We start from the raw sequence: 56,699 nt of genomic DNA on the forward strand, positions 1-56,699 counted from the left end.
CGGAAGAGGAAGAAATCCTTGAAGCAGAAGAAGCAGAACCGGAAGAGGAAGAAATCCTTGAAGCAGGAGAAGCAGAACCGGAAGAAATCCTTGAAGCAGGGGAAGCAGAACCGGAAGAGGAAGAAATCCTTGAAGCAGAAGAAGCAGAACCGGAAGAGGAAGAAATTCTTGAAATAGATGCAGCTGAGTCAGAAGATCTGACAGATGAATCAGAAGATTTGTCTGAGGTGGAGGAACTGATCTCAGAAACTGAAGTTGTCAATGATGAAGATGATTCAGAAGGAGCAGCAGTAAGAGAGACTATGGACAATAAAAATAATGAAGAACCAATTTTATCACCAGAGATACAGAAACTGATTGATGAGATTGAAGGTGTTATTCCGGAAGAGGAAGAAGTAGATGCAACAGTAAGTTCAGAAGAAGTTCTTGAGGTAGAAGAAGAACCACATGAAAATATGGGAGAGCTTGCGGATGATCTCAGACTCGGTGAGGATGAGTACGAAGATTATGATGCGTATGACTGGGATGATGCAGAAGAGTTTGACGAAGACGATATTTTAGATGATTATGAAGAGTCTGATGACGATTTGTTGGATGATTATGAAGAGTCTGATGACGATCTGCCGGATGATTATGAAGACGCTGATGATGATCTGTTCGGTGAGGAAGAAGGATATGATGATCTGGATGCCTATGGTTATGAAGAAGACGATGAGGATGATGAAGTAATTAATCCAAGAGATCTTTTCACAGCAGAAGATAAGATTTCAGATGATGATCTTCTTGGTCTGAATTCTTATGAAGAAGTGCCAAATTTTGAAGATGAATTCAGCGTGAATCCAGCGCATAGTGAGGAACCGGATGATAGAGAGATTCCGGATGAAGATGACGGAATTGATATCATGTCTGCGACGACACCATTGAGCCGTAAAGAGACTGCAAAATTGATCGCAACAGGTAAGACATCACCATTGCCATTAGATGAGATTGCAGATGCAATGTCTGATACAGGATTTATCGTGCATGGTCGTTATGATCTTGAAACACAGAGCGGAATCGGTACAAGAGCAGGACTTACAGATGAACAGAAGAAACTCTTCTCTTATTTCGTACCTGTACGTGGTATGAGTGAGCAGCTGGTAGATGTACTTGAGCAGGATAAGAACTGTACAAACCGCAAAGGAACTTCCAGAACAGGAAACCTTCTGATTATTGGAAATAAAGGAAATGGAAAGACAGTCCTTGCTGTTGATGTTGTAAAGGCAATTCAGAAGCAGCGTGATATCCGTCAGGGCAAGGTTGCGATTGTAACAGGAGAGTCACTGAATAAGAAGAGAATCGGAGACATTTTCCGTAAACTGTACGGCGGTGCACTGATCATTGAAAAAGCCGGACAGATGAACGAAAAAACACTCGCCAAGCTGAACAAAGCAATGGAGCAGGATACAGGAGAACTTTTGGTAGTTCTTGAAGAGCAGAGAAAACCACTGGACAGACTTCTTTCTTCCAACAGAGAATTCAGAAGAAAATTTACTTCCAGACTTGAAGTGCCGATCTTTATTAATGATGAGCTTGTAACATTTGGACAGACTTATGCTCAGGAGAATGGTTACAGAATCGATGAGATGGGAATTCTTGCACTGTACAGTAAGATTGATTCTTTACAGAGAGAAGATCATGCAGTAACAGTAGCAGAAGTGAAAGAAGTGATGGATGATGCGATCGCTCATTCACAGAAAGCTTCCGCAAAGAAGCTTGTGAAGAGAGTATTTGGAAAGAATACAGATTCTTCCGACAGAATTCTGCTTTCAGAGAAAGATTTCAACATTTAATGACATATATTTGTTAAGAATTAATAGACAGTCAGTAAAACGACTGTCTATTTTTGTGCAATAATACATTTTCTCTTTCTTTTTTATACAGTATCAAGTATAATAAAACTATAGTGTTCAAGGGGAGAATGAAACTTTGTTACCAATTGAAAGATTCGGTAATGTGCCTTGATCTATAAGAAATTGTATGGTTTTTAAATCATTACAATCAGGAATATATTTGAGCAGTGAGGTGGCTTTATTATGGTTAAGAAAAACAGCACGAAGACGAAAGTGCAGCCTTATGAGATCGGAGAACTTGACCATTATCTTTTTGGGCAGGGAAATCATTATGAGATTTATAAAAAGATGGGTGCCCATGAGGTGACAAAGAACGGAAAAAGAGGAGTATATTTTGCGGTATGGGCTCCTCATGCAGTAAACGTTTCTGTAATCGGAGAGTTTAATGACTGGGATGAGACGAAAGATAAGATGAAGAGAGGAGAGCCTCTCGGAATATACACATGCTTCGTTCCGGAGGCGAAGAAAGGGGATTTGTATAAGTTCTGTATAGAGACACAGGCGGGTGAGAAGATCTATAAAGCAGATCCATTTGCTAATTATGCAGAGCTCCGACCGGGAACAGCATCCAGAATTACAGACATTTCTAATCTGAACTGGTCAGACAGTAAGTGGATGACAGCTCGTGAGAAGTGGAATAACAAAGAAGAACCAGTGTCTATTTACGAAGTGCATATGGGTTCCTGGATGAGACATCCTGGAAGAGAAGATGAAGGATTCTATACATATCGTGAGTTTGCAGAAGCAATTACAAAGTATGTAAAAGAGATGGGATATACTCATGTTGAGTTGATGGGAATCGCAGAGCATCCGTTTGACGGTTCCTGGGGATATCAGGTAACCGGATATTATGCACCCACTTCACGCTATGGAACACCGGAAGATTTTGCATATATGGTAAATTATCTTCATAAGAATAGTATCGGTGTTATTCTTGACTGGGTACCGGCGCATTTCCCGAAAGATGCACATGGTCTGGCAGATTTTGACGGAACACCGACATTCGAATATCCAGATCCGAGAAAAGGTGAGCATCCTGATTGGGGAACGAAGGTTTTCAATTATGAAAAACCGGAAGTTTCTAACTTCCTTCTGGCGAATGCATTGTTCTGGGTTGAACATTATCATGTAGACGGACTTCGTGTAGATGCAGTGGCATCTATGCTGTATCTGGACTACGGAAGAGAAGATGGACAGTGGATTCCGAATAAATTTGGTGGAAATGAGAATCTTGAGGCGATTGCATTCTTTAAACATTTGAATTCTGTAGTTTGCGGAAGAAATAAAGGCGTTATGATGATTGCAGAAGAGTCTACAGCATGGCCGAAGGTGACAGGATCTCCTGAGGATGACGGACTTGGATTTACTTTGAAGTGGAATATGGGATGGATGCATGACTTTACAGAATATATGAAACTGGATCCTTATTTCAGAAAAAATGCACATCATATGATGACATTTTCTATGGAATATGCATATTCAGAGAACTATATTCTTGTACTTTCTCATGATGAGGTTGTTCATCTGAAATGCTCCATGTTGAATAAGATGCCGGGAGAAGGATGGGATAAGTTCCGCAACTTGAAGGTGGCATATGCATTTATGATGGGACATCCTGGAAAGAAGCTTCTCTTTATGGGACAGGAGTTCGCACAGCTTCGTGAGTGGAGTGAAGAGAGAGAACTGGATTGGTTCCTTCTTGCAGAAGAACCACATCAGCAGATTCAGAACTGGTATAAAGATTTGCTTCATCTTTATAAGAAGAATAAGGCATTGTATGAGTTGGATAATGATCCGAAGGGATTTGACTGGATCAATAAGGATGATATCTTCCGGAGTATTTTCAGTTTCACAAGACATTCAAAAGATGGTAAGAAAAATCTGCTCTTTGTATGCAATTTTACACCGGTAGACAGACCAGATTATCGTGTTGGTGTTCCGAGAAGAAAGCAGTTTAAGCTTGTTCTTAACAGTGATGAGACAAAATACGGCGGATCAGGAGAGGAACGCCCATTGGTTTACAAACCAGAGAAGCAGGAATGTGATGGTCAGAAATATTCCTTTGCATATCCTCTTCCGGGATATGGTGTGGCAGTATTTGAGTATTAAGTTGTATAGTATAATGTTTTCCACGAATAGATGGAACAGGAATTAGACATACATTAATTTGCCCCTGCATAGATTGTAAAAAACAAACTATGCAGGGGCTTTTCTATGAGAGAATATATTGAGGAGCGTGCAGTGGAAATTGCAAATTATATTATAGAAAATAATGCGACAGTGAGACAGACAGCAAAACAGTTTCGGATTAGTAAGAGTACGGTGCATAAGGATGTTACAGAACGCTTGCTTCAGATCAATCCATCACTGGCTCATGAAACGCGTAAGGTTTTAGACACCAACAAATCAGAACGTCACATCCGGGGAGGGCTCGCTACCAGAGAAAAATATTTACACTTGCATGCTTCCAATTATTGAAGTTAATGTTACAATAAAAGTGGATATTCAATCAGAAACACGGACATTGAGAGGAGATTGTTCAAATGCGGGTGGCAATCGTTGAAAGGGATGAAAAAGTATTAGAAGAACTGAAAAAAGGTTTAAAACGCGTAGATCCGAATTACGAGTTGGCGGGGACTGCAGGGAATGGACAGTCTGCATATGAGATGATAACAGTTATGCAGCCAAATCTTGTTATCATGGATATTGGGCTTCCGCGGATGAATGGGTTAAATCTTTTGAGAAAATTACGCACGGAAGGACGTGAGTTCCGTGTGATTATTATAACAAAGGATAAAGATTTTCAACAGGCAAAGCAGGCAATCGATCTGGGGGTGGACGGATATTTAGTACAGCCGTTCCGGCCGATGGAGCTTAAGAAGGCATTAAGCCGTATTCATGAAAAAATTAGGAATGAATATTGGATGCAGGCTTCTTTTACTGTTGAAAATATTCTGTTAAGCTGCAGGTATGGAGAAATTATATCGAATCAAAAGTTAAATGAAATGACTATCCGGAAATTTGGTTTTACAGTGGATGATCCGGGATATTTATTTACGGTTTCAATGGCAGACGAATACGAGGAGCAGAAGGAAAATATACGTGGATTTCTCGAAGAAATCTGTAGACGTGAGTGTGGATTTTCGGCATCTGTTATATGTTCGGATCGATGGAAACAGGTGTATCTGATCATTTACCGGGTACGTGAAGCAAGGAACTGGAAAGAATATTTTCAAAAAAATGTGGTTACTGGGTTATGTAGGAATTTTCCGGGGACAATTATTTGTGTATGGATAGAGACAAAACAGTTGACAAAGCTGGTAGATGCAATGATTCAGGCAGGAAGTCTCATGGAATGGAATCTTCTTCAGCCGCGAGGAGTTTTAATCTGTCAGCAGACAGTTGAGAAATTTGAAGCTGTTCCGGTGCGTTATCCGGTAGAATTAGAACAACGAATGCGAGAAATGATTTTCGATGAAAACAAGAAAGGAATTGCCAGACAATTTCAACTTGTTTGTGAGGAAATGAAAAGAGAAAAATATTTTCCAAAAGAAATGAAATACAGTATCATTCGTTTTTGCATGGCAGCTGGATTGAATTATAGAAATTATGGCGGGGAGATTGACGAAACAAAAATCCTGAGTCTTATGCAGCAGATTACCTATGCCATCAGCTGGAAACAGATAGAGAAAGCGATTCAAGGCTTGGAACGGATGATATCATATGAGCATAAATTTGAGCAGTACAGTACGCTTATCCAAAAAGCAATGGAAATTATAAGAAAAGAATATGACAGTGGTATTACATTGGAAGAAGCAGCGAGCCAACTTTATGTATCGGAAGAATACCTGAGTTCTCAGTTTAAGAAGGAGACAGGATATAATTTTACAGAAACTGTGAGGAAATACAGGATAGAAAAAATAAAGGAGCTTCTCAGGACAACAAAATATAAGATGAATCAGATTGCGGGGCTTGTCGGTTACTCTGATCCAAAATATATGAGTAAGGTGTTTAAAGAGGAGGAAGGAATTTTACCGACGGAATACAGACGTAACTCCAATGGGATTTCATAATTAGGAGTAATTTCATATTGCTTATAGAAAAAAGTAGAGAATAAGAGGCATATTTAATTAAAAAAATACACTTTTATAAAAAATTTCGCCCTTTTAAATATAAAAAATGTGCTATGATATATGTGAAAAGTGAAAAGGATTTCATAGCCGTTAAGGCAGAAAGAGGTGAAAAGAATGAGCACAATGAACATTACTTTCAAACACCCGGATGAGATCATTGATTTCTTGAAAACAGTATGTAAATTTGACTTTAACATGGACATGAGAAGAGGACGGGCAGTAGTAGATGCGAAGTCATTACTTGGAATCATGAATCTGGGATTGAATAACGTGATTGAACTGCAGATGTATGCAGACGATTGCACAGAACTTGAAAGACAGCTAGAAAGATTTGCAGCATAAAATGGAACATAAAAATGGGATGTCGAGCATTTGTTCGGCATCTTTTTTGATATATTATACCCATAACAGTGGATACATAGAATGCGCACTGCGGTGTACAATGTAGGTGTCGCAAGCGACCACCGCAGGCGTAAGAGGGTGCCGAGGCACATTCTTTGTTCTGGATAGATCAGAAGGGGAATAATTACCGTGTATAGTAATAGAAATTGTGGATAAGATTTTATTTTACATAAACAAATACTTGTAAATCAATGCTTCCTCTACTATAATGAAAAACAGAAAAAGATATATAGATAAAGTAAATAGTTTTGATTGGATTTTACAGGAGGAAAGATTTGAAGAAAGAATTAGTGATTGTCCTTGACTTTGGTGGACAGTATAATCAGCTGGTTGCCAGACGTGTCAGGGAATGTAATGTATATTGCGAGATTTATTCTTATAAGACAGATATTGAAAAGATCAAAGCAATGAATCCGAAAGGAATCATTCTCACAGGCGGACCGAACAGCTGTTATGAGCCGGATTCACCGACTTATTCAGAAGAACTGTTCAAGCTTGGTATTCCGGTTCTCGGACTGTGTTATGGTGCACAGCTGATGTCACATGTACTTGGTGGAAAAGTTGAGCGTGCTGATGTAAGAGAATACGGTAAGACAGAAGTTATTATTGATAAAAAAGACTCCAAAGTATTTGAGGGTGTTTCAGAGACAACAACATGTTGGATGAGCCATTTTGATTATATTTCAAAGATTGCTCCGGGATTTGAAATTACAGCACACACTGCTGACTGTCCGGTTGCAGCAGCTGAGAACGCAGCTGAGAAACTGTATGCAATCCAGTTCCATCCAGAAGTACTTCATACAGTAGAAGGAACAAAGATGATCAACAACTTTGTAAAAAATGTATGTGAATGTGCGGGCGACTGGAAGATGGATGCTTTTGTTGAGAATACAATTGCAGAGATCCGCGAGAAGGTTGGAAACGGAAGAGTATTGCTCGCATTGTCAGGTGGGGTTGACTCTTCAGTGGCAGCAGGACTTCTTTCCAAAGCCATTGGAAAACAGCTTACTTGTGTATTCGTAGATCACGGACTTCTTCGTAAAAATGAAGGAGATGAAGTTGAGGCAATCTTCGGACCAGAAGGACAGTTTGATCTGAACTTTATCCGCGTAAATGCGCAGGAAAGATATTATAACAAACTTGCAGGCGTTACAGAGCCAGAAGCAAAACGTAAGATTATCGGTGAAGAATTCATCCGTATCTTCGAAGAAGAAGCAAAGAAGATCGGTACTGTTGAATTCCTTGCACAGGGAACAATTTATCCGGATGTGGTAGAAAGTGGTCTTGGCGGAGAATCCGCTGTGATCAAATCTCACCACAATGTAGGAGGACTTCCAGATTTTGTAGATTTCAAAGAAATCATTGAGCCGCTTCGTGATCTTTTCAAAGATGAAGTTCGTAAAGCAGGACTTGAGCTCGGACTTCCTGAAAGACTCGTATTCCGTCAGCCATTCCCAGGACCGGGACTTGGAGTACGTATCATCGGCGAAGTAACAGCTGAGAAAGTTCGTATCGTTCAGGATGCAGATGCTATTTATCGTGAAGAGATTGAAAATGCCGGACTTGATAAGACAATTGGTCAGTATTTTGCAGCACTTACGAATATGAGAAGCGTTGGTGTTATGGGTGATGAGAGAACTTATGATTATGCTGTAGCTCTTAGAGCCGTTAATACGATTGATTTCATGACTGCAGAGGCAGCGGAGATTCCGTATGAAGTTCTGAATAAAGTGATGAGCAGAGTTATAAATGAAGTTCGTGGGGTGAATAGAATATTCTATGATCTGACGAGTAAGCCACCGGGAACGATTGAGTTTGAATAAGCAAAAATGCTTAGTAAACCCAGCGTTTATGCGGGTTTGCAGCATTTTTAAAAGTCTTTTGATAACAAATTGATAACAGTTGCATGAGCGCCATTATTCTTGTAATCCAGTGGTTTTAGGGTTAGAGAATGATTGACAGGTGGTTGTGCAACAAATAAGTCCATATTATTTAGAAAGCCCTTAGCTGTGGGTAAGAACTCATAGCTAAGGGCTTTTTTGTTGTATTTATTTATCTGGTTTGAGTTTGTCTTGGAACATTTCGACCAGAGCATCGCTAAGTTCCTGTGACGGAACTTTCGCCCATGTTTGCGTAGTATCAAACTCCGGGTAGTGGTAACGCCACTCATCGTATTTGTCTTTACTGATTTCTTCAGAAGATAGCTTGTCAGCCTGCTCTTTCCAGGCATACAGCATTTTCAGAAGTTCGTGAGCGTCTTTACCTTTGGAAGTATCGACTTTCAGACAGATTTCTCCGTCTGATTCACTGACAGTCAGACCGTACAAATCTTCAAGGGTAAATAAAGTGTGCATCAGTCCGATATAGCTGTCAATATCAGGCACATCGAGGGCATGAGGGGAAACATCCAGAGCCTGTGCCAGTGCAGCAGTAAGTTCCGCCTTCGGTTTTCTTGTTCCTGTTTCGTATTGTGCTAAACGTACATCGGCACTTCGCTCAGGAAAGCCGACAATCGTACCAAGATATTTTTGTGTCATCCCACGCAGAATGCGGAAAAAATGTATTCTCTCTCCAATCGCCATAACGTGTCCACTCCTTGTATATATTTTACAATGAGTATAGCAGATATGTTTAGGAGAAGTCAAGATAATACAAAACAAAAAAGTTTAATATTTTCCAAAAAGCCACTTGACACAAGCAAATATGCTTAGTATAATAAGCTCAAATTAAGCAAATAAGTTTAATAAAAACAAAAATGACCGTCCGAACAGTATAAACCGCAAAGACCTTGCCAGATAGCAAGCGAGCGCCTGACATATTACGATATATCGAGACAGCACAGTGCCGAACAGGGAATACCTGCTGGAACTGCATTCGGATAGAACGGCGATAAAAAACAAAAGAAAGGACTGATTATTATATGAAAAACAGATTTATTTGTGCCGAAGAAGTGGCACAGGAACTAAGCGTATCAAAGCCGTATGCTTACAAGTTAATCCGTCAGTTGAATGAGGAACTGAAAGCAAAAGGCTTTATTACCATTTCAGGACGGGTAAACCGCCAGTATTTTTATGAAAGACTCTACGGAGCAGGAAAGGGGGATGAATAATGCCGGTATTCAAAAACGAGAGCAATGGAACTTGGTATGTGATGGCGAGATATGTCAACTGGAAAGGCGAGCGTAAGCAGAAATGCAAGCGTGGCTTTGCTACCAAGAAAGAAGCACAGGAATGGGAGCGAATGTTCCAGTTGCAGAACTCCTCTGATATGGATATGAGTTTTGAAGCCTTTACCGAACTGTATATCCGGGATATGAAAAGCCGTCTGAAGGAGAACACATGGCTGACAAAGGAACATATCATCCGCACGAAGATTTTACCGTATTTCGGCAAGCTGAAAATCAGCGAGATTTCCACAAAAGAGGTCATTGCATGGCAGAATGAGATGCTTGCCTATCGGGACGAGAAGAAAAAGCCATACTCACAGACCTATCTGAAAACACTCCATAATCAGTTGTCCGCTATCTTCAATCATGCGGTGCGGTATTATGAGCTGCGTTCCAATCCAGCCGCTAAAGCGGGAAATATGGGAAGTGAGGAACACAAGGAAATGCTGTTCTGGACAAAAGAAGAATATAAGAAATTCTCATTCGAGATGATGGACAAGCCTGTTTCCTTTTACGCTTTTGAAATGCTCTACTGGTGCGGTATCCGTGAAGGAGAATTGCTGGCATTGACTGCCGCCGACTTCGATTTTGAGAAAGAAACGGTCAGAATCAACAAGTCCTATCAGCGGTTACACGGAGAAGATGTGATTACCACACCGAAAACAAAGAAAAGCAACCGCATCATCAAAATGCCGAAGTTCCTTTGTGAAGAAATGCGGGAGTATTTGCAGATGCTTTACGGATTGAAGAAGAAAGACCGAATCTTTACGGTCACAAAGAGTTATCTTCATCACGAGATGGACAGAGGTGCGAAAGCCGCAGGAGTAAAGCGTATCCGTATCCATGATTTAAGACACAGCCACATCAGCCTGCTGATTGATATGGGATTTTCAGCGGTGGCGATTGCAGACCGTGTAGGGCATGAAAGCATTGACATCACTTACCAGTATGCTCATCTGTTCCCGTCAAAGCAGACGGAAATGGCAGATAGATTAGACGATTTAGGGAAAGGAGAGATTGAAAATGTCAGCTAAGAACAGAGATAACAAAAACCGTTGGAGAAACATTACAGTAGGGTTTAGGGTATCGCCCGAAGAAAATGAACTCATTAACAAGGCAGTCGCCTTATCGGGATTGCCGAAGCAGGAATACTGCTACCGCCGTTGCCTGAATCAGGATGTAGTGGTACAGGGAAATCCGAGAGTATTCAAGGCACTCAAAACGGAACTTGCCGCTGTCCTCGCAGAACTAAAGCGGATTGAAGCAGGAAACCGTGCGGATGAAGAACTGCTGAATGTCATTGAACTAATCGCTGTTATTCTGGGCGGTCTGAAAGGAGAGGACGAGGATGGAAAATAAAAAAGAAAAGACTGCCCCGGATGTATCTGTTGGCGCAGATACGGAGCAGCCGACTTCTAAAAACACTACAAGTAGTATATCCGAGAATGATGGAAATATCAAGAGTTTTGAGGAATTGCAGAGAGAAATGCAGTTGCGATCAGACCCATCCTATCTCCAGACAATTTCCATGAATGAGCTGTTTGACACACAGTATCGGAGTAAGCAGCCGTTGATTGACGGTCTGCTCTACCCCGGCACTTATATCTTTGCAGGTTCGCCCAAACTGGGAAAGAGTTTTTTGATGGCACAGCTTGCCTACCATGTCAGCACGGGCACACCGCTTTGGAATTATACCACCCGAAAAGGAACGGTGCTGTATCTGGCACTTGAAGACGATTACCGCCGCTTGCAGGAGCGTCTGTATCGGATGTTTGGGACGGAAAGTACCGATAATCTTTACTTCTCTGTCTCAGCCAGTCAGCTTGGAAATGGACTGGATGAGCAGCTTGCAAGATTTGTGGCAGAGCATAAAGACACGAAGCTGATTATCATTGATACGCTTCAGAAAGTGCGTGAGGTTGGCGGCGATAATTACAGTTACGCAAATGACTATCAGATTATGGCAAGACTGAAAAGTTTTGCGGATGCTCACGGACTTTGTTTGCTGCTCGTACACCACACAAGAAAGCAGAATGCGGATGATAAGTTTGACATGATTTCCGGGACAAGCGGACTGCTTGGAGCAGCAGACGGAGCGTTTCTTCTTCAGAAAGAAAACCGGACAGGTAATGCCGCAACACTGGAAGTATCGGGCAGAGATCAGCAAGACCAGAAGCTGTATCTTATCCGCAATACAGAAACCTTGTTGTGGGATTTGCAAAAGGCAGAAACGGAGTTATGGAAAGAACCGCCAGAGCCGTTATTGGATGAGATTGCGAAGCTTGTTATGAAGGACAATCCTTACTGGGAAGGTTCGCCAACAGCACTTGTTGCACTGATAAATGTGAACATTCAACCGCACGTTATCACAAGAAAACTGAACATTCTTGCAGGACGGTTGTATACAGAACATGGGATTCTCTTTCGGAGTGAACGTGTCCACGAAGGACGGAAACTGAGGTTCTGGAAAGACAATACAGAGAATGCGTGACAGTACGTGACGGTTGTGACGGTATTTTTGACAGCGGGGTGGTATCAAAATAACCGTCACGACTGTCACATACCGTCACGTACTGTCACGGAAAGGATGGATAAGATGGGAAATGTGCAAATATCACAGGAATTATTTATGCAGTTGCTCCACTTTCACTTGGTTGAAGATGAGAGCTACGAGAAAGAAATCAAGCAGGGGTTAGAGAAGAAATTAGACAGGATGGTCATGCGTGACCTGTATGGAAAATTTAAGAATGCACCGACAGAGGAAGAACGGGAACGGGCGAGAAAAGAGTATCTGGACAGACGAGGAGTGCCGGAGAGTTTCCGATGGTAATTCTTCCTTGATGATAAGAACAGGAGCGTGACACGCCCCTGTGGATAGCAGACAAGGAGAAATCTGGAAAGGAGAATCATGCAATGAGAGAAGGAAGATTAGGTTATAACTGTGAAAATGGCAGATATGGATTGTTGTCAATGGATTTATGGATTGATACAGGATTTCACTGCGGAGAGTGTATGGAAGTTCTGGTAGATGATCAGTGGGTGCGGACAAGGATGGAGATGAATCCTGCAATGGAATGGTATCTGGTGGGAACACCGTACTGCGGCGATCTGGAGTATGTACGGGCAAGAATACCGGAATAAATCAGACAGGAAGTAAAGAGTCGGCTTGTTGTCAGGAATAAAAAACAGCCCGGATACGGGCAAATAAAAAGGGCGGACACGCCCAAAATGAAAAGCAAAAGCCAAGTTATGACAAAGGCATAAAGTATCTCATAAAGCCCTCGGCGTTTGAGAGCGAAATACACCCATCGCACAAACTTCGTTTATGCTCTGTGTATTTCGCCCTGCCGGGAGCTATGCCAGAAACGGCAATTAGTTCGTAAAACAGGTGCCTATGCACCTACTCACAGCGAAGCAGGCGAGAGCCGGGAAAGGAGAATGCTTATAGGCAGACATTCATTTATCAGACAAAACAAGCTGTCTGATGTGGTAGGAAGAATTGACTATATTTCTAATCCGAAAAGACAGGAACATCTCTATGCGACCTATCAGACGGAAGGAGCAACACCAGAGTTCTGGAAGAATCTTGCCAGAGAGAATCAGTTGGATTTTAAGGCAAGTGGAACAACAGGAAAATGTATTGAAGGACGGGAGTTTATCATTGCACTTCCAGAAAGTTTTGTTGAGTACAAGGCAGATGATGTGGTAAGGCTTTTCACGGAAAGTTTTTATAAAAGGTACAGTGTAGAATGTAGTGCGGCACTTCACCATAACAAGAAAATGACCAATTACCATATCCATCTCGTATTCAGCGAACGGAAAATGCTGGAACATCCCGAAGTGAAAATTGCTACCAGAAATATGTTTTATGATGAGCAGGGCAAGCACAGACGCACGAAGAAAGAGATTTTAGATGAGCAGGGAAATCTTCGGGCAGGATGCAGCATTATTCCCAAAGGGGAGGTTTATGAAAGCCATATTTTTACAAAGAAAGATGAGTGGTTTAAGAGCGATGCGTTTACCAGAGAAGTTAAGGAGATGTTTACGGAAATCATTAACAGCCATGTGAAAGAAGAATCCGAAAAACTGTCTGTATTTCAGCAGGGCGGCGTGTATCTGGCAACAAAGAAAATTGGGAAGAACAACCCGAAAGAAGCAGAGATACGGGCGGACAATGTGGCAAGGCAGGAATGGAATCGGACGGTAGATGTAGCATTGGTTGAGGGTGTTCCCGAAGAAGATATTTTGACAATTAAGCGTGAGAAAATCACAGACAAAACATTGCAATCTATACGGACACATGGTTGGTTGCCAGATATGTTTCAGCAGATTATCCGTGGTGCAAAAGACTTCTTACAGGAAATGATTTTCAAGTTTAAGCTGCCGCCGAAGCCAGTACCGAAGATTGATTTACAGGAATGGAATGATATGCGGAAGCTGATGGAGAAACTTCAGAAGCAGTCACAGGCAATGAAATCCACACAGCAGGAGATTTCCTCATTGAAGAAACAGCTTTCCGAGACAACTGGATTTTTTAAAGGGAAAGCACGGAAATCTTTAGAGGGCAAAATTGAACAGTCAGAGAAACAGGAAAAACGTATCCACACGGATATGGAGCAGACTGTAAAACAGGCAGGATATCCAGATGTTCAGTCCTTTGCAAAGACATATCAGAAATCGGAAAAACTGGTCAGGGAATATAATGAGGAGCTGCGAGCATGGAAAAATCAGACAGAACCGAAAAAAGAGAAGCTATCAGAACCGTCGAAAAAGGCAAGCATACGGGAAAAATTGCACCGCTATCAGCAGGAAAGCAGGCAACAGCCAAAACAGACAGCAAAGAAGAAATCAATGGACAGAGGACGATGAGAAAGGTGGAACAGAAAATGAAGAAAACAATTTTTGAAGAAATGGGCGGCACTTATGTAAGATGTGGGGATTACTTTATCCCCAACCTTACTTTGCCGGAGGAAGAAGAACCGAGATTTGTTGGAGTATGGGGACAAAGACATTTGCAGTATTTGAAAGAATACCGCAGGAATGTATATCTGGATCTGATGATGAGCGGCAGACTGAACAGTTATCTGGTAGATATAGAGGAACAGGCACAGGAACGCTTTGAAAGAATTGTAGAGCAGATGAAACAGGCACAAGGAATTACAGAACGGTTAAAGGCAGACAATGCGTGGGAGTGGGTAGGCAGGATGAATAATATACAGGCGTGTGCGAGGGAGATTGTAGATAAAGAAATCATTTATCAATAAGGAATAAGAGTGGCGGAAAGCAAGTCTAAAATGGCTTGCTTTTTGCTTTACAATGTAGGCGGCTGATGTATATAATTATAAATCATAAATTCATGAATTTAATATCAGAAGGTAAAAGCAGGCGTATATTGCGACCGTTTTTACCTTCTTAATAAAATCTGTATTAAGCATATTTATAATGCAGGGGACAAAGACTATTAAAGTTACTATTTCAAGTCCTGCTTTCTAAAAATACGAATCCCAATCTTGTAAAACAGAAGAATTTCCAGAATATTGAACAGGCAAAATTCTATGTGGTAAGGAAAGTCTTTGAAAATAAGAGAAGTTTCTTCCTTTGTGCCGAATTCTGATTCAAATAGCAGATAACTGTGAAATTCAGCCTGCGCAAACGGTGATACTAAAACATGAATGTTATTTGCTGTACGGGCAAAACTATCTATTCGTAGAGGGTTTTCCACAATTTCATGAGTGATAGGATCAGTCCAAGTGCTTGATTGATTTAAGCTGGAAACTGACTTTCCACCTAATGTCAACAATGCTAAGGTTAGAATAACTGCAATTCCAAGACTGATAAGTTGCTTATGTGAAATCATTACAATCATAGTGTACAAAGCAGATACTGTGATGATGCACACAAAAGCAATCGCAGCATGAAATGCAAATTCAGTTACATTGACTTTATCACTAAATTCTAATCCAGCAATATTTGAGCTTGTGAAAACAGATAATATATCAGCAACAAAGAGAACTGTAGCACATATGCTACTGACGATTAGTTCGACAATATAAATCTCTTTTCGTGTATATCCTGCGGATATCTTGTTGTTGATTGTTCTGTTTTCAAAGTCACTCCCTAAGTATAACGGAATCAACACTGCCAAAATGATACATATCAGGTCAGAATTTTCCAATAAAAATGTTGTTGTAAAGATTTTGAAACCATATCCATTTAATAAGATTCCATAAACATTGATGGCAATTACTGCGATTACTCCAAGCCATAGAATTGGAGATTTTGCAGCACGCTTTAGTTCCATAGATAAAAGTTTATTCATAGTTTAAGTCTCCTTTCTGCTTTTCTATAAAAAATTTTTGAAGTAAAAAGTTTCTAAATCGGTATCGGCTATTTCTGATGAAGAGAATTCTTGAATTAAAACACCATTTTTGAGGAAACCATAGTGGTTTGCCACTTTTTGAAGTTCGCTTAAGATATGACTTGAAATCATAATGGTAACACCATACTCTTCATTTAACTTTGCGATGATAGCTCTGACATCTTTTATGCCTTCAGGATCAAGTCCGTTAAGAGGCTCGTCTAAAATGAGGAATTGCGGATTTCCTACAAGTGCCATTGCTAAAGCCAGACGCTGACGCATACCTAATGAATAATTCATTACCAGTTTTCGAGTATCTTTCAGATGTACCAGTTCTAATAGTTCAGCAATCTTCGACTTTACTTCCTTTGATGGACATCCACAAATTTTAAGCTGATACTTCAAATTTCCTTTTGCACTTAAGGTAGGATATAATGCAGGTGTTTCAATAATGGCACCGATTTTAATATTTTCAGATTTAACAACTGTTCCTGAGGATGGACTTTGCAAATTAGAAAGTATTCTCATTAAAGTTGTCTTGCCTGCACCATTATTTCCAATCAATCCATAGATAGCACCTCGAGGAATATGAAGGGAAACATTATCTAAAGCGATTGTTTCTTTGTAATGTTTACAAAGGTTTTGGGTTCTAATAATATCATTCATAAAATTCATCCTTTCTAAATCTGTACGGCAATTGCTGTTGTTAATGAAAGTATAGGTTGTTGGAAGAAAAAAATAAAGCAAATAGCCTTTTACAGTTGGATTTTAGAAGGATAAGGTTACTTTACATGCATGTAAAACGATAATATCTTGTGTAAAATACACGATTATGGCATACTTGAGACAGCGCATTATTATACAATGGAAAGGTGAGCTGAAATGACAGTTGCAGAGATGATAAAAAAAACTCGGACTGAAGCAAACATGACTCAAGGAGAATATGGAGCAAAATTTGGTGTTTCAAGACAGACAGTTTCCAGTTGGGAAAATGGAAGAAGTCTGCCAGATCTTCAAATGTTGATTGATATCTGTAACACCTATCATGTTTCTTTGGATAAGCTATTAAACGAGGATAAAGAGTTTGTTGAGAAAATAGATTTTTACAATAAATATAAAAAGGCAATTCGATTAGTGGGCATGTGTCTGTTGGCTGGTTTGCTTATATTTGCAATTGTATTTATTAACTGGAAAATTACAGAAAGAAATATGAATCAAGCATTTGAAATGAATGCAGAGAAATTAGGATTCGTAAAAGGAGAACTTTACGAATTAGAAAAAGACAATGTTCGGTATCGACTGCCAAACCAAAAACTCCCGTTCTTAAAGAAGGACTTTCATGTAAAAAACAGTTATGCCGATTTTATGATTGAAGATATAGAGATTAGTATTTCTATTTATGATGGAGAGGATTTTGCTATTGAATTTAATCATTTTAGAAGTATAAAAGGTTGCTTTGATAAAGATAGCAATATCGAGATCATGGAAAATACTTTGAACGAGAAAGAGAACATTTTTTATACCGAAAATAATGAGATGATAGAGGATGTGTTAAAGCAGTTATTGGAAATTCATAAAAATGTATATCGGCGTTAGTAAGATGGCGAATATAAATAAGGAATAGTAGTTGTATTTAATTTGTCTGAAGTGGTTACTGTTTTTAATTATATACTGTTGCTTTTCTAAGCAAAACCGTTTATAATCTGAATCGGAACATATTGTTATTATCCACAGTTACGGAGCGAGTGTTATCAACACCGATAACAAACTGATAACATTAGCCCATATAGGCAGGATAATATGGATAAATCAAATAATTGAAAGAAAAGCGAACACGGCAACCAATAATCTCTAAACAAAATTGATTAGTAATTGTCGAGTTTGAATAATCCACACAATCATAAGAGCCCAGTATTTATACTGGTTGCAAACAAATTTGTTTAGTGATTGGCAACAAAATGGCAACATTTTGCGATTATTCAAAAGATAAAAATTTTATTTCATAACGTATATAAAGAAACCTTACTGATTTTCAGAAGTAAAAAACTGAATATCGGTAAGGTTTTTTCTTAATTTTCTTTTTTAGTCAATTCTTTTACGAGGTAATCACTCAGTTCCTGAGATGGTACCTTGGCACGTTTCTGGTAAGTATCCAGTTCCGGGTACTTATATCTCCATTCATCATATTTTTTCTTGCTGATTTCACCGTTTTCCAGTTTGTCAGCCTGTTTCATCCATGCACGAAGCATTTCATCGACAGATGAGCCGGGAGCAGATATGGAAGAGTCAAGGCAGAGATGAGGTTGTCCATCTACATTTTTTATCTTCAGACCATACATATCTTCCAGTGCAAATAGTGTATGCATCAGACCTATGTGAGTATCAATATCCGGTACTGTTAAAGCATGAGTATTGACATCAAAGATCTGGGACATTTGTTTTACAAGATCAATCTTAGGAACTCTGGCTTCAGATTCATACTGAGCCATGCGGACATCTGAGGTTTTTCCTTTGAATCCCAGTTGTTCTCCGAGTTGCTTTTGTGTCATGCCTTTGCGGTTGCGAAAAAATTTGATACGTTGTCCGATTGCCATTTTTGTTTGCCTCCTTATAGTGTCATTTGTGTTGCCATAATTAATTGTGAAGAAAATAAAACAATTCTGTTTAGGTTCAGTATAGCATGAGCAATTTCGGATAGCAAGAAGAACTTAAACAAAATACGTTAAGATAGAAAAGGGGGATGCGATGTGACGAACAGAACTTTTATGACAGTAGAAGAAGTTGCAGCGGAACTGGGTGTTTCCAAGTCTTATGCTTATAAGATTGTCAAACAGCTAAATGAAGAATTACAGAAGCTGGGTTATCTTACGGTAGCTGGCAGAGTAAACACCAATTATTTCCGCAAAAAAGTATGTTACAGCGAAGTGTAAGAGAAAGAGAGGAGAATTTGTATGAGTATTTACAAAGATAATGTCACTGGGAAGTGGCGAGTGGTTTATCGGTATACCGACTGGACAGGGGAAACGAAACAGACTTCAAAACGAGGATTTCCTACGAAGCGAGAAGCGCAGATGTGGAAACACGAACAAATGTTAAAGCATGATGCAAAACTGGATATGACTTTCGCAAGTTTTTATGAAATCTATGTAGAAGATAAAAAGGAACGAATCCGGGATAACACATGGGGAACTAAGAATAATATTGCCAGAACAAAAATTCTTCCATACTTTGGGGAGAGAAAGATTGCAGAAATTGAACCAAAAGATGTGATTGCATGGCAGAATCATTTGCTTGCATTTAAGAGAGCGAATGGAAAAGGGTATTCTGCTTCATATCTGCGGAAAATCCACAGCCAGTTAAGTGCCATTTTCAATCATGCAGTTGATTTTTATCATTTGCCTTCTAATCCGGCACAGAAAGCTGGAAATATAGCAATAGAGGAATATAAGGAAATGTTGTTCTGGACGAAAGAAGAGTATTTGAAATTTGCAGATGTGATGATGGATAAACCAGTTTCTTACTACGCTTTTGAAATGCTTTACTGGTGTGGTATCCGTGAAGGAGAGTTGCTTGCCCTGACACCAGCGGATTTTGACTTTACAACGCATACACTACGAATTAACAAATCATATCAAAGATTAAACCGGGAAGATGTGATTACCCCACCAAAGACATTTAAAAGTAACAGATTTATCAAGATGCCACAATTTATATGTGATGAGATGCAGGATTATCTGAAAATGCTGTATGAGCCGAAAGAGGACGAACGGATTTTCACAATTTCCAAATCTTATCTGCATCATGAAATGAACAGAGGATCGAAAGTGTCTGGGGTGAAGCGAATCCGCGTGCATGATTTGAGACATTCCCACGTGTCGTTGTTAATCAATATGGGATTTACGGTATTGGCAATTGCAGACCGAATGGGACATGAGAGCATTGATATCACTTATCGATATGCACATCTGTTTCCAAGTGAGCAGACACAGATGGCAGAACAACTGGATATTGAAAGGATGGAAAAATCAAATGGAGAAAAATCTGGACAGTAAAGGAAGATGGAGAAACAAAATCGTAGCATTTCGGGTATCACCGGAAGAAGCAGAGCAGATTGATGCATGTGTCCGATTGTCAGGACTTAGCAAGCAGGACTATATCACAAAACGATTAACTGATCGGGAAATTGTGGTACAGGGAAATCCAAGAGTGTATAAAGCATTAAGAAATCAGATGGCAGAGATTTATGAAGAATTAAAACGTCTGGAAAAATGCGGTGAGGAAAACGAAGAGTTGCTGAGTACCCTGAGATTGGTTGCAGAGACATTGTATGGATTGAAAGGGGAAAATGAATGACAGTAAAAGAAAAAATGACTGCTCCGATTGCATCTGTTGGCGCAGATGTGGAACAGCCATCAAGTAATAAATTAACCAACCAAAGTATAGCAGATTTGCCCGGTAAGGGCAATCTGCAAGCCACAAATAATGCGGAAAATACAGCAAAATCAGCAAATAAAAAGAATCCAGATGATCTGGAAACAGTTTCTATGATGGAATTATACGATACCGCATATCCACCAAAACTACCAATTGTAGATGGACTTCTGTATAACGGAACTTACCTGTTTGTCGGTTCGCCGAAAATTGGAAAATCATTCTTTATGGCACAGATTGGATATCACATCAGTAAGGGACTTCCATTGTGGGACTTTTCGGTCAGACAGGGAACGGTTCTCTATCTGGCACTGGAAGATGATTATGCAAGGTTGCAAAAGCGGTTATTACAGATGTTTGGAATGGAGGGCAGTGAGAATTTCTATTTCGCTACAAAATCTAAATCGCTCAATGACGGACTGGAAAAACAGCTTGTAACGTTTGTAACAGAGCATAAAGATGCAAGATTGATTATCATTGATACTCTTCAGAAGGTTCGAGAGGTCGGTGGAGATAAATTCAGTTATGCCAGCGATTACGAGATTGTAACGAAGCTGAAAGCATTCAGTGATAAATATGGCATCTGTTTTCTGGTTGTGCATCATACAAGGAAAATGGAATCTTCAGATAGTTTTGATATGATTTCCGGCACGAATGGATTGCTGGGAGCTGCGGATGGAGCATTTGTGATGCAGAAAGAAAAGCGTACAGATAATAAAGCAGTTCTGGAAGTGGCAGGGCGTGACCAGCAGGATCAAAAACTATGGTTGAACTTTAACCGGGAGAGATGTGTCTGGGAACTTACCAAGACAGAAACAGAACTTTGGAAAGAACCAGAAGATCCAGTGTTGGAAAAAATCAAAGAGCTTGTAACAGAAACTACGCCAGAGTGGGCAGGAACAGCGACAGAGCTTGTGGAAGTATTGCAGGTGGAAATGCAGCCGAACGCATTATCACGAAAATTAAATGTCAGCCTGGAGCGATTGATTCTGGAATATGGAATCCAGTATAAAACGGAACGAGGACATGATGGAAGAAAGATCAGATTAACTTTTGTCGGAAAACAAGCGTGACGATATGTGACGGTTGTGACGGTATTTTATATAGTGTGTCGGTAGTGAAAATATCGTCACTATCGTCACGACCGTCACGGAAAGGAGAAACATGGAAAGAAAATCACAGGTACAGATACCAAAAGATTTATTACTGGCATTGTTCCAGTATCATCTTGCCGGGAACGAGGAATATTTGCCGGAGATAGAAAAAGCATTGATGGAAAAATTAGACAGTATGGTAAAACGTCAGTTATATACAATATTCAAAACAGCACCAACCGAGGAAGAACGGGAAGAGGCAAGACAAGAGTACTTGGATAAGTGTGGAATGCATGAGGACTTTCGTTGGTAAGGATTCTGCTTGATGACCTTATGACAGGAGCGTGCCACGCACCTATAGATAGCAGACAAAGAGAAGGTCTGTAAGGTGTAGCCGGTAGTTAATTGGCGAAGAAAAAACTTTTCAAAAGGGGGCCCTGATTCAGGGCGTCCCTGCGGAAATGATAAATGAAGGGAGAATGACACCATGAGAGAAGGAAGATTAGGTTACAACAGTTATAACAAAAGATATGGATTATTGTCATCAGACTTATGGATTGATTCAGGATTTCATTGCGGAGAATGTCTGGAAGTTCTAGTTGATGATCAGTGGGTAAAGACACGAATGGAAATGAATCTGGCGAGAGAATGGTATTTGGTTGGAACACCGTATTGCGGAGATCTGGAGTATGTACGGGCAAGGATACCGGAATAAAGCAGACAGAAAGAGAAATAGTCGATTGGTTGTTAGTGATAAAAAATAAGCCCGGACACGGGCAGAAAAAGAGGGCGGATACGCCCAAATTAAAAAGCTAAAACCAAACTATAGCAGAGGTATGAAGCATCTCACAAAGCCCTCGGCGTTTGAGAGCGAAATATACCCATCGCACAAACTTTGTTTATGCTCTGTGTATTTCGCCCTTGCAGGGGGCTATTATAGCCGGAAACGGCAGTAAGTTCGTAAACGGATGCCAATGCATCCACTCACAAATAATATGGTAGAATTTACTTTGCCGGAGACAAGGAGGGAGTGCCTATCGCAAGAAATTCATTTATTCAATTGACGAAATTAAGCAACGTAAAAGGTCGGATCACTTATATATCCAGTTATGCAAAACAGGAAAATCTTTATGCGGTTTATGAAACTACAGAACGGAAATTTTGGAGAGAACTTGCAAAGTGTAATCAGGAAGAATTTGTAAAAAGTGGAGCAGAAGGAAAATGTATTGAAGCACGAGAACTGATCATTGCTTTACCAGAGAGTTTTACAGAGTATCAGCCGGACAGATTGTTACAGCTTTTTACAAATCATTTTAAGCAGAATTATGGAACAGAGTGTATTGCTGCTTTGCATCACAATAAAAGAAAGACTAATTATCATATTCATCTGATATTTGCAGAACGGAAGCTATTAGATGAACCAATCATTAAGATTGCCAGCAGAAATATGTTTTATGATGAAAATGGAAAACATGTCCGAACCAAGAAAGAGATATTAGGAGAAGATGGCGAGATCCGAGAAGGCTGCAGTATTGTGAAGAAAGGAGAAGTCTATGAGAAGAAGCTGTTTACTGCGAAAGATGAACGATTTAAGAGTAATTCATTTCTGGATGAAGTAAAGCATTCTTATACAGACTTAATCAATATTTATGTGCAGGACGAGAGCCAGAAGTTGCAGGTATTTGAGCGTGGCAGTGTGTATCTTGCAACAAAGAAAATTGGAAAAAATAATCCGAAAGCACAGGAAATAGAAGAGGATAACCAAAAACGCCGGGAATGGAACAGAGCTGTTGATATGGCATTGATTAGTGGAGTGCCGGAACCGAAGATAATGGAAGTGAAGCGGAAAGAAATCACGGAGCCAATCAGGAAATCAATTGCCCGGCGTGGAAACAGACCACGATTATTTTCCAGAGTTGTAACAGTGGCGGTCGAGGCATTGGAGTTTTTGATAGCAAGTGTGCTGTTTAAGAAACCCAGGGAAGTGTTGGAGCAGACAAGTGTGGCACAGGCAGGGCGAACGAAAGCCGAACACCAAGAGCATATTGCTGAAAATAGTATGGCAGCAGTCAAAGCAACAAAAGAAGAAAAGTCAGAACCGGAACAACCTAAAATGATAAGGCTTGCATCAAAGTATCCGAAACTATTTAAAGTGAATAAAGAACTAGAAGATCAAAACGGTGCAATTCAACAGAAACAAAAACAGCTTTCTGCAAAGAAGAAAGAACTGTCAGAGGTCACGGGATGGTTTAAAGGAAGAAAGAAAAAAGAATTGCAGAAAGAAATTGATGAACTGAAAAGCCAGATCAGAGATATGAAAGATTACCTTCCGAGGATTGTGCAGAAAATCGGATATAGAAGTGTACAGGAATTTTTAAAAGATTTTAAGGCTTCTCAAACTGAGTATAGCCAGTATCGAACTGCAATAGAAAAATGGAAGAAAGAAACAGGAAAAGAGCCAGTAGCGCATGGTATTAGGGCGAAGCTGGCAGAAAAGAAACAAGAAATACAGAGTGAACAGAAAAATAAACAGCATACCCGTAGTCAGAACAAAGATCGGGGAGCAAGGTAGGAGGACAATCATGGAGAAACATATTATGGGAGAAAATGGAATCAGTTATACTTTAGGAGAGGACGGTCTGTATTATCCAGACCTGTACCTCCTGGAAGAGACAGAGTATCCGATTGGAAAGTATGGAATGTTGAGAAAATCATACTTGAAAGAGCATCGGAAGGGATTATATCTGTAACTGATACTTGCTGGGAAGTTAAATGAGCATCTGCATCAGATTGATGAGGAGTGTAATCAGATGATGGACAGATTGGTGGAGCGGATGAAAGAAAGGCAAGGCGTGACGGAAGAACTGAAGATGCAGAATCAGATGGCAGGGGTTCGCAAAATGAATAATATCCGGGTTTGTGCGGAGGAGATTATATATAAGACTATTTTGTATAGATAGATTCGATTGAGCATTCTATGATATTTTATTGAATGCGTCAAAAGAAAGTGAGGTACGAAATGATAAACAAATATGGATATGTTCGAGTAAGCACAAAAGATCAGAATGAAGATCGACAATTGGAGGCGATGAAGCAATTAGAAATTTTAGAGAAAAATATTTATGTGGAAAAAATATCAGGAAAGGATTTTAACAGACCAGTATATCAAAAACTGGTAAAAAAATTGAGAGCAGATGATTTGCTTTATATAAAAAGTATTGATAGGTTGGGAAGAAACTACGAAGAGATTTTAGAACAATGGAGAATCCTTACAAAAGAAAAGAAAGTTGATATTGTTGTTTTGGATATGTCGTTATTAGATACCAGAAGAGGCAAAGATCTTATGGGGACATTTCTGAGTGATATTGTTTTACAGGTGTTATCTTTTGTAGCTGAAAATGAAAGAAGTAACATAAAACAGCGTCAAGCAGAAGGAATTGCTGTTGCCAAAGCCAAAGGTGTCCGTTTTGGGCGTCCACCGAAGCCATTACCAAAAGATTTCCACAAGATATATAAGAAATGGAAAGATGGAAAAATATCAGGTGTAGTTGCTGTAAATGCTTGCAATATGCCGATTTCTACGTTTTTATATAAAGCGAAATATTACGAGAATGCTGAAAAGTAAGAAAGAAGAGAGATTACAAAAAGGTGTACTTTTTTGTAAATTAGTATGCTTTGATATTTTATATATACACAAATCTATTATATCAAAAATGAATGTTTATTCAACCTTTAAAATAGAAATTTATTCCAAATACTAATAATAATCAGATATAAACCATCGGAACAAATTCATTCAAAAAAGTACACTTTTTAAAATGAAGAATATAGATAAAAGGGGCGAGATTAATGGAAATAACTAGTATTATTAAGTATGAGGGGGATAATAGTACATTTGTATGGAAACATCCGAAGGAAGATTTTGCAACATCATCTCAATTAATAGTTCATGAGTCGCAAGAAGCAGTTTTTTTCCTTAATGGACAGGCACTTGATTTATTCGGATCTGGACGTTATACATTGGAAACTGCTAATATACCTATTTTACAAAAGATTAAAAACATACCGACAGGTGGTGTTTCGCCCTTTCATTGTGAAGTATATTTTATCAATAAAGTCGAACAAATGGCAATTCGTTGGGGAACCGATAGTAAGGTACAATATATGGAACCGACATATGGATTTCCACTTGCTATTGGGGCTAATGGTGAAATGAGTCTTAGAGTGGCAGATTCTAAGAAAATGCTTGTAAAATTGGTTGGAACAGAGCGGGATTTATCTCGAGAAAAATTAGTTTCATATATCCGAGCATTTTTAATGACGAAGGTAAAAACATATATTGCTCAAACTATGAAGAAAGCAGCAATAAGTATCTTTGAAATTGATGAACATTTGATTGAATTTTCAAATATGTTAAGGGAAAAATTAGTTCCTGATTTTGAAGATTATGGAATATCTTTAGAACGTTTTTTATTACAACAATAGTAAAACCTGATGGAAGTCAGCAATATGAGAAATTTAAAGAATTACACTTCCGTCAATATGCAGATATTGCAGAGGCAAAAATACAACAACAAGTCGGTGTTATTGAGCAGGAAACAGAATCTCGTAAAATGGTTATTGAATCACAAGGGATTGCACAAAAACGAACAATTGAGGGATATACGTATCAGCAAGAGCGCGGATTTGATGTTGCAGAAAAAATTGCTCAGAATGAAGGTGCAGGCAATTTTAGTAGTGCAGGAATTGGTTTGGGGATGATGGCCGGTATAGGAGGAACTGTAGGAAGTGCAGTGAATAAAACTTTTAATACTGCTATCGATGGGATGACTGAGCAACACGTGATGCAGACGATGTTTTGTGATAACTGTGGGGCAAAACTTACACCAGATATGGATTTTTGTGAAGAATGCGGAATGCAAGTAATAACCAAACCAAGTTGTTCTAAGTGTGGATATATATATGAACGTCCAGGAAAATTTTGCCCTAAATGCGGTATGAAGCGGGAGGGATAGTCTATGCGTAAGAACAAAGGTATTGGAATTGCAGTATGGATACTAGGATTAGTATTAGCAAATATTTTGCTGTTTTGCTTAGAGAAAGGTATGACGATTACGTTTTGGATAACGACGGTATTTGTATGGATTGCCTTTGTATCATCACTGTTTTTTCTGCTATTTGTATGGAAAAAATCAGATAGAGTAGAGGAGCATTTTTTACATATTCCGGCTATTACTGTTTCATATGTATACATAACGCTGCAAATCCCAGTGTGCATAATTTTTGCATTGGGGTCGAGGACTATTCCTTATAAAGTGGCAATAATCATTAATTTTGTTGTGTTTGTGGTTGCTTGGGGTGTTGCATTAAGCAGTTTTGTTGGAAATGATTATATCCGAAAAGTTAACAACAGACAAAAAGAACATCACACAGAATTATAATGAGGGGGAATTTGAAAATGAAACAATTAATATGCGAAATGTGTGGCAGTACAGATTTGATGAAGCAAGATGGAGTTTTTGTTTGCCAAACATGTGGCTGTAAATATTCAGTTGAAGAAGCTAGAAAGATGATGGTAGAAGGAACAGTTGATATACAAGGTACAGTTAAGGTGGACAATTCTACTTTTGTTCAGAAATATTTAAAAAATGCTCGTAGAGCAAGGGAAAAAGAGGATTGGGAAGAAACAGAAAAATATTATAATATGGTAGAGCAAAATGATCCGGATTGTATTGAAGCTATTTTTTATAGCTCATATGGGAAAGCTAAGGCATCTTTAGTAGATGGAGATATTTATAAACGACAAGCAGTATTTAATGTATTGAGAAATTGTATTTCTGTAATTGATGAACACTATCAATTGGGGCGAGTGGAGGAAAATAAGCAGGCTATACAGGCAATGTCAAAGGATTTAAGTTTGATGCTTTGTAGTAATTTTGTATTTACTGAGTGGAAAAATGGGTATGGTGTTGTTACAAAAACCAATAAACAGGAGACATATAATCTTTTTGCAACTCTTATTGCACAGTTTCAGGAATCAATATTAAATATAGCTAAAGTTGATGATCATCCATATCTCCATGAATCTTTGATTTTGTTATATGGTGTTGCAATCAAGACTGGAAATTACAATTCAGATACCTTGAAAAATATGATGAAAAGTGAACAGGAGAAACTAGAAAATTTACGAAAAGTGATAATAGAAAAATATTGGCGAGAACACCCAGAAGAAAAGGAAAGATTAGAATCTCAAAAAAAATATTTACAAGAACAGATTAGTAATCTTAATAATCGAATTGAAAATCTTGCTGAAAGTGTTCAAATTTCTTCTTTAGAAAATAAAGTTATTGATTTAAAAAAGGAAAAAGATTCTTTGGGATTATTTAAGGGAAAAGAGAAAAAAGCCTTACAGATGCAAATTGATAATTATGAAAAAGAAATTATAAAAATAAAAGAACAGAAAGAAAAAGTAGCACAACCTATTGTAATTCAAATAACCCCACTTGAAAGCAAAATTAAAGAAATAGATGAGGAACTTACAAAGGATAGATAGCCAATAGTAAGAATTGTTGAAAGAGAATCTTTAGTGGTAAAGGTTGGTGAAGGCTGCCACTAAAGATTCTCGAGTGATAATTAGCAGATAAATATGATATTGATAAAATAGAAAATAAAAGTAATTCAGACAAGAACATCGGAGAAATCCGGTGTTTTTTTGATGAAAGAAAGGATATTTGTAAAAAAATTGCTTTATATGTGTATAAGACATATAATTATTAAAAGGTATACATGTTACAATTATGTGAAATGACAATACAAAAAATGTATGATAAAATGGATATAGATATTGTTTGCCAATAAAGTAGGAGGCTAAAATGGATGAGATATTGTTAGAAAATGAAATTTCATTGGAAAATGAAGAAGAATTAAATAATTTAGAATATTCTGGAAGCGAAGAAAAACCTCTTTTTGCATCTGTAAGGGTTACTAAAAAAGATTTTTCTATATACGAGCTCTATAGAAAATATAAGAAACAACAATTAGTATTAGAAGTCGATTTTCAGAGGAATACAGTTTGGGGACCCAAACAAAAATGTGAATTAATTGAAAGTATTTTAATGGGATTACCATTACCTATATTCTATTTCAAACAACAAAATAATTCTACGTATGTAGTAGTTGATGGGAAGCAGCGACTGTCAACATTGTTTGAATTTTTGAATAATGGTTTTACATTGAAATCTTTGAAAATATTAAAATTTTTAAATGGAAAGAAGTTTAAAGATTTAACAGATGAATTAGGAATATATCAATCTCAATTAGAGGATTACCAAGTGTATTCGCATGTCATTCTGCCACCAACACCAGATAAAATATTATTTGATATATTTGATAGGGTTAATCGAGGTGGAACAAAATTAAACAAACAAGAGATTAGAAATGCATTGTATCATGGCAGGGGACTAAAAATGATAACTGCTGTGACTAAATCAGAAGAATTTGTGAAAGCTACACGTATTGAACATAAAAAAGATAGTAGAATGAAAGGTTCCTATTTGGTAACAAGATTTTTAGCATTTTATTTGTTGTTTAACGGTTTATTAGATAAAGATGGGAAACAATATGAATACACAGGTGATTTAGATGATTTGATTGAAGTTACTTTGACAAAATTGAATCAAACATTGTTTGAAGAATTAGAACAGATTGGGAAATTTACAATAAAATGCTTAGAAAGGGCAAATGATATTTTGGGGAAAGGTGCATTTCGGAAAGAAGTAAATGAATCAAAACCAATTAATATGAATATTTTTGAAACTACTTTATATTTTATGGCATTAATGCAGAAGAATAATGTCGTAGTACCACAGAAAGTGGTATATGAAGCGTTAAAAAGAACAATAAATAGCGATGAATTTTTAGATTATATTGGAAATAGTAGAGACAATGTTGTAAAAGTATATGGAAGATTTCAATTAATGGAAAAGGTATTTGAGGAGATAAAAAATGATTAATAAAATTCGTGTGTTGGCATTAAAATCTATTAAAGATTTGAATGTTGAATGTTCAAATCTAAATTTATTAGTAGGAACAAATTCATCAGGTAAATCAACACTTCTGCATGCTTTGTTATTATTGGCACAAAGAGGACTTAATGGGAAGTATATTTCTATAGGTGATTTTCGTGAAGTTAGAAATTATTATATGTCAAATTCCCCTATTAGAATAGAAATATTAGAAAAAGGAAAAAGAAAACCAGCATGGATAGAATTTGATGAAGATAAGGAAAATGAGACATATAATATTCATACCTCATTGGAGGAACTAACTGTTGCTGATGTTATGATGGATGAAGAACATGAAGATATAGAGCAATCTACTTTAATAATGGAAGAGTATGGTTTTCATTATTTATCATGTCATCGTATGGGGGCAAATGATATTTATGCCAAAAACATGTTAAATGAAAGTGATTTTGGAATAGATGGAGAATATGCTTTGGCGTATTTATTACAAAATGAAAGTAAAGCAGTGAGTGAGGACCTCGTTGTACAAGATGTAGATTGTACTAATAGTTTATTGGATCAAGTAAATTACTGGTTGAATTATATCGTGGGTACTACTTTATCTATTAAAGATTTAAAAAAAACAAATTATTTGCAGGTAAAATATAACAATAATCCAGCTAATATGGCTTCAGAGGCATTGTACTGTAGACCCGTAAATGTTGGTTCTGGAATTAGTTACTTGATAAGTGTGATAATTTCATGTTTAGGTGCAGAAGAAGGCTCGATTGTTATTATAGAAAATCCTGAAATTCATTTACATCCTAAGGCACAATCGAGATTATGTGAATTTTTATATTTTGTTAGTAAATCAAGACGTCAGTTATTTGTGGAAACTCATAGTGATCATATCTTTAATGGATTACGTGTGGGGATAGCGACAGGAAAGATGAAACAAGAAGATATTACCGTTAATTTTTTAGCGATGAACGAACAATATGAAACACAATGTAATCCTATTATTTTTAAAGAATATGGGAAAATTATAGGAACTAATGATGACATGGATATAAATGATTTATTTGATCAATTTGAAATTGATTTAGATAGAATGTTAGGATTATAGGAAATGGAGCCTACAAAAGAAAATGGATTATTATTTAAATGAATATTCACTAAGGGGTCAATTTGAAAGTGTGGAAGATTTTTTTGAGTCACTTAGGTCTTATACGTTTCCAGTTTTGAAGAAAGTGAACGAAAGAAAAGAAAATATTATTTGGAAAAAAGATACACTTTGGCAATCAGAGATATGTAAAGGAGTTTCATTAACTAAAATACCACAAAAGAAGAATGAAAGATCTGGAGAGCTGGCAAGGTTAAAAATACAATTAATAAAATTAACTTATGAACCTCCTTTTTATAGTAATGAAGGAGTATCAAATATAGAAATAAAAGAATATAAATTCGACACGGAGTATAGAGAGAAATTTGATACAAGAAATTGTTTTACCAATGCCATAGAAAATGAAGGAAGGGTAATATCTTTTCTACATCCTGCGTATGAATGTACGCAACTTCCTGTTAATGTTAATTTTGAAAATTCGGAGTATGAGTATTGTATAGAGAATATATATACTCCGGAGTGGTGGAATTGTGAACCGGAGATTAAAACATGGAGAACATGTCAAAAATATTTAATCGAAGTAAGAGCGAAAGAATTTGATTATCATCCACCGCATTTCCATGTAAGTAAAAATGAGTTTGCGGCAGTATTTAAGTTGAATAATGGCGAATTGTATAGGGAAGGCAAGAAAAAATGGACATTGCATATGATTAATGAAATAAAAGAGTGGTATGAAGAAAATAAGTGTGAGTTGCAGGAAACTTGGAACAATTTACATAATAGTTGATTTTAAGAGCAAGTTTTATTATAATATGTCCGTGGCAACACATTGGCAACAGAAAATCAGTAAGCCAGAATAATATGTGTAATTGAGATAAAATAAGGGCAGAAAAGGAATAGAAACTAAACAAATAAATTTAGTAACATCTTCGAATTTGCCGAGTTTGAGTAACGGACAGAACCCCGGAAATGCTGATAAAATGGGCATTTCCGGGGTTGTTTTATGTCCTTTGGCTCTAAAATGGCTCTAATTTTTTTAGAAATATTGAATTACACTTCTTGAATCTCAATAGCGTCAATGATAATAGCTTCTTCTTTCGTAGAGTGGTACTCAGGGTTACTTAACAGTGTATCACGTAAAGAGTCTTTTAACTTATCACAACAAGGCTTAAATGATAGATATGTAATACCACCGCCAATTACGCCTCCAACAACGGGAATCGCTTTTTTGAAGAAGCCTGCAAATACCTGTTTTGTCATATTAACGCCAAACCATTTTGAAACACTTTTTACAATTGGGTAGATTGTTCCCTTTGTAAGAGCGGCATTCATCAATTTCTTTTCCACGCCTTTTCCTAAGGCGGTTGCCATTGCTTTAAGGGCTGTATTTGTTCCCTGAACACCATACATGACTCCGAGGCAGATAATTAGCAAATTCATAGTTTCGGAATCAAATTTGTGCTCTTTTTCGGTTGTGTCGATTTCTGGAAAACCGTATAAGTACATAAGTTTCTGAGCAGCACGAAGCATATAGCCATAGTATTGAACTAAATCAGCGGGGATAGTGGCAACCATTGCAACACCGCCAGGTGCTCCCAGTGCAGCGGAAATTCCAGAAACGCAGTTTCGCTCAAATTTTATTACTTCATCTGCGATTTTGTCAATTTCACAAGTTGGTATCTGAGCGTAAGCTGGATTATGTGTAATAGCGGATTCAATTACTTCTGGAGGATAATTTTTCAATAGTTCTCGCTGCAAAAAATCTGCTCGATTAACTTTGATTCCGGGAGTTTGCAAACCGATAATGATAAAATCCTCAATGTCGATTTCTCCATTTCCATTCGTGTCAATGGTTTTCAGAATAGAATCTTTAGATTTTGTAAGGGCAGTTTTAGCTTTTTCTGTTGTAGAAGAAACTGCTGTTCCAGCATTTTTGACTGCTTGATTTAAGTTCTCTTTAAAGCTTTTTGTGTCTGTTGAATTATTATCTGTGTTCTTTTTCATCTCTCATTCCCTTTTCCAGGACAGCACATGTAATTTTAGCGAAAAGTGTCTTATTCGGAATATATTTTGACAGATATTCCAGAAGTTCCTTTTTTTACAACTCTGTTTGTATCAACTAAATGCTGTTTGATTTGTTCGCACGTTTCGTTCATCTGCTCTAACTCATGCTGAAAAGCCTCTTCACTTGGAAAAGCATCTTTGGAAGCAATCAGATTTTCCTGTAATTTTTTTGCTTTAGCGAATTTGGCAAGCCGATTGTTGATTTCCGGGTGTTTGAAGCGAATACAGATTGTATCAGGAAGCAGATTCCCGTCTGTATCCTTTTCTCCGTCAATTTCCATATCTATTTGTTCGTCCATTTTGAAAAGTAAGGTAAGGACATCAGAGGCTGTTTCTATATCAAAGTCCGTAAAAACGTTAATGCTTACACCTAAAGCATTGGCAATTTTCAAAAGCTGATCGGGTTTTGGATTCCGGCTTCCTAATTCATATTTACGGATGGTTGTGCCGTCTATGCCAGCCATTTCTCCTAACATATTTTGTGAAATTCCCCGAATAGTTCGGAATGTCTTTATTTTTTCACCTACAGTCATAGGATAACTCCTTTACAATTGAAAATATAAAATAATAGGGACATTTGTATTCTAACATATTATAAGTAAATAAGCAAATAAATCTCGAATAATATGTTGACAAGGGACAAAAGTACCTGTATAATAAAAATACATTAGAGGGACAAAAGTACCTACGAAAAACAAAGGAGGACAATGTATGGAAAAATCAAAGAAGATGTATGTGACAGCAGAAGAAGCGGCAGAAATGCTGGGAGTATCAACTGGATATGCTTACAAGATTATCCGAGGGTTGAATGAAGAATTAAAAGCGAAGGGCTATCGAACGATCTGCGGCAAAGTTCCAACAAAATATTTTGAAGAAAAGTTTTACGGCTTGACCGTAACTGCGTAAGAAAGGGGATAGAGTTTATGGCAGCAACAAGAGATGGGAAAATGTGGCGTTGTCAATTTTATTATAAGGACTGGCAAGGTGTGAGCCGCAAGAAAAACAAAAGAGGTTTCAAAACAAAATCAAAAGCTGAGCAGTGGGAAAGGGATTTTTTGCAACAACAGCAGAAAGATTTGAACATCAATTTTGAGAATTTTGTTCAAATTTATTATGAAGATATGGAGCACCGCTTGCGTGAAAATACTATGCGGACAAAGAAATTTATCATTGATTTGAAAATCATTCCTTATTTTAAGAAAAAGAATATGAGTGAAATCAAAACTTCGGATGTCCGGGCATGGCAAAATGCATTGATGAAAAAAGGATATTCAGAAACTTATCTGAAAACGGTTAATAATCAACTGGCTGCAATCTTCAATTATGCAGTTCGGTATTATGACTTAAAGGACAATCCTTGCAGGAAAGCCGGGAGTATTAGGAAGAGCCATGCCGGAGAAAGAGAGTTTTGGACGAAGCAGGAATTTAAGCAGTTCCTTGCAACCGTTGAAGATAAGCCGGAAACGAAAATGGCATTTTTGCTTCTCTACTGGACAGGCATGAGAATAGGAGAATTACTGGCATTGACTTATAAAGATATTGATTTAGAAAAGCGGACAATTTCGATCAATAAATCATATCAGAGGCTGGATGGGAGGGACATTATTACACTGCCTAAGACACCTAAAAGTAAACGAATTGTGACGATTCCACCTTTTCTGGCAGAAGAATTACGGGAGTATATTTCACATTTATATGGAATTATGGCAGATGAAAGAATGTTCCATTTTACAAAGTCATATATGGAACATGAAATTATCAGAGGTATTAAGGCTTCTGGTGTAAAAAGGATACGCCTGCATGATTTACGTCATTCACATGCTTCTCTGCTTGTGGAATTGGGATTTACACCCCTTGCAATTGCAGAAAGGCTGGGACATGAGAAAATCGAAACAACATTAAACACTTACTCTCATTTATATCCAAACAAGCAGGGGGAACTTGCAGATAAGCTGGAAATAGAAAACAACAAGGAGGGAGAGAATGAGCGGAGTTCATAAATACCCAACAATCAGCTTTCGTATTTCTCCCAGAGAAAGGGAAGAAATTGAGGCGAAGATTTTTAGTAAGCGGAATGTCAAAAAAGGATTATTTTGTACGCTCCTGTATTTATAACAGGGTGTGCGTGGTTGGCAGGAAAGAACTGATTTATCAGTTGGTAGAAGAATTAAAAATCATGCAGACAAATATCAGAGAAGTAACAGAACAGTTTGAACAGAAAGAGGTCACATTATCCTCAGAGGGCTTGCAGGATATGAGAAATGACTGTCTGGATATGCTTAAAGCAATTCTTTGGATGTTGAACGGTGCAAAATATTTATGGCAGGACGGAAATGAAAAAAGCCCTGACAGCGGCAACTGTTAGGGCTGTTATAACTGGAAAACCTCTGTTATCAATATTCGCAAGTTAAGTATAGCAGAGGTTGATTCCGCGGACAATGAGAATTTCAAAAAATGGAGGACATTATGGAAGAAACAAGAACAGAATTACAGATGATTAAAATGTCGGAAATACAGTCGCAGGAGGTGGCGTGGCTGTGGTTTCCGTTTATCCCTTATGGAAAGCTGACGATTGCACAAGGTGATCCGGGGGACGGTAAGACAACGCTTGTGCTGAACATAGCGGCGAAGCTGTCAAAAGGCGAGGGGCTGGACAGCGAAATGAAGCTGACGGAGCTGCTGAATGTGATTTACCAGAGTGCGGAGGATGGGCTTGCAGATACGGTTAAGCCCCGTCTGGAAGCGGCAGGAGCAAATTGTGAAAATATTTCTGTTATTGACGAGAGCATAAAATCGCTTTCCATGATAGATGAACGTCTGGAAGAAGCGGTCATAAGGACAAAGGCGAAACTGCTGATTTTAGACCCGATACAGGCGTATCTCGGCGGTGGTATGGATATGAACCGGGCAAATGAAGCAAGGGATATGACAAAGAAGCTGGCGGCTCTGGCGGAGAAATATCAATGTGCCATTGTACTTGTAGGGCACATGAACAAAGCGGCTGGAAATAAGGCGGCATACCGGGGCATGGGTTCCATTGATTTCTTTGCGGTGGCAAGGAGCGTTCTGCTGGTCGGCAGAGTGGAGGGAGAAGCGAATATAAGGGCGGTAGTTCAGATAAAAAACAATCTGGCGGCGTTTGGACACCCGAAAGCCTTTGAGTTATCGGAGGACGGTTTTCACTGGCTCGGGGATTATGAGATTACCGCAGATGAAGTGTTAGGAGGCATTGCTCCAAAAGCAAATAAACTGGAGCAGGCAAAGCGTCTGCTTAGGGAACTGGCAGAAACAAACAATATCATGCAAAGTAACGAGATTTTTAGTTTTGCGGAGGAACAGGGAATATCCAGACGGACATTAGAAAATGCCAAAAAGGAATTAAATATCAGAGCGAAGCGGATAAACAATAGCTGGTATTGGGAGTTGAATAAATCAAATTAGAATAAAGTAACAACGCAACAATGCAGAGTATATGGAATTTGCGGACTTGCTATCTGCAAGGTTGCAAAAAGTATAGACATTGCGTTGTTGCGGTCTTGTAAATTCAGTAGAGGAGGATGGTTATGATAAAACAACCAGAGTGGGGAACCCAGAATGTGAATAAATATTTTTATGAAAGTGAAGCCCGGAGAATCGCTGACCTCAATGAAATCTTCGGAGAGGTAGGATTGACTGCTGATGAAGAAAGGATATTGATATGGCTTGCCGGATGGGATGAATATACGATAGAAAATGTGCTATCGGCTATCCGAAAATCTATGGCGGCAGAAGCAAAGAGGCTGGAAGCCGCCCGTCCGTAGGACGAAAAAAGCCTCCGGCAGGACGCAATGGCAGCTTTTGATGGACGGAACGGCTGTCAAAAGTGCTTTTGCGTTACTTTCGACGAAAGTAACAAAGCTATGTGCCATATCCGGCACTGATTAGCCCTAAACAGGGAGAAAGGATAAAGATTGGAGAGGACAATTAGCGGTATGATGGGGAAAGGTTCTATAAATCATAATACAAGAGCCTTCAGTGCGAAAAATGTGGATGTGGAACGAAGTATTTATAATGTGGAATTTTGCCATGCAGAGATCGAAGAAGTTTATCACGAATTATTTGATGAAGCTTTGGAACGGTATAATGCGAAGCAGAAACGAAATGACAGGAAGATTGATAATTACTACGAAAAAATCCGGCAGGGCAAGCAGGAAAAGCTATTCTATGAAGCAGTTTTTCAAATTGGAAACAAGGATGATATGAATGCCAAAAGTGAAGAAGGAGAACTTGCAAAGGAAATCCTGATTGAATTTATGAAAGATTTTCAGAAGCGAAATCCATATCTTCATGTATTTTCTGCTCATCTGCACATGGATGAGGAAACGCCACACGTTCATGTAGATTTTGTCCCAGTTGTTTGTAACAGCAAGCGTGGTCTTGATACCAGAGTTTCCTTAAAGGGAGCATTGGGAGAACAGGGCTTTAAGGGCGGTACAAGGGGAGCAACGGAATGGAATCAGTGGATAGAATCAGAAAAACAGGAAATTGCCCAGATTATGGGGCGGTATGGAATCGAATGGAAGCAGTTGGGAACTCATAATAAACACTTATCAGTACTTGATTTTGAGAAGCAGGAACGGGCAAAGGAAGTTGCTGAATTGGAGCAGGTAATTTCTGACAGTAAGGGAGAACTGAATCATATTCTTGATCAGCAGGCTGTGGTGGGACAGGAAACGGAACAGATCCGGCAGGAGGTATCCGAACTTTCAGAAGCAAGCAATTTATTGAAAGAGCAGACTGCAACGTTGGCGGAGGATAAAGAAAAACTGTTATTTGATAATGAGAAGCTGGAAAAGCGACAGAAAAAATTAGAAACAGAGATTGAGAAGATGGCTCAATCTAAGGCAACACTGGAAAGGAATATTTATGCTTATGATGAGGAAGAGAAATGGCAGTTGGCAGAGCCGAGGACACTGATGAGTGCGAAGGCATATAGAGATAAAAAGGCTTTGCCGCTGGTAGAGAAACTGAAAGAAGTAATCAAGGCACTGACAATTAAATGTGTTCAGCTTACCGAACAGGGAAAGAAGTTGGCTGCTAAATCTGAACGACAAGAAGAAAAAATTAGCCGTCTAACAAACCGAATCATGGATCAAGAGAATGTGATTGATAAATTACAGGAAAAAACAGCAGATTTGGGACGATTAGAGCGTTGTCTGGGAAAAGAACAGGTGCAGTCAATTATAGAGCAATCTAAGGCTTTAGAGCAAGCAGAAAAGGCAAATCAACACCCGAAAAGAGTATTTGAAATGGGCAGATAGGAGGACTGGTGCAATGACAGATATGGAGAAAAAAGTTATGGTCCGTCTGTGTGCGAAAATTCTTACAGAAACAGATTTATATGATACAGATATGGAAGTTCAGAATTTAATAGATTGGATATGTGTATCAGAGCAGATAAAATCAAATAACAATGAGATACGCAGACTGACTGGAGAATATAAGCGGATAGAGCCAGAGTGCCGGGAGGGGGTGAGGGAGCAACTGGAACGTATGAAAGTACTCTGTAAAGAACGAAATAGTCTGTATGAGAAGCAGAATGATTTGCGTGGAAAGAAAGAGAACATAGAACGGTCGTTCCAACGATATAAATAATGGGCATAGAGGGGGCTATGTCCATTATTTATGTAGAGAAGTGTATGGTGGTGTGTTATAATCAAAAAAGAAAAATGAAATCAAGATTGGTTTAAATGATGATAAGCAAATAGTAGAACGAAAGATAAAAATTAAGATTATAAAAAGATAAAGGAGTAAAATTGAATGAAAGTATGGCATATTACGAAAGAAGTAGGTTATGGAGGAAATTTGCTTTATAGTATAACAAATAATGCGAAAAAAATACCAGAGCCTCTTCCATGGATTGATCCATCTATTAATTGTTTATATAAAGAAGCTGTATTATCATTTATGGTAGGTAATTATGATAGTGCATTAACAGATTTATGTTTGTTGATGGAACATGTGTTAAGAGCAGCTATTTTAAATGATACAGATTCAGGAATGCAAAGAACTGATTCAGCAACACAGTTAAATAAATATGGTTCGTTATCGGATGCTATTCAGGAAGCAAAGGATACATCTTTAATGGATGGTTGTGATAAGGAATGGTGGGATGCCGTATCAAGAGTTATAAGGAATAAATCTGCACATTATATTCTGCCTGTATTGTTAAGGAGATGTGCTCAAGAAGAGAAACTTCGTAAATATATTAACAAATATGAACTTCCAGAGAATAATTCGGAATATTGGTATGAAACACATTTAACAAATTGGGGAGCATTTTATCATGGTGCAGGTGGGGAGCTTGTTGAAGGTTTTTTACAAGATGTAACTAAAGAACTCAAAATAGTGATAGCAAATACAAAGTGGCAGGGAGATGAATCGTGGTGGATTTCGTTAAAAGAACAGTATGAATCTTTTTTTTCGTATGAATGGAGTATTGAAAAATTAAAATACAGTTTTGAAAATGCTACAAAAAATTTTGGCAGCATTGGAAAATAAGAAATCAGGAGAATGTCTATGGAATTCCCAAAACAGTTAAAAGATCAGGTATATAAATTATTACAAGAACCTACACTTGATAAATTTAGAGAATTTTTACATGCCCAGACGGGAGAACATAATGCTATTGATTTTAAAAGCCAATGGATTGAAAATGCCGCTTTAGCAAAAGAAATATTGGCATTGGCAAATTCACAAGGTGGTTTCATTGTATTTGGCGTGTCAGAAAATGAGGATAAAAGCATACGCATTGATGGGTTGCCAGAAATCAAAGACAAGGCAGTTGTATCTAATGGCATAAAGAATTTCATTTCGTCAAATTTGAAATATGAAATTTATGACTTTTCATATAATACATCCGAATATGAAGCGTTAAATGATAAAAAATTTCAAATGTTAGTTGTAGAAGATGTACCATAATATATTCCTTTTTTATCAAGAAGGGAAAGTGGTTCACTTAAACAAAATATGATTTATGTTCGTAGAGGAACATCTTGCGAGATCGCAAACGAAGAAGAAATACAGGTAATGCTTAACAGACGAATGAAGTATTTACATCCATTGAGCGGTGAACCACTTCAGTTGGAAGAACATCTAAAACAGTTAAAAATTCTTTATGAAAAGATTGAAAAGAACCATATATACTATCAAAATGGTATTTCAACAGGAATAAGTTCTTTTTTACAATCAATTACTCAAATGGTTATGAAAGGGGAAAAAATAGTAGAACCGAATCCATTCTATCCTGACGAGAGTTATGAGCAATTCGTTTCAAGGATGATTGTTGAAAAAAAGAAAAAGATTGAAAGAGTATTAGATTTATACTAACGGATTAACACTTATTGTCAGAATAAAATATTATATAGTTCTTTGATGGATATATTTACATGGTGCTTGCACCATGTGAGTAGAGTGAACAAAGCAAAATAGAAATTTTGTCTGGCTCTATTTTGGCTCTAAAAATTTGGACTGGCACAAATAAGAGAGCATTTTTTAAAGAATACGGATAATAAAATCACTAAAATTTAGAGAGATACAGCCAGTTTATGTTATCCGCCGAGGAGTTTGAATAGTTGAAGCTGAGCTGTAAAGCCTTTGTTTACAAGGGTTTTACAGCTTTTCCTTTATAGGATTGCATTTTCATTGCATTATTTTTCTTCAACTGTTCTGTGATAGATTGCTGTATGTTGATTGCTGGTATAATTAGCAATGCTTTCAGTAGCAGATTGTACTTGTAATATTCCAGTCAGCTTTTTAGCAACTTCAAGATTCGTATTTGGATACAGATGACCATAAGTGCCGAGTGTTGTCTGTATTTTTTCATGTCCTAAACGTTCCTTGATAAGTAAAGGATTTTCGCCCATGCTGATAAGCAATGAAGCGTGTGAATGTCGCAAGGCATGAATTTTAATACGATGAACACCTGCTAAATTTGACAACTTTTCCAAAGCTCTGGGAAGCGTTGTTTTACTGGTTGGAGTTCCGTTATAACTTAGTACAAGTGGACAATCGGGAAGAACCTGTTGCTGAACACTTTGCCAAGCCTTTAGCTCATTGAGTGTATCTGAATCAATATAAATAGTACGGATACTTGCCTGTGTTTTCGGCTCAACGAATTTATAGTCCGTCATTGTTCGGTAATATAATGTTTTGGTAATGCTAAGCAAGCCTGTTTCAAAATCTATGTCTGACCAATGTAATGCTGACGCTTCGCCAATTCGCATACCAGTCATAAATAATAACCAGAACGATATAAACAGATAATGTTCATAATAGTCTTTCTTACAGAGTAAGGAAATAACCTTTTGAAATTCTTCTAATGTCCAGAAATCAACTTTGGTTTTCTTGCTTTTGATATTGCCTATCATACGAGAAGGATTTTTCTTCGCAATTCCAAGAACAATAGCTCTGTCAAATGCGATAGAAAGTATTCCCTGTACGATACGAATGTAATTAGGGCTAAAATCTTTTGCAAGTTTCAACTGCCAGTTTTGAACATGGATAGGTTCGATTTCGTCTGTTTCCATTTTGTAGAAATAGGAAAAGTGTTTCTTGATGATAGTAGCACGATTAAGATAAGTGCTTTCTTTTACCTGTGTTTTATACCATGGCAGGTAGGTTTCTTCTATAAATTGCTGAAAAGAAACGCCATCTTTTTTTGTTGTTAATTCTTCGGTAGAAGCTAAGACCAGTTTTGAATATTCTTCCTTTGCTTCTTTTTTCGTTCTGAATCCACTTCGGTATTTCTGTATCTGTTTTCCGGTAATGGGATTGTAGCCTAAATTAGCTCTGAAATAATAAGTTCCGTTATCTGCTTTCTTAATAGGGTCTTTTGCCATGATTTCACTCCTTACATGATATGCAAGAAGTACAATCAATCGTTTGTGTCTGATAATGTAATCCCTAATAATTTGCTTATGTGCGATAAAGAAGTAATAGAAGTGTAAAAAATTTTGCCGTTCCTATCCGGTGTTTCGCGATTACGTCGGATAGGTCGGGCGGTTTAGGCTTCCGGCAGGTCTATCTTGCCGACGAAGCTGTAATAAATCTCTATGTCCTGTCTGCGGGTGCCGTTCTCGTCATAGCTGCACTCATGCACCACGATTTTCTCAACCATTTCCCGCAAGAGGGTAGGGGTAAGTTCTTCAAAAGCAAGGTGCTTTTTCACAATCCCCATAAACTTCTCCGCGTTGACGGTGGCTGCCTGTGACTTGTCAAGCTCTGCCTGTAAACCGGCGGCGCGCCCTTTCAGCTCCGCTTGCTCGGCTTCATAGTCTGCCGACAGCTCCATAAAACGCTCGTCGCTGATTTTCCCGTTTACGTTGTCCTCATACAGACGCTTGATAATACGGCTGATTTCGGAAATGCGTTCCTGCGCCTGTTCAAGCTGCTTGGTCGCTGCGGCGGTCTTTTTCCTGCCGCCGATTTCGTTCTGCTGAATAAGCAGCTTTACAAATCGGCTCTCGTGTCTGGCGGCGTATTCCGTCACTTGCCGGAGATTGGAAAGCACGCCCGCCGTCAAAAGGTCGGTGCGGATAAAGTGCGCGGTGCAATCCTTTGTCCGCTTCTTGTAGCTGCCGCAGATGTAGCAATCCTGTTTCCGCTTGTCGGTCTGGTATCTCTGCTGATAGAGGACGCTCCCGCAATCGGCGCAGAACAGCATACCGGAGAACAAGCCCACTTCATCATAGCGGTTTGGGCGTTTGCGCTGCTTGCGTAGCTCCTGTACGCGCTCCCACGTTTCCCGGTCAATAATCGGCTCGTGGTGGTTTTCAAAAATCGCCTGTTTCTCAACGGGGTTTTCTACACTGTGTTTGACTTTGTAAGAAGGCTTCTCTGTCTTGAAGTTTACCAGACAGCCGGTGTACTCCCGATTTTCAAGGATATGTGCGACAGTATTTGTCGCCCATTTACACTCATAGCCGGGGTGGTAACGGCGGGTGCTGCCCGTCCTGCGGTATTCCAGCGTCCCCGGCGTGGGGATTTGACGCTCGGTAAGCATACGGGCGATTTTGGTCGGTCCGTTTCCCGCAAGGCAAAGCTGGTAAATAAGCTGCACCACCGGCGCAGTTTCCTCGTCTATGATGTAGTTTTCTTCCTCGTCCATGAGGTAGCCGTACACCGGCTTGCTGGTAACAGGTTTTCCGCTCATGCCTTTCGCCCTCTTTACTGCCTTGATTTTCTTGCTGGTATCGCGCACCAGCCATTCATTGAATAAGTTCCGCAGCGGGGTAAAATCGTTGTCCGCCCCCTCGCCCGCGCTGTCCACGTTGTCATTGACAGCGATAAACCGCACGCCTTTTTGAGGGAACAGCATTTCCGTATAAAATCCCACCTGCAAATAGTTTCGCCCTAACCGGCTCATATCCTTGACAATGACGGTGCCGACTTTCCCGGCTTCAATGTCCGCAAGCATAGACTGAAAACCGGGGCGGTCAAAGTTCGCGCCGGAGAAACCGTCGTCGGTGTACCAGCGCAGGTTTGTAAAGCCGTTCTGTTTCGCGTAGCTCTCCAAAATCCGCTTTTGGTTGGAAATGGAATTGCTCTCGCCTTGTAGCTCGTCCTCGTGGGATAATCTCGGATAAAGGGCGGTAATGAGGTTTTGGGTGGTCTGTCTTAACATAATATCCTCCGTTTCCGACAGCCAGCCCCACTATTCCGTACTTTGATTGTACCATAGGGGGCAGCTGTCTGTATAGCGGCAAAAGTGTCAAATCTGCTTCTTTATCGTCGGTAAAAATGCTGATTTTGAGGTAGCGGCTTCCGCTTCCAGCACCCGCGCCATTTTGTCGGCGGCGGTTTCGGTGCTGTTCTCCTTGAAAAAGCCGGACACGATAAGGACAGAGTTTCCCATGCGGATTTCCGTCACGCAATCCGGGCGGCGGGCGGTGCGGTCTTGCTTTCGGCTATCGGTCATAGGCAGTTCTCCTTTCCGCTGTTCATCAGTTCCTTTAACCGTTCCATTTTGGCTTGCGCCGCTTCCTTTCGGAAGTTCTCCCCGGTACAGCATACCGGCGCGCACATCTCAATCAGCCGGTCATAAATCCGGGCGTGTGCGGTGTCCGGCGGGTTTTGCAATTCCTGTAAGGTCAAGTTGGTTGTGACAATCAGGGGCTTTCCGCTGCGGTAGCGGCTGTCTATGACGTTGTAAACCTGTTCTAAGCCGTACTCGGTGCCGCGCTCCATACCAAAATCGTCAATGATAAGCAGCGGATAGCGGCAAAGGCGGGAAATGTATTCGTTCCTGCCCTCGAAGCTGGCGGCAAGGTCGTTGAGGATAAGGGCAAAATTCGTCATGCGGACGGGGATTTCTTTCTCCATGAGGGCGTTGGCGATACAGCCCGCAAGGTAGCTCTTGCCTGTGCCGACGTTCCCCCAGAACAGATAGCCGATTTTATCCGCTTTCATTTGCTCCCAGTGGTCGGCATAGAAACGGGCTTTCTCTGTCTGCGGGTTTCTGCCGTTGTCGTTCTCGAATGTCCATTCCCGCATGGTCTGGTCGGTAAAGCCCCGTCGTTTCAAATCCTCCACCGCTTCAAGGTGGCGGCGGCGTTCCTCGGCGGCTTCCCGCTTTTCACGCTCTGCCCGCTGGCAGTCACATTCTTTCGGGTGTCGGTCACGTCCGAAGATAACCGCCTTATCCGGCGTGAAATAGTTTTCTTTCGCCTTATGGCACTTGCCGCAGTATAAAAGCCCGTCCGCGCCGGTGTAGTCGTCCAGCTCCGGGGCGGCTGCCATAGTATCTATCACATTCTTAAAAGCATTGTTCATAAGCTCTCGCCCTCCTTGTAGGAATAATCAGGTATGCCGCCTTTCCGCTGTCTGCCGTTCTTTCCCCGGTCTTTGGTTATCCAATAGCGGATAGTGGCGGCGTGGTTTTGGTAATGCTTCCCGCTGGAAGCCATATAGCGGGATAGCCGTTCAATGTAGTCCTCATAGTCTGCCGGAAATTCCTCTTTCAGCTCGTCCAGCTCGGCTTTTGTAAGGCATACGTTTTTGTATCTGCCATAGGCGGGGGCGGGCGGTGTGTCCGGCTGTCCGTTTTCTAACTCTCTCTCTATTTCTTTCTCTATCTCTAACTCTTTCTCTATCTCTATCTCTGGTGGACAAATGTCCGCTTGATATGGTGGACATTTGTCCGCCCCTGTGTCCGGCAAGGCTTTTTGCGCCTGTAAAGCCAGCCTTGCGCGCCGTTTGCGCTCCCCCTCGGTAGAGGACTGACCGATAAGCAGTTCAATGTTGCTCATATACAGCACACCATTTGCCAGCGGCTCCACAAGCCCCAGCTTCATAAAGATTTGTAAGGCTTTCTCAACGGTGCCGACTTGCTGGCGGGTAACGGTGGCAATCATCTGGGCGGTGTAGGGGATATGTTCGTCAAGCTGCAATTTCCCGCCGTTTTTCAGGGATTTCAGGTACAGCTTCAAGAGAATGTTGGAATACAAAATGCCGTCCTGCATACTCTCCAGCAGCACAATCGCGTCGTCGTCAAAGTAATTCTCTTTTAATCTCAGGTAATAGTATCTTCGGTTATCTGCCATGTTCCGGCTCCTTTCTGGCGCGCTTGGAGAGGAACGGCGGACACTCGATAATGGTCGCCCGGAAGCTCTGTTTACAGGTGCGGCGGCACTTGCGGCAAAGGGGGTTGTAAGTAATGCGGTTGCGCTCGTTGAGGAAAAAAGCCCATTCCTGCTTGCGCTTCTTGCTCATTCTCGGCATAGCGGCTCCTTTCTGCCGTTCCCGCCGGTGTGACGGGACAGGCGGTTTTTTGTGTATAGTTTCGGTGTCATTTTCGGGGTTTTTCTGCCCTGTAAGCCCCTTGAAAATGCTTCAAGGTATTGCGGATAGGGGAAGCCCCGGCAAGCGGTTTTGTAGGTATTCGGTAACAGTTCGGGGCGGTCTTTATCGGTCTAACTCCTGCCGCCTGCCGCGCTGCGGCTCACTCCGGCGTAACATCTGGTCGATATTCCGCTTGACGGTCTGAAGCTCTTTGACGCGCTCTTTCTTCTCCCGGTACTCGTTATAGCTTGCATTATGCCGGACGGTAAGCCGTTCAATCTCGGCTTGCAAGGCTTTCCGGTTGGGGAGCTTGGTTATCCCATGCGCCTTGAAATATCGGGCGGCGGCTTCGGCTATGATAAAGTCGCTCTCATTGTGCTGCCGGTAGGCGGCGCGGGCTTTCTCGGACTTCATCTGTTTCAATCCCTCGCGGGTGGGCTTGGTCTTGGCGTATGCAAGCACTTTCCGCTGTAATTCCTTTTTCTCCCATAGAGTGGTTTCCAGCTCTTTCAGCTCCGCGCTCAATGTGTCAAACTCCCCATAGGCGGCGGTAAGGGCTGCGTCCAGTTCCTCCGGGGAAGAAAAGCCGTATTCCTGATAGACGCTCAATGTCTTTGCCGCTTGTTTCAAGTTGTGGATTTTCGCCCACTGTTCATAGCCCCGCCCCTTGCCCTCGGACAGCTTCTTTTGAATGTCAACAAGCCGTTGCACGCCGTCTTGTTTCGGGGCGTTTTGGCGGGCTTTTGCCACCTGTAACCGGCTTTTGATACTGTCGGGGTATTCCTCTATGGCTTCGGGCTGCGGGGCGGCTCTGGCGGCGTTTTGCTCCAAAACGGCAAGGACGGCGGCGCGGTCAAAATCATCGCCCAGCTTCCGGGCTGTGATAGGCTTCGTCCTGTCCGGCGTGAGATAGGATAGTCGCCCCCGGCTCTCCTTGACGCTCACACCCTCCCGCGACAGCAGCGCGGAAAATTCCTCATAGCTGGCGGCGGTGGCAAGGGCTTTTCGTATGGTCTGCCGCAGCCTGTCCTTGTCGGTATCAAACTTGGTCTGCCGGGGCGTGATACCGTCCGCAATCATAGGGGCGTTCTTCTCGTCAAGGGCAAGCTGTCCTTTCTTCCGCGCCCAATATTCTCGGTCGGTTATGCGGTTTTTGCTGCCGTTCAAGAGGTCGATTTGATAAAGCCCCTCCCGGTGGCATAGCTCCATAACCTCGGACTTGAAATAGCGCATAGCCGCGTCGGTACAGCGGTGCTTACAGCCCTCCCTTGTGTCCGCCGGACGCTCCATGTAGGGCAGGAACGGAACTTCCTCAATCCGCAAGGAATTGATAACGATATGCACATGAATGTTGCCGCTGTGGTTGTGTCCGTCCGCGTGGGTACATACAAGGGCTTGGTGTCCGGGGAAATGTTCTTTACAAAACCGCTCGCCCAGCTCCTGCGCCCGGTCTGCGGTCAAGCCGTTGTCGGTGCCGTCGCGGGGGTCAAAGCTGATGATGTAGTGGTGGCTCTTTACGTCCTCCCGTTTCTGGTTTTTCCCATAGCGGAGATTAGCCCGCATACAGGCAACGGCGAAATCCTCCCCGTTACAATTCAGCGCGGACAGCCGGTAGTCCTCGCGGGGGATAAGCCGCCCATTTTCATCAAAGACAGGCTTCATGGTAAATTCGTCGTGCTGGAATAACAGGTATTGCTCGGCGGCTCCATAGTCGGCATTTTTAGAGCTGATATGTTTGAGTATCGCCAACGGCTCCACCTACTTTCTGCAAGACTTCATACTTGAGGGCGGCAAGGTCGGAAATGGCGGCGCGTACTTCGCTGGATAAGGCGTTGTAGGGTGCGCCGTACTCGTTCAGGCAGCGGGCTATCTGGTTAAGGTTGCCGCCGATCCGCCCGTACTCGGCGGCTAACCTGCCGACAGCGGCCAGCAATTCATCATTGACGGCGGACACATGGATAACCGGGCGGATAGTCGCCCGCCGGATAGCCTGCCGCAAAAACTCGGACTGGCTGATACCATAGGGGGCAAGCCGTTCTGTAAAGTCGGCGTATTCTTCCTCGGACAGCCGGGTTTTCACAACGCGGCTGCGGTGGGGCGTGTTGTATCTCTTTTGCATGGTATGACCTCCTTTCGATTTGAAAAAATGCGCTTAACTATAAGCCGTTTCCGGGGCGGAAAAGGGAAAAAGAATATCCGCCGGACGGAAATTTTTTTGCGGCGCAAGCCGCATAAGCAGGGTTTGGGGAAGGCACTCCCCAACAAGTTTCCCGCAGGGGCAAAAGGCGCGGTAAGCGAATTTTGGCACTGTGGTAGAAACTTGCTCTTAGAAACTGCCGGATTGCGCGGTGTGGGGCTGCTTTCAATACCTTTAGTGCCGCTAGCGGGAAATTTGCCAACTCTGCGGCGATATTTCCGGCTCACATACTACCCACCTGCAAAGGGGCGGTTTGTTGCACTCCGGCTTTCTTTTCGTTCATAGAGCGAATAAAAGAGGGGATTTGTCCCGCTTCTCCGGCGTTCCCAGTAATAGAGCGAATGAAAAGGGGCTTTCTGCCCGCTGGCGGCTATATTTTTCTTTCACTACCTACAACACCAGAAAAGCGGAAATTGACGGTCATTTTCAAAAATTTCCTCTTTGTTTTCTAATACAGGCGGAAAAGGAAAATGCCAAAGATAAGCGTAAAAAAAGCAGCAAATCTTTTTCAAGACTTACTGCTTTCGTGCCGTTCTCCGGCGGTTATTCTTTTGTCATGGGCTGCCTGTCCATACGAAACTTGAACAATGCTTTTAACAGCGTTTCTGTTATGTAGTCCTCGGCTTCCCTGTCATTCTGCCCGTTGATACGGGCGGCACAGCGTATGTACTTCCTGTAATACCGCAGGACGCGGCTGACGGCTTCCGGCTCCCCGCCGGTGGCTTGTACGATTGTTTCATAGGGGAGAAGTTTCTCATTCCTCATACTTCATGCCCTCCATTTCCTCGTAAAGCCGCCCGATAGACTTTCGGATATGGTAGCCCGCTGTGCTGCGGCTGCACCCGTACCGTCTGCCGATTTCATGCTGTGGAATACGCTTGAAAAAGGATAGGTAGAGCATTTCCCGTTCCCTCAAAGGCAGACGGGAGAGGGCGGCGGCAAGCAGCCTGTCATAGAGTATGAGCGTATCGCCGCAGACGGTAACGGGATATTCCCCGCTGAAATAATCATCTGTTGTACTGAATGGATAAAACTTTTCTTCTGTGAGGTATTCAAGGGATATTTCTCTTTGGTATTTCCTGCGCCATGTACGCAAGGCGTTGTACTTGGCGTTGCGGATAACGACTTTACAAAAAGCATGGAATGTGTACTCGATATGCTCCTTGTATTCTTCTGTGCAAGCCATAGAAATGCCCCCTTTCCTCAAAGGTTTGTGCAAGGTTGACGGGCTGCATTTATAATAAACAGGGGCGGCAGCACTTGGGGCTGTCGCTCCTTGTCTACCCATCAGCGGAAACAGGCGGGGCTGTCAACGGCGGGCATTTATGCCTGTTCAGCTTGCCCGTTGACTGCTTCGGCTGGTTGCGCTACCCGCTGCGGGATTACATTTATCTACCGTTAATCTGATAACGATTGTATGTGAACTTTCCAATCAAAGCGAAAATTACAGTCAACACCAAATATACAATCGGTGCATACTGATAAGCCGCTAAAGGGCTACCACCTACATGAAACATAGAATAACGCAATGCTCCATTTAATGAGACAAGGTTACTCGGAAGCAGATACCATATTTCAGAAAGAAGTTTGAGATTTGCAGGCATTTCCATAATGAACATGGTAACAAGGAGAATACCTGTTATAATTCCAATGGTAGCAATACTATTTTTTGTTACCTCCGATAACATCATAGTAAACGCGCTAATCAATACAGTTCCGGCAAAGGACAATCCAACTAAAATCAAAGCTGCCTGTCCCACAGTAAGATTAAACGGGCGCAATAGGACAAATTGCAGTATTGTATCATACCCGTCAAATCCATACAGAAAAGCAATTATCCCTAACATAAGCAGGGAAAGGAGTATCGTAAATCCTATACCTACTGTCAATCCTGCAAGGATTTTTACAGTATATAATTTCTTCTTTCCAAGATGGGTGCATAGAATTATTTGGTCGGTTCTCCGGGTATGCTCTACGGTAAATACCGTTGAAAGACAGATTACAATAAACATGATTTCCATACAGGCAATTAACTTCATCATATCTGTAATTTGCCGCCACCCGTCAAAATATCCATGATAGACAATCGGCTCATCAAACGAAATGCTTTCGGTCAGCCCTGTGGGGATATTTGCTTCTAACTGTGCATTTAATTTTTCATAAAACGTTTCGCTGTCACATTCTAATATTTCTGCACTTGCCTGTGTCCCTAAAGTCTCGCCAATGAGATTATATACATCTAAGTACGGAAGTGCTTCTTTGTAATTCCCATTAAAAATAAAATTCTCATACGCAGGGCGCATTTCGTCAATCAGTGTTTGATTGATTTCTCTACCGGAAATTTGTTCCGCAGCTTCCTGCTCTGCCCGGTTTGCTACATATCCATTTAAGGAGCTGTCGGAATACTCCCTATTCTGTGGAAGTATAGCACTTGCCACGCCCCAAATAAGAAGCCCCACAAGTAGGAGACCGCCTGTAATCCAGACAATTTTCCTGCTGATTATTTTTCGCAATTCAAATTTATATAGCGTAAACATACTCACTCCTCCTCAAATTCATCAAGGTAAAATTTCTCTAAATCGTCAATTTCATCAGCAGAACCATTATATATAATCTGTCCTGCTTTCATCATAAGAACTGTATCTGCAATATGCTCAACATCTGATACAATATGGGTAGACAATAAAACGATACTTTCTTCTCCCAAGTCCTTAATCAGATTACGGAAACGCACACGTTCTTTCGGATCAAGCCCGGCGGTCGGCTCGTCTAAAATGATAATCTTCGGGTCATTCAAAAGTGCCTGTGCAATACCAAGCCTTTGTTTCATGCCTCCGGAGTAGGTTGCAATTTTCTTTTTGGCTACGCCTGAAAGACTTACCAATTCCAAAAGTTTTTTGGCTTTTCGTTTTGCTTCTGATTTTGTAAGACCTTTCAAGGATGCCATGTATAAAAGAAAATCCATTCCGTTAAAATCCGGGTAATAACCGAAGTCTTGCGGAAGATACCCAAGTTCTGTCCGGTATTCCTCGGAAGATACGTCCATTTTGTCAAAAGTAACTGTACCGCTTGTTGGCTTCAAAATACCGCAAAGCATACGCATAAAAGTAGTTTTTCCCGCACCATTAGCCCCAAGCAGTCCATAGACACCGTTTGTCAGTTGCAGACTTACCCGGTCAACGGCTATTTTGTTTCCATACTGTTTTGTCAGTCTGTCAATGCAAAGTTCCATATAAATCCCTCCATTTTCTTAAATGTATGGTAAAATTCTTTTGCAGTAATTCCCAACAAGAATAAGGCTACTACTATCCACCACACCAAGTAATTTGCCTGAAATAAAAAGCCTACCATATAGCGAAGTGTCATATTTGCTCCGCTTACAAAAACAGCTACCGCCATACACCCATAAATGATTTCTTTATTACGGAAACGCCGTACAAGATACAGGCTTATACTTGTTGTCAACAGGTACGGAACGAACAAATATACACTTGTCTGCATAAAAGAAATACTGTTTGCGACATGACAGATTGGGATTATGACACAAAAAATCCCAAAGTTAAAAACACCCAAGATAATCAACCTTGCCAGGACTACGCTCTTTAAAGAAAACGCGGAAGACATTTCCAATTCATTCATGCCATATATGGCGGATTTTGTGCTTTCAGCAATAAGCAGCAATGCAAGGAAAGGAGTAAATGCAGATACAATCCATACCGTATTTTCACTTGCAAAAGAAGCCGCCCATGCTATGGGCAAAAATATCAATATTGACATCAGCCATACGCTTTTCTTGATAAAGTGAATTTGACTACATATAAAGGTTTTGGTACTGATATGTGGGCGGGGCAGAGAATGGATAAACTGAATCTTGCGCTCCGGCATGGGTGCGTCAAACGATTTTGCTATTTGCTTTTTCAGCTCTCTATTCATCTGAAAATCCTCCTTTCTGTAACTCTGTTTTAAGATGTTTTAATATCCTTGAAATTTTGCGGTATATGGCAAAACGGGAAAGCCCTGTAATCTTGCATATAGAAGCTATGGAAATTTCACTCGCATATCGAAGCAACAGCAATTCCTGTTCATCTTGTGGAAAGTTGGAAATGAGATTTTTCATTGCAATACTGTTTATCCATTCTTCCGTTGGGTCAAAGCTCAATTCCTCGTTTATTTCACATACTTTTTCCTTACTTCCTTTTCGGTATTCTTCAATACATAAATTACGGGCAATCGTATAGAGATAGGGAAGGTCTTTGTCGCCATCAAGACTTAACTGCTTATTGAAAAACCGCAGAAATGTTTCCTGCGTTATATCCTCTGCTGTTTGACAATGGCGAACTTTGAAATAACAGTAGCGATATATTTTGTCATATTGTTCTTCCAAATCCATAGCGTTCAAGACCTCCTTTCACTATGTATAACGGTTTACACACATCAAATGTGCGGCACTCTCTAAATTTTTTTGAAAATCCTCAAAAAAATGGCGGCAATATAGCGTTTACGCCAGATCGCCGCTGCTCAATACTGTTGCATATAGGATAGCATAAATCTGTGAATATTTCTACTGTGTTCTCATAGACCGGAATAGTGTGGGGCAGTCTGTTTTTGTCTTATTTGTTTCAGCTTCTTTATGTAACATGAGTATTCTTCCACGGCTTCTTTGGGTACTCTGTCCAATTTACGGGATTGGTAATAAGTATGCCCTTTTTCAATCATAAGTTTTTTTGCTTTTCTTATGATGTCTGCCGATGTCCACTCTTCAATGAATTATCATACGAATATATCTTCAATACTTTATAATTCAAGAGTAATAATAAGGCTATTGGCATGTACTTTTGCAACAATATTTCCGCCAAGAATGGCAACAAGTGTTTTTACTACCGCAAGTCCCAATCCTGTACTTCCATTATGTCTTGATTTATCGCCTGTATAAAAACGGTCAAAAAGTCGATTGCAATCAATTTCTGAACTGTCACTCATTGGATTTTCAATGGTAAATATAATATTATTATTTTCTTTCTCCATAAGTGTTATTTTTATCGTTCCAACAGAATACTTAATTGCATTTGCCAACAGATTTTGTAAAATTCGTTCTACCATATTTTTATCAGAATATACGTATATTGAATAATCTGGGAGATTTATTTCGGGTAAAATATTCTCCTTTTCTAATGCAACGGCATTTTCCGTAATTAAATTTATTAACATATTAGATATATTAAACTTTTCTTTTTCTGGAACTGTCTGCTGTTCCTCCAAAATAGAAAGGTCATAGAATGTTTCTACCAATTCTTTCATTTTTTCGGCTTTGCTAAAAATCACTTTTACACGCTGTGCTTGACTGGATTCCAAATTTTCTTTTTGCAATAATTGTAAATGACCAAGAATGACTGTAAGAGGTGTACGCAAATCATGTGATATATTAGCAACAGATTCTTTTAAATGCTCTTCATTGCGTAATACGCCTGCAACAGCCTGTCGTTGTCTGATATTATATTGATTCAATATACCAGCCAGTCTTTCTAAATCTTTATCAATCAACGAAATGTCTAACATCTGCTGTGAATTTCCAGAATTCAATTCATTAACTTGATCCGCAAGATTACGGATTTGTTTTTTTAATTGAATATATCGAAATAGCAGTATTACTAAAAATATTGTTATGATAATTAAAATCCATTCTATGTTAGACATTTTCTCCACCTATTTAAAATCACATTTACAAAATTTTATCCACGAAAGCAATACTAATATACCAGACCATATACATCCTACTAAAATAGCTATCGGTTGAAAAAAGGTTTTCATGCTGACAACGATTCTGATTTGATAAGTAGGTAAAAAACCGACTGGTAATCTCAACATCATTCCATAGCCAAGATATAAGCTAAGACCAAAAATAATAATTGCTGTAACCGAAGTTGCTTTTACAGCATCCTGTAAATAGCAACAAATAAGTATTGCAATTAGAAATATCGCACTATTAAGCAGACAAGAATAAATGATTGCTTTTATAATATTGTAAAAAAACATTCCCACGTCTGCAACACCAAAGCGTCCAAATTCCCTTATGCACCCTGAAACTGGATAGACAAGAGCCATAAGATTAAAAGCAATTAAATACGATATTATTTTACTTGTAAAAATTTGTTTTCTGGAATGTCCAGCACTGACCTCTAAGTTTATTGTTCTCTTAGAAAATTCCTGTCCTAAAATCAATGCAAGTATAGCCGACATGATGATAAGAAGAAACGTAGAATCATACACCATTCCATTAAAAATATCAGCAAGAGAAGAAGCAATTTCTTCTGTCGATCCCATGACCTCTGTAACATAAGTATCTGCTGTAAAAAATCCTAAAATAAATATTCCAATCATACCACACCAGTAAATAGAATTATGTAACAACTGATATTTTTCCAGTTTTAATAATTTATCCATAAAAAACACCTCCGGTTATTTCAAGTCTGTATGTAAAAAAGCACTACCTGCAATGAAATATAAAATAAAATTCCATAAAAAATCTACAAACAAGCAAAAGTTTGTCGAATAGACCTTTTGCAATGAAATTAACCTAAGTTGTCCCATTGGTATTATTCTGCTGATTATTTGTGCAGATTCACTGTTCAGCAAAAAAATCATAACAAAAAATAAAACCATTGAAACTGTCAGTGTTTTCCCCATATCACGAAAAATAAAAGCAAAAAACATCGGTAATGCACACAGTGTTATCATGGCAAACAGAGTTAGTAAAACCATAGTATATGTGCAATCATTCCAAAAAAGTTTTTCTCCAATATAAAATTGACTAATAATTCCATGTACAAATAATGGAAATACCAGAATGATAATACAACCTATTTGAGATACAATTAACTTTACTCTAAATATAGAACTTCTTTTATGTCCGGCAGTAATATAAGTATTTAAAGTTCTTCCACTAAAATCACTTCCAATGAACAATGCTATAAACACTATAATCAAAAAATAGAGTAACGGAATATTGTATAATGATGCCATAATTAAGTTTGAAGAGCATTCTTTACTATCTAACAGCAATATGCTACTTAAAAGGAGATTGAATATTCCAATTCCCCAAAAATACCAACTGTGAAACAACTTATATAACTCAGTTTTTAGGAGATTTGACATCTTTTGTTCCTCCTATTTTGCTCAAAAAATAGTCCTCCAAAGTATCGCCAGATACAGAAAGTCCTGTTACAAGAATGTGCGATTCTGCCAAAGCAGACGCAACTGTCTCTAAATCATTCAAATAATCATACAAACGAATTATGCCATCTGGCATTAGTTTAAAGTTATCTGTATGAAGATTCTCTTCCAAAACCAGAACCGTTTTCTGAACATCTGTTGTTTTAATAGCTATATGTCGTTTACAACGTTCATTTAATTCATAATCAGAAATCTCTTCTATAATTTTTCCATGGTCAATCAGAATAAATTCTGATGCTGTTTGATACAATTCTTCTAAGATATGGCTTGAAACCAAAATGGTCATACCATATTCTTTATTCAAAATTTTTAATAAATTTCTGATTTCTACAATTCCAGCAGGGTCAAGACCATTGATAGGCTCGTCTAAAATCAATAGTTCTGGTGTATTTAAAAGTGCAATCGCTATCCCCAATCGTTGACGCATACCTAATGAAAAATTGCGGACACTCTTTTTACCTGTATCTTGCAATCCAACCATATCTAATGTCCTTTTAATAACTGATTTATCTGGTATGCCTCGTTGAATACGCTGTACTTCCATATTTTGATAGGCAGTCATTGACGGGAATAGAGCAGGCGTTTCAATCATACTTCCAATTCGTTTACGCTGTTTCTGCAATTCTTCTGTTCCAGAATTTCCCCATAAAGAAAGTGTACCACTTGTTGGAAACGCAAGCCCTGTGACTAATCTTAAAAAAGTAGTCTTACCTGCTCCGTTTTGACCAATAAATCCATAAATTTTTCCTTTTTTTATTTGTAAATTTATGTGGTCTAATGCTAATGTTTGTTTATATTCTTTGGTTAAAGACTTTGCTTCTAAAATAATTGAACTCATATCCCAAACCTCCTTTACTTAAACCAGTATAACGGGCAATTTTAAAGAATTTCTTAAATGGTAATGAGAAAAGTTAAAAAAATAATAAAGCTAAGGAACGTTAACCCTTAGCTTTATGTAGGCGGTAACCAATGCCCCAAACAGTATCAATAAATTCTGTATCAGAGCATATCGCTTTTAATTTATTGCGTAAATTACTGATATGAACATTAAGTGTATTATCTTCAGCAATATATTCTGTATCCCAAACACTTTGAAAAAGATTCGATTTTGAAAATACTTTATCTGGATATTTCATCAACAATTCTAAAATGCCAAATTCTTTAGCGGTTAAGGATAATTCTATTCCATTCAAAAATGCTGTATTTTTCTCTAGGTCTAAAGTCAGATTGTTATATTGCAAACATTCTGTCTGGCTATTTTGAAATTGTACTCTTCGCAGATTACTTTCAATTCTGGCAAGCACTTCTTCCATATCAAAAGGTTTTGTGATATAATCGTCTGCTCCTAGACGAAGCAAGTCGATTTTATTTTGTGTAGTTTCTTTCGCTGAAATAATAATAACAGGTATCGTAAATTTCTTGCGTACATCAGATAAAATAATATCACCACTCCGATAAGGAAGCATAATATCAAGTATAATCAAATCAATTTTTTCTTTATTCAAAAAATCCAGAACATGAAGTCCATCATATTGGCAATGCACAGCATATCCTTTTTCTTTTAGAAAATCAGCCAATAACGCATTTATTTCTAAATCATCTTCAATAATCAATATTTTATTCATTAGCCTACCTCATTCCTGCAATGCTACTTTCCCATTATACATTTAAGGTTGTATTTCCTCAATACCATTGCAACCAATTATATGAGAGGGATTCTTATTTTGTCAATCTAATTGTAAGCAGAATAGTATAGATTGGATAAACAATTACCATACTACTCTGCT

65 protein-coding genes and 3 pseudogenes are annotated in these 56,699 nt (G+C 39.6%); 42 read left to right on the forward strand and 26 right to left on the reverse strand.

The annotated features are described in order from the left end of the window. From LI162_RS12065 to guaA, 6 genes and pseudogenes are all read left to right on the forward strand, one after another. Positions 1-1,832 (forward strand): annotated as a pseudogene (locus LI162_RS12065) (hypothetical protein); the annotation flags it as partial. Positions 1,833-2,075: 243 nt separating this feature from the next. Further along, entirely contained in the window at positions 2,076-4,001 is a 1,926-nt protein-coding gene (gene glgB / locus LI162_RS12070; RefSeq protein WP_227156725.1) for a 1,4-alpha-glucan branching protein GlgB, read from the forward strand. 105 nt (positions 4,002-4,106) lie between these two features. Continuing rightward, entirely contained in the window at positions 4,107-4,370 is a 264-nt protein-coding gene (spoIIID, locus tag LI162_RS12075; RefSeq protein ID WP_015530105.1) for a sporulation transcriptional regulator SpoIIID, read from the forward strand. A 65-nt stretch (positions 4,371-4,435) separates the two neighbouring features. Next, a complete protein-coding gene (locus LI162_RS12080) occupies positions 4,436-5,965 on the forward strand; it encodes a response regulator (protein ID WP_020436026.1) in 1,530 nt (509 codons plus the stop codon). 174 nt (positions 5,966-6,139) lie between these two features. Beyond that, a complete protein-coding gene (locus LI162_RS12085) occupies positions 6,140-6,367 on the forward strand; it encodes an HPr family phosphocarrier protein (protein ID WP_015530108.1) in 228 nt (75 codons plus the stop codon). Positions 6,368-6,702: 335 nt separating this feature from the next. Continuing rightward, positions 6,703-8,250 (forward strand): glutamine-hydrolyzing GMP synthase, encoded by a 1,548-nt coding sequence (guaA, locus tag LI162_RS12090; RefSeq protein WP_020436025.1) that lies wholly within the window; start codon positions 6,703-6,705, stop codon positions 8,248-8,250. 225 nt (positions 8,251-8,475) lie between these two features. On the opposite strand, the gene LI162_RS12095 is transcribed toward guaA, so the two are convergent. Continuing rightward, complete coding sequence (locus LI162_RS12095; protein ID WP_064786372.1) at positions 8,476-9,009, reverse strand: helix-turn-helix domain-containing protein; 534 nt, start codon at positions 9,007-9,009, stop codon at positions 8,476-8,478. A gap of 338 nt (positions 9,010-9,347) precedes the next feature. Between LI162_RS12095 and LI162_RS12100 the strand changes: the two genes are divergently transcribed. The 8 genes from LI162_RS12100 to LI162_RS12135 all read left to right on the forward strand — a co-directional run bounded on the left by LI162_RS12100 (position 9,348) and on the right by LI162_RS12135 (position 14,857). Beyond that, entirely contained in the window at positions 9,348-9,536 is a 189-nt protein-coding gene (locus LI162_RS12100) for a hypothetical protein (RefSeq protein WP_064786371.1), read from the forward strand. Continuing rightward, positions 9,536-10,627: a site-specific integrase gene (locus LI162_RS12105; RefSeq protein ID WP_227156727.1), complete on the forward strand. Its 1,092-nt coding sequence runs from the start codon at positions 9,536-9,538 to the stop codon at positions 10,625-10,627. The genes LI162_RS12100 and LI162_RS12105 overlap by 1 nt, the downstream gene beginning before the upstream one ends. Beyond that, the gene (locus LI162_RS12110) at positions 10,617-10,952 is read left to right on the forward strand and encodes a plasmid mobilization protein (RefSeq protein ID WP_055224342.1); all 336 of its coding nucleotides are present in this window, start codon (positions 10,617-10,619) and stop codon (positions 10,950-10,952) included. Before LI162_RS12105 ends, LI162_RS12110 begins: the two co-directional genes overlap by 11 nt. Beyond that, positions 10,942-12,084, forward strand: a complete 1,143-nt coding sequence (locus LI162_RS12115) for a helicase RepA family protein (protein WP_227156729.1) — start codon at positions 10,942-10,944, stop codon at positions 12,082-12,084. Before LI162_RS12110 ends, LI162_RS12115 begins: the two co-directional genes overlap by 11 nt. Positions 12,085-12,189: 105 nt before the next feature. Then, entirely contained in the window at positions 12,190-12,423 is a 234-nt protein-coding gene (locus LI162_RS12120; protein ID WP_055224338.1) for a hypothetical protein, read from the forward strand. An 83-nt stretch (positions 12,424-12,506) separates the two neighbouring features. Then, positions 12,507-12,734 (forward strand): DUF5348 domain-containing protein, encoded by a 228-nt coding sequence (locus LI162_RS12125; RefSeq protein WP_055224336.1) that lies wholly within the window; start codon positions 12,507-12,509, stop codon positions 12,732-12,734. Positions 12,735-13,031: 297 nt separating this feature from the next. After that, a complete protein-coding gene (locus LI162_RS12130; protein WP_227156731.1) occupies positions 13,032-14,462 on the forward strand; it encodes a MobA/MobL family protein in 1,431 nt (476 codons plus the stop codon). Between the two features lie 17 nt (positions 14,463-14,479). Further along, positions 14,480-14,857 carry a TnpV protein gene (locus LI162_RS12135; protein ID WP_118587882.1) on the forward strand — a complete coding sequence of 126 codons (378 nt, stop codon included), beginning with the start codon at positions 14,480-14,482 and terminating at the stop codon, positions 14,855-14,857. Between the two features lie 206 nt (positions 14,858-15,063). On the opposite strand, the gene LI162_RS12140 is transcribed toward LI162_RS12135, so the two are convergent. Together LI162_RS12140 and LI162_RS12145 are read right to left on the reverse strand one after the other, a co-directional pair. Continuing rightward, positions 15,064-15,912 (reverse strand): ABC transporter permease, encoded by an 849-nt coding sequence (locus tag LI162_RS12140; protein WP_003864628.1) that lies wholly within the window; start codon positions 15,910-15,912, stop codon positions 15,064-15,066. A 24-nt stretch (positions 15,913-15,936) separates the two neighbouring features. Further along, entirely contained in the window at positions 15,937-16,617 is a 681-nt protein-coding gene (locus LI162_RS12145; protein ID WP_040466133.1) for an ABC transporter ATP-binding protein, read from the reverse strand. 216 nt (positions 16,618-16,833) lie between these two features. Here LI162_RS12145 and LI162_RS12150 point away from each other — a divergent pair, with 216 nt between their 5' ends. Further along, positions 16,834-17,547, forward strand: a complete 714-nt coding sequence (locus tag LI162_RS12150) for a helix-turn-helix domain-containing protein (protein ID WP_003864626.1) — start codon at positions 16,834-16,836, stop codon at positions 17,545-17,547. A gap of 473 nt (positions 17,548-18,020) precedes the next feature. Here the strand turns inward: LI162_RS12150 and LI162_RS12155 are convergent, their stop codons facing one another. Further along, on the reverse strand, positions 18,021-18,545 hold the full coding sequence (locus LI162_RS12155) for a helix-turn-helix domain-containing protein (RefSeq protein WP_055158012.1): 525 nt from the start codon (positions 18,543-18,545) through the stop codon (positions 18,021-18,023). A gap of 153 nt (positions 18,546-18,698) precedes the next feature. On the opposite strand from LI162_RS12155, the gene LI162_RS12160 reads away from it, so the two are divergent. The 16 genes and pseudogenes from LI162_RS12160 (at position 18,699) to LI162_RS12235 (ending at position 31,389) form a co-directional block, all read left to right on the forward strand. Further along, a complete protein-coding gene (locus LI162_RS12160; protein ID WP_055155747.1) occupies positions 18,699-18,881 on the forward strand; it encodes a helix-turn-helix domain-containing protein in 183 nt (60 codons plus the stop codon). A 21-nt stretch (positions 18,882-18,902) separates the two neighbouring features. After that, on the forward strand, positions 18,903-20,003 hold the full coding sequence (locus LI162_RS12165; protein ID WP_227156733.1) for a site-specific integrase: 1,101 nt from the start codon (positions 18,903-18,905) through the stop codon (positions 20,001-20,003). Continuing rightward, positions 19,981-20,304: a plasmid mobilization protein gene (locus tag LI162_RS12170; RefSeq protein WP_155205070.1), complete on the forward strand. Its 324-nt coding sequence runs from the start codon at positions 19,981-19,983 to the stop codon at positions 20,302-20,304. The genes LI162_RS12165 and LI162_RS12170 overlap by 23 nt, the downstream gene beginning before the upstream one ends. Beyond that, positions 20,301-21,455: an AAA family ATPase gene (locus tag LI162_RS12175; protein WP_155205072.1), complete on the forward strand. Its 1,155-nt coding sequence runs from the start codon at positions 20,301-20,303 to the stop codon at positions 21,453-21,455. Before LI162_RS12170 ends, LI162_RS12175 begins: the two co-directional genes overlap by 4 nt. Before the next feature lie 91 nt (positions 21,456-21,546). After that, complete coding sequence (locus LI162_RS12180; RefSeq protein WP_155205074.1) at positions 21,547-21,789, forward strand: complexin-2; 243 nt, start codon at positions 21,547-21,549, stop codon at positions 21,787-21,789. Between the two features lie 174 nt (positions 21,790-21,963). Beyond that, entirely contained in the window at positions 21,964-22,191 is a 228-nt protein-coding gene (locus LI162_RS12185) for a DUF5348 domain-containing protein (RefSeq protein ID WP_155205076.1), read from the forward strand. A 321-nt stretch (positions 22,192-22,512) separates the two neighbouring features. Continuing rightward, a complete protein-coding gene (locus LI162_RS12190) occupies positions 22,513-24,048 on the forward strand; it encodes a coiled-coil domain-containing protein (protein WP_442919962.1) in 1,536 nt (511 codons plus the stop codon). A gap of 10 nt (positions 24,049-24,058) precedes the next feature. Beyond that, positions 24,059-24,436, forward strand: a pseudogene (locus LI162_RS12195) (TnpV protein). A 59-nt stretch (positions 24,437-24,495) separates the two neighbouring features. Continuing rightward, entirely contained in the window at positions 24,496-25,101 is a 606-nt protein-coding gene (locus LI162_RS12200; RefSeq protein ID WP_227156737.1) for a recombinase family protein, read from the forward strand. A 224-nt stretch (positions 25,102-25,325) separates the two neighbouring features. Next, complete coding sequence (locus tag LI162_RS12205) at positions 25,326-25,961, forward strand: SPFH domain-containing protein (RefSeq protein WP_227156738.1); 636 nt, start codon at positions 25,326-25,328, stop codon at positions 25,959-25,961. Between the two features lie 128 nt (positions 25,962-26,089). Then, on the forward strand, positions 26,090-26,491 hold the full coding sequence (locus tag LI162_RS12210) for a zinc ribbon domain-containing protein (RefSeq protein WP_227156739.1): 402 nt from the start codon (positions 26,090-26,092) through the stop codon (positions 26,489-26,491). Between the two features lie 3 nt (positions 26,492-26,494). Beyond that, the gene (locus LI162_RS12215; RefSeq protein ID WP_155205078.1) at positions 26,495-26,917 is read left to right on the forward strand and encodes a hypothetical protein; all 423 of its coding nucleotides are present in this window, start codon (positions 26,495-26,497) and stop codon (positions 26,915-26,917) included. Between the two features lie 17 nt (positions 26,918-26,934). Further along, positions 26,935-28,029: a hypothetical protein gene (locus tag LI162_RS12220; RefSeq protein WP_227156740.1), complete on the forward strand. Its 1,095-nt coding sequence runs from the start codon at positions 26,935-26,937 to the stop codon at positions 28,027-28,029. 319 nt (positions 28,030-28,348) lie between these two features. After that, positions 28,349-29,488, forward strand: a complete 1,140-nt coding sequence (locus LI162_RS12225; protein ID WP_155205082.1) for a DUF262 domain-containing protein — start codon at positions 28,349-28,351, stop codon at positions 29,486-29,488. Beyond that, positions 29,481-30,605 (forward strand): AAA family ATPase, encoded by a 1,125-nt coding sequence (locus tag LI162_RS12230; RefSeq protein WP_155205084.1) that lies wholly within the window; start codon positions 29,481-29,483, stop codon positions 30,603-30,605. The genes LI162_RS12225 and LI162_RS12230 overlap by 8 nt, the downstream gene beginning before the upstream one ends. A 22-nt stretch (positions 30,606-30,627) precedes the next feature. Next, positions 30,628-31,389 (forward strand): DUF4160 domain-containing protein, encoded by a 762-nt coding sequence (locus LI162_RS12235; protein ID WP_155205086.1) that lies wholly within the window; start codon positions 30,628-30,630, stop codon positions 31,387-31,389. A gap of 263 nt (positions 31,390-31,652) precedes the next feature. On the opposite strand, the gene LI162_RS12240 is transcribed toward LI162_RS12235, so the two are convergent. Further along, positions 31,653-32,606, reverse strand: coding sequence for an EcsC family protein (locus LI162_RS12240; RefSeq protein WP_227156741.1), 954 nt, complete (start codon positions 32,604-32,606; stop codon positions 31,653-31,655). Positions 32,607-32,656: 50 nt separating this feature from the next. Beyond that, complete coding sequence (locus LI162_RS12245; RefSeq protein ID WP_227156742.1) at positions 32,657-33,199, reverse strand: helix-turn-helix domain-containing protein; 543 nt, start codon at positions 33,197-33,199, stop codon at positions 32,657-32,659. A 178-nt stretch (positions 33,200-33,377) separates the two neighbouring features. Here LI162_RS12245 and LI162_RS12250 point away from each other — a divergent pair, with 178 nt between their 5' ends. The 10 genes and pseudogenes from LI162_RS12250 (at position 33,378) to LI162_RS12295 (ending at position 40,034) form a co-directional block, all read left to right on the forward strand. Continuing rightward, positions 33,378-33,572, forward strand: a complete 195-nt coding sequence (locus LI162_RS12250) for a helix-turn-helix domain-containing protein (RefSeq protein ID WP_227156743.1) — start codon at positions 33,378-33,380, stop codon at positions 33,570-33,572. Between the two features lie 17 nt (positions 33,573-33,589). Further along, a complete protein-coding gene (locus LI162_RS12255; protein ID WP_227156744.1) occupies positions 33,590-34,666 on the forward strand; it encodes a site-specific integrase in 1,077 nt (358 codons plus the stop codon). Next, positions 34,650-35,031, forward strand: a pseudogene (locus LI162_RS12260) (plasmid mobilization protein). Before LI162_RS12255 ends, LI162_RS12260 begins: the two are co-directional and overlap by 17 nt. Before the next feature lie 101 nt (positions 35,032-35,132). Then, complete coding sequence (locus LI162_RS12265) at positions 35,133-36,107, forward strand: AAA family ATPase (protein ID WP_227156745.1); 975 nt, start codon at positions 35,133-35,135, stop codon at positions 36,105-36,107. A 122-nt stretch (positions 36,108-36,229) separates the two neighbouring features. Further along, entirely contained in the window at positions 36,230-36,466 is a 237-nt protein-coding gene (locus LI162_RS12270; RefSeq protein WP_227156746.1) for a hypothetical protein, read from the forward strand. A gap of 171 nt (positions 36,467-36,637) precedes the next feature. Beyond that, the gene (locus tag LI162_RS12275; RefSeq protein ID WP_227156757.1) at positions 36,638-37,966 is read left to right on the forward strand and encodes a plasmid recombination protein; all 1,329 of its coding nucleotides are present in this window, start codon (positions 36,638-36,640) and stop codon (positions 37,964-37,966) included. 13 nt (positions 37,967-37,979) lie between these two features. Then, the gene (locus tag LI162_RS12280; protein ID WP_227156747.1) at positions 37,980-38,300 is read left to right on the forward strand and encodes a hypothetical protein; all 321 of its coding nucleotides are present in this window, start codon (positions 37,980-37,982) and stop codon (positions 38,298-38,300) included. Between the two features lie 165 nt (positions 38,301-38,465). Continuing rightward, positions 38,466-39,206 (forward strand): hypothetical protein, encoded by a 741-nt coding sequence (locus tag LI162_RS12285; protein WP_227156748.1) that lies wholly within the window; start codon positions 38,466-38,468, stop codon positions 39,204-39,206. Between the two features lie 18 nt (positions 39,207-39,224). After that, entirely contained in the window at positions 39,225-39,626 is a 402-nt protein-coding gene (locus tag LI162_RS12290) for an AlbA family DNA-binding domain-containing protein (protein WP_227156749.1), read from the forward strand. Positions 39,627-39,674: 48 nt separating this feature from the next. Further along, the gene (locus LI162_RS12295) at positions 39,675-40,034 is read left to right on the forward strand and encodes a hypothetical protein (protein ID WP_227156750.1); all 360 of its coding nucleotides are present in this window, start codon (positions 39,675-39,677) and stop codon (positions 40,032-40,034) included. 320 nt (positions 40,035-40,354) lie between these two features. Here the strand turns inward: LI162_RS12295 and LI162_RS12300 are convergent, their stop codons facing one another. The 13 genes from LI162_RS12300 to LI162_RS12360 form a co-directional block, all read right to left on the reverse strand. Further along, entirely contained in the window at positions 40,355-41,545 is a 1,191-nt protein-coding gene (locus LI162_RS12300) for a site-specific integrase (protein WP_227156751.1), read from the reverse strand. 164 nt (positions 41,546-41,709) lie between these two features. Beyond that, positions 41,710-43,329, reverse strand: coding sequence for a recombinase family protein (locus LI162_RS12305; protein ID WP_227135304.1), 1,620 nt, complete (start codon positions 43,327-43,329; stop codon positions 41,710-41,712). Positions 43,330-43,416: 87 nt separating this feature from the next. Then, entirely contained in the window at positions 43,417-43,623 is a 207-nt protein-coding gene (locus LI162_RS12310; protein ID WP_227135305.1) for a transposon-encoded TnpW family protein, read from the reverse strand. After that, positions 43,620-44,477 (reverse strand): ATP-binding protein, encoded by an 858-nt coding sequence (locus LI162_RS12315; RefSeq protein WP_227135306.1) that lies wholly within the window; start codon positions 44,475-44,477, stop codon positions 43,620-43,622. Before LI162_RS12315 ends, LI162_RS12310 begins: the two co-directional genes overlap by 4 nt. Further along, positions 44,474-45,247 (reverse strand): phage replisome organizer N-terminal domain-containing protein, encoded by a 774-nt coding sequence (locus tag LI162_RS12320; protein ID WP_227135307.1) that lies wholly within the window; start codon positions 45,245-45,247, stop codon positions 44,474-44,476. The genes LI162_RS12315 and LI162_RS12320 overlap by 4 nt, the downstream gene beginning before the upstream one ends. Further along, positions 45,237-45,425, reverse strand: a complete 189-nt coding sequence (locus tag LI162_RS12325; protein ID WP_227135308.1) for a hypothetical protein — start codon at positions 45,423-45,425, stop codon at positions 45,237-45,239. Before LI162_RS12325 ends, LI162_RS12320 begins: the two co-directional genes overlap by 11 nt. A 183-nt stretch (positions 45,426-45,608) precedes the next feature. Beyond that, positions 45,609-47,234: a relaxase/mobilization nuclease domain-containing protein gene (locus LI162_RS12330; protein ID WP_227156752.1), complete on the reverse strand. Its 1,626-nt coding sequence runs from the start codon at positions 47,232-47,234 to the stop codon at positions 45,609-45,611. Beyond that, the gene (locus LI162_RS12335; protein ID WP_227135310.1) at positions 47,206-47,604 is read right to left on the reverse strand and encodes a plasmid mobilization protein; all 399 of its coding nucleotides are present in this window, start codon (positions 47,602-47,604) and stop codon (positions 47,206-47,208) included. The genes LI162_RS12330 and LI162_RS12335 overlap by 29 nt, the downstream gene beginning before the upstream one ends. A 621-nt stretch (positions 47,605-48,225) precedes the next feature. After that, positions 48,226-48,447 carry a helix-turn-helix domain-containing protein gene (locus tag LI162_RS12340; RefSeq protein WP_227135311.1) on the reverse strand — a complete coding sequence of 74 codons (222 nt, stop codon included), beginning with the start codon at positions 48,445-48,447 and terminating at the stop codon, positions 48,226-48,228. After that, positions 48,437-48,868: an RNA polymerase sigma factor gene (locus LI162_RS12345; protein WP_227135312.1), complete on the reverse strand. Its 432-nt coding sequence runs from the start codon at positions 48,866-48,868 to the stop codon at positions 48,437-48,439. Before LI162_RS12345 ends, LI162_RS12340 begins: the two co-directional genes overlap by 11 nt. A 202-nt stretch (positions 48,869-49,070) precedes the next feature. After that, a complete protein-coding gene (locus LI162_RS12350; protein ID WP_227135313.1) occupies positions 49,071-50,219 on the reverse strand; it encodes an ABC transporter permease subunit in 1,149 nt (382 codons plus the stop codon). A 2-nt stretch (positions 50,220-50,221) separates the two neighbouring features. Next, the gene (locus tag LI162_RS12355; protein ID WP_227135314.1) at positions 50,222-50,914 is read right to left on the reverse strand and encodes an ABC transporter ATP-binding protein; all 693 of its coding nucleotides are present in this window, start codon (positions 50,912-50,914) and stop codon (positions 50,222-50,224) included. Then, positions 50,890-51,183: a hypothetical protein gene (locus LI162_RS12360; RefSeq protein ID WP_227156753.1), complete on the reverse strand. Its 294-nt coding sequence runs from the start codon at positions 51,181-51,183 to the stop codon at positions 50,890-50,892. The genes LI162_RS12355 and LI162_RS12360 overlap by 25 nt, the downstream gene beginning before the upstream one ends. A gap of 37 nt (positions 51,184-51,220) precedes the next feature. Here LI162_RS12360 and LI162_RS12365 point away from each other — a divergent pair, with 37 nt between their 5' ends. After that, positions 51,221-51,487, forward strand: coding sequence for a hypothetical protein (locus LI162_RS12365; protein ID WP_227156754.1), 267 nt, complete (start codon positions 51,221-51,223; stop codon positions 51,485-51,487). Positions 51,488-51,607: 120 nt separating this feature from the next. On the opposite strand, the gene LI162_RS12370 is transcribed toward LI162_RS12365, so the two are convergent. From LI162_RS12370 to LI162_RS12400, 7 genes are all read right to left on the reverse strand, one after another. Further along, positions 51,608-52,072 (reverse strand): RNA polymerase sigma factor, encoded by a 465-nt coding sequence (locus LI162_RS12370; RefSeq protein ID WP_227135316.1) that lies wholly within the window; start codon positions 52,070-52,072, stop codon positions 51,608-51,610. Positions 52,073-52,254: 182 nt separating this feature from the next. Beyond that, positions 52,255-52,446 (reverse strand): DUF3173 family protein, encoded by a 192-nt coding sequence (locus tag LI162_RS12375; RefSeq protein WP_227156758.1) that lies wholly within the window; start codon positions 52,444-52,446, stop codon positions 52,255-52,257. Positions 52,447-52,476: 30 nt separating this feature from the next. Beyond that, positions 52,477-53,376, reverse strand: a complete 900-nt coding sequence (locus tag LI162_RS12380) for a sensor histidine kinase (protein ID WP_227156755.1) — start codon at positions 53,374-53,376, stop codon at positions 52,477-52,479. Positions 53,377-53,385: 9 nt separating this feature from the next. After that, a complete protein-coding gene (locus LI162_RS12385; protein WP_054752124.1) occupies positions 53,386-54,123 on the reverse strand; it encodes an ABC transporter permease in 738 nt (245 codons plus the stop codon). A gap of 15 nt (positions 54,124-54,138) precedes the next feature. After that, positions 54,139-54,702, reverse strand: a complete 564-nt coding sequence (locus tag LI162_RS12390; protein WP_227156756.1) for an ABC transporter permease — start codon at positions 54,700-54,702, stop codon at positions 54,139-54,141. 109 nt (positions 54,703-54,811) lie between these two features. Then, positions 54,812-55,750, reverse strand: coding sequence for an ABC transporter ATP-binding protein (locus tag LI162_RS12395; protein WP_035403278.1), 939 nt, complete (start codon positions 55,748-55,750; stop codon positions 54,812-54,814). 100 nt (positions 55,751-55,850) lie between these two features. After that, a complete protein-coding gene (locus LI162_RS12400; RefSeq protein ID WP_117498795.1) occupies positions 55,851-56,537 on the reverse strand; it encodes a response regulator transcription factor in 687 nt (228 codons plus the stop codon). Positions 56,538-56,699: the final 162 nt, after the last annotated feature.

It is taken from the genome of Mediterraneibacter sp. 210702-DFI.3.120 (assembly GCF_020561005.1).
GTDB classification, from domain to species: domain Bacteria; phylum Bacillota; class Clostridia; order Lachnospirales; family Lachnospiraceae; genus Mediterraneibacter; species Mediterraneibacter faecis.

Bases quoted from the DNA above. Each gene is read 5' to 3' on its own strand.
- LI162_RS12130 (WP_227156731.1), top strand. From the start codon at position 13,032: ATGCTTATAGGCAGACATTCATTTATCAGACAAAACAAGCTGTCTGAT.
- LI162_RS12250 (WP_227156743.1), top strand. From the start codon at position 33,378: ATGGAAAAATCAAAGAAGATGTATGTGACAGCAGAAGAAGCGGCAGAA.
- LI162_RS12080 (WP_020436026.1), top strand. From the start codon at position 4,436: ATGCGGGTGGCAATCGTTGAAAGGGATGAAAAAGTATTAGAAGAACTG.
- LI162_RS12265 (WP_227156745.1), top strand. From the start codon at position 35,133: ATGGAAGAAACAAGAACAGAATTACAGATGATTAAAATGTCGGAAATA.
- LI162_RS12310 (WP_227135305.1), bottom strand. From the start codon at position 43,623: ATGACCGATAGCCGAAAGCAAGACCGCACCGCCCGCCGCCCGGATTGC.
- LI162_RS12215 (WP_155205078.1), top strand. From the start codon at position 26,495: ATGCGTAAGAACAAAGGTATTGGAATTGCAGTATGGATACTAGGATTA.
- LI162_RS12180 (WP_155205074.1), top strand. From the start codon at position 21,547: ATGGAAAGAAAATCACAGGTACAGATACCAAAAGATTTATTACTGGCA.
- LI162_RS12140 (WP_003864628.1), bottom strand. From the start codon at position 15,912: ATGAATAAACTTTTATCTATGGAACTAAAGCGTGCTGCAAAATCTCCA.
- LI162_RS12170 (WP_155205070.1), top strand. From the start codon at position 19,981: ATGGAGAAAAATCTGGACAGTAAAGGAAGATGGAGAAACAAAATCGTA.
- LI162_RS12345 (WP_227135312.1), bottom strand. From the start codon at position 48,868: ATGGCTTGCACAGAAGAATACAAGGAGCATATCGAGTACACATTCCAT.
- LI162_RS12370 (WP_227135316.1), bottom strand. From the start codon at position 52,072: ATGGATTTGGAAGAACAATATGACAAAATATATCGCTACTGTTATTTC.
- LI162_RS12325 (WP_227135308.1), bottom strand. From the start codon at position 45,425: ATGCCGAGAATGAGCAAGAAGCGCAAGCAGGAATGGGCTTTTTTCCTC.
- LI162_RS12240 (WP_227156741.1), bottom strand. From the start codon at position 32,606: ATGAAAAAGAACACAGATAATAATTCAACAGACACAAAAAGCTTTAAA.
- LI162_RS12225 (WP_155205082.1), top strand. From the start codon at position 28,349: ATGGATGAGATATTGTTAGAAAATGAAATTTCATTGGAAAATGAAGAA.
- LI162_RS12360 (WP_227156753.1), bottom strand. From the start codon at position 51,183: ATGCAGACAAGTGTATATTTGTTCGTTCCGTACCTGTTGACAACAAGT.
- LI162_RS12270 (WP_227156746.1), top strand. From the start codon at position 36,230: ATGATAAAACAACCAGAGTGGGGAACCCAGAATGTGAATAAATATTTT.
- LI162_RS12085 (WP_015530108.1), top strand. From the start codon at position 6,140: ATGAGCACAATGAACATTACTTTCAAACACCCGGATGAGATCATTGAT.
- LI162_RS12245 (WP_227156742.1), bottom strand. From the start codon at position 33,199: ATGACTGTAGGTGAAAAAATAAAGACATTCCGAACTATTCGGGGAATT.
- LI162_RS12120 (WP_055224338.1), top strand. From the start codon at position 12,190: ATGGGAAATGTGCAAATATCACAGGAATTATTTATGCAGTTGCTCCAC.
- spoIIID (WP_015530105.1), top strand. From the start codon at position 4,107: ATGAGAGAATATATTGAGGAGCGTGCAGTGGAAATTGCAAATTATATT.
- LI162_RS12125 (WP_055224336.1), top strand. From the start codon at position 12,507: ATGAGAGAAGGAAGATTAGGTTATAACTGTGAAAATGGCAGATATGGA.
- LI162_RS12185 (WP_155205076.1), top strand. From the start codon at position 21,964: ATGAGAGAAGGAAGATTAGGTTACAACAGTTATAACAAAAGATATGGA.
- LI162_RS12300 (WP_227156751.1), bottom strand. From the start codon at position 41,545: ATGGCAAAAGACCCTATTAAGAAAGCAGATAACGGAACTTATTATTTC.
- LI162_RS12235 (WP_155205086.1), top strand. From the start codon at position 30,628: ATGGATTATTATTTAAATGAATATTCACTAAGGGGTCAATTTGAAAGT.
- LI162_RS12355 (WP_227135314.1), bottom strand. From the start codon at position 50,914: ATGGAACTTTGCATTGACAGACTGACAAAACAGTATGGAAACAAAATA.
- LI162_RS12285 (WP_227156748.1), top strand. From the start codon at position 38,466: ATGAAAGTATGGCATATTACGAAAGAAGTAGGTTATGGAGGAAATTTG.
- LI162_RS12105 (WP_227156727.1), top strand. From the start codon at position 9,536: ATGCCGGTATTCAAAAACGAGAGCAATGGAACTTGGTATGTGATGGCG.
- LI162_RS12150 (WP_003864626.1), top strand. From the start codon at position 16,834: ATGACAGTTGCAGAGATGATAAAAAAAACTCGGACTGAAGCAAACATG.
- LI162_RS12320 (WP_227135307.1), bottom strand. From the start codon at position 45,247: ATGGCAGATAACCGAAGATACTATTACCTGAGATTAAAAGAGAATTAC.
- LI162_RS12175 (WP_155205072.1), top strand. From the start codon at position 20,301: ATGACAGTAAAAGAAAAAATGACTGCTCCGATTGCATCTGTTGGCGCA.
- LI162_RS12100 (WP_064786371.1), top strand. From the start codon at position 9,348: ATGAAAAACAGATTTATTTGTGCCGAAGAAGTGGCACAGGAACTAAGC.
- LI162_RS12305 (WP_227135304.1), bottom strand. From the start codon at position 43,329: ATGTTAAGACAGACCACCCAAAACCTCATTACCGCCCTTTATCCGAGA.
- LI162_RS12280 (WP_227156747.1), top strand. From the start codon at position 37,980: ATGACAGATATGGAGAAAAAAGTTATGGTCCGTCTGTGTGCGAAAATT.
- LI162_RS12145 (WP_040466133.1), bottom strand. From the start codon at position 16,617: ATGAATGATATTATTAGAACCCAAAACCTTTGTAAACATTACAAAGAA.
- LI162_RS12155 (WP_055158012.1), bottom strand. From the start codon at position 18,545: ATGGCAATCGGACAACGTATCAAATTTTTTCGCAACCGCAAAGGCATG.
- LI162_RS12340 (WP_227135311.1), bottom strand. From the start codon at position 48,447: ATGAGGAATGAGAAACTTCTCCCCTATGAAACAATCGTACAAGCCACC.
- LI162_RS12220 (WP_227156740.1), top strand. From the start codon at position 26,935: ATGAAACAATTAATATGCGAAATGTGTGGCAGTACAGATTTGATGAAG.
- LI162_RS12390 (WP_227156756.1), bottom strand. From the start codon at position 54,702: ATGGCATCATTATACAATATTCCGTTACTCTATTTTTTGATTATAGTG.
- LI162_RS12385 (WP_054752124.1), bottom strand. From the start codon at position 54,123: ATGGATAAATTATTAAAACTGGAAAAATATCAGTTGTTACATAATTCT.
- LI162_RS12315 (WP_227135306.1), bottom strand. From the start codon at position 44,477: ATGAACAATGCTTTTAAGAATGTGATAGATACTATGGCAGCCGCCCCG.
- LI162_RS12275 (WP_227156757.1), top strand. From the start codon at position 36,638: ATGATGGGGAAAGGTTCTATAAATCATAATACAAGAGCCTTCAGTGCG.
- LI162_RS12255 (WP_227156744.1), top strand. From the start codon at position 33,590: ATGGCAGCAACAAGAGATGGGAAAATGTGGCGTTGTCAATTTTATTAT.
- LI162_RS12135 (WP_118587882.1), top strand. From the start codon at position 14,480: ATGAAGAAAACAATTTTTGAAGAAATGGGCGGCACTTATGTAAGATGT.
- LI162_RS12400 (WP_117498795.1), bottom strand. From the start codon at position 56,537: ATGAATAAAATATTGATTATTGAAGATGATTTAGAAATAAATGCGTTA.
- LI162_RS12290 (WP_227156749.1), top strand. From the start codon at position 39,225: ATGGAATTCCCAAAACAGTTAAAAGATCAGGTATATAAATTATTACAA.
- LI162_RS12295 (WP_227156750.1), top strand. From the start codon at position 39,675: ATGATTTATGTTCGTAGAGGAACATCTTGCGAGATCGCAAACGAAGAA.
- LI162_RS12115 (WP_227156729.1), top strand. From the start codon at position 10,942: ATGGAAAATAAAAAAGAAAAGACTGCCCCGGATGTATCTGTTGGCGCA.
- LI162_RS12200 (WP_227156737.1), top strand. From the start codon at position 24,496: ATGATAAACAAATATGGATATGTTCGAGTAAGCACAAAAGATCAGAAT.
- LI162_RS12165 (WP_227156733.1), top strand. From the start codon at position 18,903: ATGAGTATTTACAAAGATAATGTCACTGGGAAGTGGCGAGTGGTTTAT.
- LI162_RS12350 (WP_227135313.1), bottom strand. From the start codon at position 50,219: ATGTTTACGCTATATAAATTTGAATTGCGAAAAATAATCAGCAGGAAA.
- LI162_RS12365 (WP_227156754.1), top strand. From the start codon at position 51,221: ATGACACAAAAAATCCCAAAGTTAAAAACACCCAAGATAATCAACCTT.
- LI162_RS12210 (WP_227156739.1), top strand. From the start codon at position 26,090: ATGGTTATTGAATCACAAGGGATTGCACAAAAACGAACAATTGAGGGA.
- LI162_RS12205 (WP_227156738.1), top strand. From the start codon at position 25,326: ATGGAAATAACTAGTATTATTAAGTATGAGGGGGATAATAGTACATTT.
- LI162_RS12230 (WP_155205084.1), top strand. From the start codon at position 29,481: ATGATTAATAAAATTCGTGTGTTGGCATTAAAATCTATTAAAGATTTG.
- glgB (WP_227156725.1), top strand. From the start codon at position 2,076: ATGGTTAAGAAAAACAGCACGAAGACGAAAGTGCAGCCTTATGAGATC.
- LI162_RS12335 (WP_227135310.1), bottom strand. From the start codon at position 47,604: ATGCAAAAGAGATACAACACGCCCCACCGCAGCCGCGTTGTGAAAACC.
- LI162_RS12380 (WP_227156755.1), bottom strand. From the start codon at position 53,376: ATGTCTAACATAGAATGGATTTTAATTATCATAACAATATTTTTAGTA.
- LI162_RS12095 (WP_064786372.1), bottom strand. From the start codon at position 9,009: ATGGCGATTGGAGAGAGAATACATTTTTTCCGCATTCTGCGTGGGATG.
- LI162_RS12395 (WP_035403278.1), bottom strand. From the start codon at position 55,750: ATGAGTTCAATTATTTTAGAAGCAAAGTCTTTAACCAAAGAATATAAA.
- LI162_RS12110 (WP_055224342.1), top strand. From the start codon at position 10,617: ATGTCAGCTAAGAACAGAGATAACAAAAACCGTTGGAGAAACATTACA.